At 71.2% G+C, this 56,385-nt stretch carries 55 protein-coding genes (2 of these 55 cut by a window edge); 20 read left to right on the plus strand and 35 right to left on the minus strand.

The window, feature by feature from the left end; all coding sequences use genetic code 11:
- Positions 1-571: the end of an ABC transporter permease gene (locus AB0L75_RS04895; RefSeq protein ID WP_365175381.1), read on the plus strand. The gene continues 1,001 nt to the left of window position 1, outside the view; 571 of the gene's 1,572 nt are visible here — the last part of the coding sequence; the start codon falls outside the window, past its left edge; it ends in the stop codon at positions 569-571.
- 37 nt (positions 572-608) lie between these two features.
- Here AB0L75_RS04895 and AB0L75_RS04900 read toward each other — a convergent pair whose 3' ends face one another.
- The 20 genes from AB0L75_RS04900 to AB0L75_RS04995 all read right to left on the minus strand — a co-directional run bounded on the left by AB0L75_RS04900 (position 609) and on the right by AB0L75_RS04995 (position 21,459).
- Positions 609-1,829, minus strand: a complete 1,221-nt coding sequence (locus tag AB0L75_RS04900) for a cytochrome P450 (protein ID WP_365175383.1) — start codon at positions 1,827-1,829, stop codon at positions 609-611.
- 55 nt (positions 1,830-1,884) lie between these two features.
- Positions 1,885-2,352, minus strand: a complete 468-nt coding sequence (locus AB0L75_RS04905; protein ID WP_365175385.1) for a hypothetical protein — start codon at positions 2,350-2,352, stop codon at positions 1,885-1,887.
- Between the two features lie 17 nt (positions 2,353-2,369).
- Positions 2,370-3,035 carry a response regulator transcription factor gene (locus AB0L75_RS04910; RefSeq protein ID WP_365175387.1) on the minus strand — a complete coding sequence of 222 codons (666 nt, stop codon included), beginning with the start codon at positions 3,033-3,035 and terminating at the stop codon, positions 2,370-2,372.
- Positions 3,032-4,378 (minus strand): histidine kinase, encoded by a 1,347-nt coding sequence (locus AB0L75_RS04915; protein WP_365175389.1) that lies wholly within the window; start codon positions 4,376-4,378, stop codon positions 3,032-3,034. Before AB0L75_RS04915 ends, AB0L75_RS04910 begins: the two co-directional genes overlap by 4 nt.
- A 115-nt stretch (positions 4,379-4,493) precedes the next feature.
- Complete coding sequence (locus tag AB0L75_RS04920) at positions 4,494-5,174, minus strand: response regulator transcription factor (protein WP_365175391.1); 681 nt, start codon at positions 5,172-5,174, stop codon at positions 4,494-4,496.
- Positions 5,175-5,250: 76 nt separating this feature from the next.
- Complete coding sequence (locus AB0L75_RS04925) at positions 5,251-6,699, minus strand: histidine kinase (protein WP_365175393.1); 1,449 nt, start codon at positions 6,697-6,699, stop codon at positions 5,251-5,253.
- A 13-nt stretch (positions 6,700-6,712) separates the two neighbouring features.
- Entirely contained in the window at positions 6,713-7,882 is a 1,170-nt protein-coding gene (locus AB0L75_RS04930) for an acyltransferase (RefSeq protein ID WP_365176456.1), read from the minus strand.
- A gap of 124 nt (positions 7,883-8,006) precedes the next feature.
- A complete protein-coding gene (locus AB0L75_RS04935) occupies positions 8,007-8,987 on the minus strand; it encodes an alpha/beta hydrolase (RefSeq protein ID WP_365176458.1) in 981 nt (326 codons plus the stop codon).
- A 343-nt stretch (positions 8,988-9,330) separates the two neighbouring features.
- Positions 9,331-10,233 carry an alpha/beta hydrolase gene (locus AB0L75_RS04940; protein ID WP_365175395.1) on the minus strand — a complete coding sequence of 301 codons (903 nt, stop codon included), beginning with the start codon at positions 10,231-10,233 and terminating at the stop codon, positions 9,331-9,333.
- Positions 10,234-10,445: 212 nt separating this feature from the next.
- Positions 10,446-11,657, minus strand: coding sequence for a kynureninase (gene kynU / locus AB0L75_RS04945; RefSeq protein ID WP_365175396.1), 1,212 nt, complete (start codon positions 11,655-11,657; stop codon positions 10,446-10,448).
- Positions 11,650-12,498 carry a tryptophan 2,3-dioxygenase family protein gene (locus AB0L75_RS04950; RefSeq protein WP_365175398.1) on the minus strand — a complete coding sequence of 283 codons (849 nt, stop codon included), beginning with the start codon at positions 12,496-12,498 and terminating at the stop codon, positions 11,650-11,652. Before AB0L75_RS04950 ends, kynU begins: the two co-directional genes overlap by 8 nt.
- A gap of 152 nt (positions 12,499-12,650) precedes the next feature.
- Positions 12,651-13,064, minus strand: coding sequence for a DUF3151 domain-containing protein (locus AB0L75_RS04955; protein WP_365175400.1), 414 nt, complete (start codon positions 13,062-13,064; stop codon positions 12,651-12,653).
- 495 nt (positions 13,065-13,559) lie between these two features.
- Complete coding sequence (locus AB0L75_RS04960; protein WP_365175402.1) at positions 13,560-15,014, minus strand: MFS transporter; 1,455 nt, start codon at positions 15,012-15,014, stop codon at positions 13,560-13,562.
- Between the two features lie 100 nt (positions 15,015-15,114).
- Positions 15,115-16,137, minus strand: coding sequence for a class II fructose-bisphosphate aldolase (gene fbaA / locus AB0L75_RS04965; RefSeq protein ID WP_365175404.1), 1,023 nt, complete (start codon positions 16,135-16,137; stop codon positions 15,115-15,117).
- A 145-nt stretch (positions 16,138-16,282) separates the two neighbouring features.
- Positions 16,283-16,831, minus strand: a complete 549-nt coding sequence (pyrE, locus tag AB0L75_RS04970) for an orotate phosphoribosyltransferase (protein ID WP_365175406.1) — start codon at positions 16,829-16,831, stop codon at positions 16,283-16,285.
- Between the two features lie 10 nt (positions 16,832-16,841).
- Positions 16,842-17,648 (minus strand): aldose 1-epimerase, encoded by an 807-nt coding sequence (locus AB0L75_RS04975; protein WP_365175408.1) that lies wholly within the window; start codon positions 17,646-17,648, stop codon positions 16,842-16,844.
- Between the two features lie 50 nt (positions 17,649-17,698).
- Positions 17,699-18,469, minus strand: coding sequence for an SRPBCC domain-containing protein (locus tag AB0L75_RS04980; protein ID WP_365175410.1), 771 nt, complete (start codon positions 18,467-18,469; stop codon positions 17,699-17,701).
- A gap of 54 nt (positions 18,470-18,523) precedes the next feature.
- Entirely contained in the window at positions 18,524-20,161 is a 1,638-nt protein-coding gene (locus tag AB0L75_RS04985; RefSeq protein ID WP_365175412.1) for a polyamine aminopropyltransferase, read from the minus strand.
- Positions 20,162-20,240: 79 nt separating this feature from the next.
- Positions 20,241-20,783 carry a DUF2617 family protein gene (locus tag AB0L75_RS04990; RefSeq protein ID WP_365175414.1) on the minus strand — a complete coding sequence of 181 codons (543 nt, stop codon included), beginning with the start codon at positions 20,781-20,783 and terminating at the stop codon, positions 20,241-20,243.
- Positions 20,784-21,102: 319 nt separating this feature from the next.
- Positions 21,103-21,459 (minus strand): hypothetical protein, encoded by a 357-nt coding sequence (locus AB0L75_RS04995; protein ID WP_365175416.1) that lies wholly within the window; start codon positions 21,457-21,459, stop codon positions 21,103-21,105.
- 117 nt (positions 21,460-21,576) lie between these two features.
- Here AB0L75_RS04995 and AB0L75_RS05000 point away from each other — a divergent pair, with 117 nt between their 5' ends.
- Both AB0L75_RS05000 and AB0L75_RS05005 read left to right on the plus strand, forming a co-directional pair.
- Complete coding sequence (locus AB0L75_RS05000) at positions 21,577-22,770, plus strand: pyridoxal phosphate-dependent aminotransferase (protein ID WP_365175418.1); 1,194 nt, start codon at positions 21,577-21,579, stop codon at positions 22,768-22,770.
- A gap of 176 nt (positions 22,771-22,946) precedes the next feature.
- A complete protein-coding gene (locus tag AB0L75_RS05005) occupies positions 22,947-24,074 on the plus strand; it encodes a hypothetical protein (RefSeq protein WP_365176460.1) in 1,128 nt (375 codons plus the stop codon).
- Between the two features lie 3 nt (positions 24,075-24,077).
- On the opposite strand, the gene AB0L75_RS05010 is transcribed toward AB0L75_RS05005, so the two are convergent.
- Positions 24,078-24,626, minus strand: coding sequence for a YbjN domain-containing protein (locus AB0L75_RS05010; RefSeq protein WP_365175420.1), 549 nt, complete (start codon positions 24,624-24,626; stop codon positions 24,078-24,080).
- A 148-nt stretch (positions 24,627-24,774) separates the two neighbouring features.
- Here AB0L75_RS05010 and AB0L75_RS05015 point away from each other — a divergent pair, with 148 nt between their 5' ends.
- Complete coding sequence (locus AB0L75_RS05015) at positions 24,775-24,930, plus strand: hypothetical protein (RefSeq protein ID WP_365175422.1); 156 nt, start codon at positions 24,775-24,777, stop codon at positions 24,928-24,930.
- A 49-nt stretch (positions 24,931-24,979) separates the two neighbouring features.
- Here the strand turns inward: AB0L75_RS05015 and clpB are convergent, their stop codons facing one another.
- Positions 24,980-27,577 carry an ATP-dependent chaperone ClpB gene (clpB, locus tag AB0L75_RS05020; RefSeq protein ID WP_365175424.1) on the minus strand — a complete coding sequence of 866 codons (2,598 nt, stop codon included), beginning with the start codon at positions 27,575-27,577 and terminating at the stop codon, positions 24,980-24,982.
- A gap of 117 nt (positions 27,578-27,694) precedes the next feature.
- Between clpB and AB0L75_RS05025 the strand changes: the two genes are divergently transcribed.
- A complete protein-coding gene (locus tag AB0L75_RS05025; RefSeq protein ID WP_365175426.1) occupies positions 27,695-28,087 on the plus strand; it encodes a TIGR03618 family F420-dependent PPOX class oxidoreductase in 393 nt (130 codons plus the stop codon).
- Positions 28,088-28,225: 138 nt separating this feature from the next.
- On the opposite strand, the gene AB0L75_RS05030 is transcribed toward AB0L75_RS05025, so the two are convergent.
- Complete coding sequence (locus AB0L75_RS05030) at positions 28,226-28,561, minus strand: hypothetical protein (RefSeq protein ID WP_365175428.1); 336 nt, start codon at positions 28,559-28,561, stop codon at positions 28,226-28,228.
- Positions 28,558-28,788: a hypothetical protein gene (locus AB0L75_RS05035; protein ID WP_365175430.1), complete on the minus strand. Its 231-nt coding sequence runs from the start codon at positions 28,786-28,788 to the stop codon at positions 28,558-28,560. Before AB0L75_RS05035 ends, AB0L75_RS05030 begins: the two co-directional genes overlap by 4 nt.
- A 110-nt stretch (positions 28,789-28,898) precedes the next feature.
- On the opposite strand from AB0L75_RS05035, the gene AB0L75_RS05040 reads away from it, so the two are divergent.
- Positions 28,899-29,903 carry a helix-turn-helix transcriptional regulator gene (locus tag AB0L75_RS05040; protein ID WP_365175432.1) on the plus strand — a complete coding sequence of 335 codons (1,005 nt, stop codon included), beginning with the start codon at positions 28,899-28,901 and terminating at the stop codon, positions 29,901-29,903.
- 49 nt (positions 29,904-29,952) lie between these two features.
- Positions 29,953-30,936, plus strand: coding sequence for a helix-turn-helix transcriptional regulator (locus tag AB0L75_RS05045; RefSeq protein ID WP_365175434.1), 984 nt, complete (start codon positions 29,953-29,955; stop codon positions 30,934-30,936).
- Here the strand turns inward: AB0L75_RS05045 and AB0L75_RS05050 are convergent.
- From AB0L75_RS05050 to AB0L75_RS05090, 9 genes are all read right to left on the minus strand, one after another.
- Positions 30,899-31,945 carry a LuxR C-terminal-related transcriptional regulator gene (locus tag AB0L75_RS05050; protein WP_365175436.1) on the minus strand — a complete coding sequence of 349 codons (1,047 nt, stop codon included), beginning with the start codon at positions 31,943-31,945 and terminating at the stop codon, positions 30,899-30,901. The two genes, AB0L75_RS05045 and AB0L75_RS05050, sit on opposite strands and share 38 nt — an antisense overlap.
- 295 nt (positions 31,946-32,240) lie before the next feature.
- Positions 32,241-33,347 (minus strand): substrate-binding domain-containing protein, encoded by a 1,107-nt coding sequence (locus AB0L75_RS05055; RefSeq protein WP_365175438.1) that lies wholly within the window; start codon positions 33,345-33,347, stop codon positions 32,241-32,243.
- Positions 33,348-33,619: 272 nt separating this feature from the next.
- Positions 33,620-35,350, minus strand: coding sequence for a TraM recognition domain-containing protein (locus tag AB0L75_RS05060; RefSeq protein ID WP_365175440.1), 1,731 nt, complete (start codon positions 35,348-35,350; stop codon positions 33,620-33,622).
- 55 nt (positions 35,351-35,405) lie between these two features.
- Positions 35,406-37,469, minus strand: coding sequence for a peptidoglycan DD-metalloendopeptidase family protein (locus AB0L75_RS05065; RefSeq protein ID WP_365175442.1), 2,064 nt, complete (start codon positions 37,467-37,469; stop codon positions 35,406-35,408).
- Positions 37,470-37,476: 7 nt separating this feature from the next.
- Positions 37,477-38,142: a hypothetical protein gene (locus AB0L75_RS05070; RefSeq protein WP_365175444.1), complete on the minus strand. Its 666-nt coding sequence runs from the start codon at positions 38,140-38,142 to the stop codon at positions 37,477-37,479.
- Between the two features lie 157 nt (positions 38,143-38,299).
- Positions 38,300-38,668 (minus strand): DUF4913 domain-containing protein, encoded by a 369-nt coding sequence (locus AB0L75_RS05075; protein WP_365175446.1) that lies wholly within the window; start codon positions 38,666-38,668, stop codon positions 38,300-38,302.
- Positions 38,665-39,360 (minus strand): hypothetical protein, encoded by a 696-nt coding sequence (locus AB0L75_RS05080; protein WP_365175448.1) that lies wholly within the window; start codon positions 39,358-39,360, stop codon positions 38,665-38,667. The genes AB0L75_RS05075 and AB0L75_RS05080 overlap by 4 nt, the downstream gene beginning before the upstream one ends.
- A gap of 323 nt (positions 39,361-39,683) precedes the next feature.
- Positions 39,684-40,310, minus strand: coding sequence for a hypothetical protein (locus tag AB0L75_RS05085; protein ID WP_365175450.1), 627 nt, complete (start codon positions 40,308-40,310; stop codon positions 39,684-39,686).
- 30 nt (positions 40,311-40,340) lie between these two features.
- A complete protein-coding gene (locus tag AB0L75_RS05090; RefSeq protein WP_365175452.1) occupies positions 40,341-40,850 on the minus strand; it encodes a hypothetical protein in 510 nt (169 codons plus the stop codon).
- Between the two features lie 319 nt (positions 40,851-41,169).
- Here AB0L75_RS05090 and AB0L75_RS05095 point away from each other — a divergent pair, with 319 nt between their 5' ends.
- The 13 genes from AB0L75_RS05095 to AB0L75_RS05155 all read left to right on the plus strand — a co-directional run bounded on the left by AB0L75_RS05095 (position 41,170) and on the right by AB0L75_RS05155 (position 55,188).
- Complete coding sequence (locus AB0L75_RS05095; RefSeq protein WP_365175454.1) at positions 41,170-42,939, plus strand: conjugal transfer protein; 1,770 nt, start codon at positions 41,170-41,172, stop codon at positions 42,937-42,939.
- A 56-nt stretch (positions 42,940-42,995) separates the two neighbouring features.
- Positions 42,996-43,265: a hypothetical protein gene (locus AB0L75_RS05100; RefSeq protein ID WP_365175456.1), complete on the plus strand. Its 270-nt coding sequence runs from the start codon at positions 42,996-42,998 to the stop codon at positions 43,263-43,265.
- A gap of 41 nt (positions 43,266-43,306) precedes the next feature.
- On the plus strand, positions 43,307-43,789 hold the full coding sequence (locus AB0L75_RS05105) for a hypothetical protein (protein WP_365175458.1): 483 nt from the start codon (positions 43,307-43,309) through the stop codon (positions 43,787-43,789).
- A 36-nt stretch (positions 43,790-43,825) separates the two neighbouring features.
- Positions 43,826-46,819: an ATP-binding protein gene (locus AB0L75_RS05110; protein WP_365175460.1), complete on the plus strand. Its 2,994-nt coding sequence runs from the start codon at positions 43,826-43,828 to the stop codon at positions 46,817-46,819.
- 41 nt (positions 46,820-46,860) lie between these two features.
- On the plus strand, positions 46,861-47,391 hold the full coding sequence (locus AB0L75_RS05115; protein ID WP_365175462.1) for a hypothetical protein: 531 nt from the start codon (positions 46,861-46,863) through the stop codon (positions 47,389-47,391).
- Positions 47,392-47,408: 17 nt separating this feature from the next.
- Positions 47,409-48,041, plus strand: a complete 633-nt coding sequence (locus tag AB0L75_RS05120; protein ID WP_365175464.1) for a hypothetical protein — start codon at positions 47,409-47,411, stop codon at positions 48,039-48,041.
- A gap of 19 nt (positions 48,042-48,060) precedes the next feature.
- Positions 48,061-50,286, plus strand: a complete 2,226-nt coding sequence (locus AB0L75_RS05125) for a hypothetical protein (protein WP_365175466.1) — start codon at positions 48,061-48,063, stop codon at positions 50,284-50,286.
- Between the two features lie 39 nt (positions 50,287-50,325).
- Positions 50,326-50,880, plus strand: coding sequence for a hypothetical protein (locus tag AB0L75_RS05130; RefSeq protein WP_365175468.1), 555 nt, complete (start codon positions 50,326-50,328; stop codon positions 50,878-50,880).
- A gap of 28 nt (positions 50,881-50,908) precedes the next feature.
- Positions 50,909-51,520 (plus strand): hypothetical protein, encoded by a 612-nt coding sequence (locus AB0L75_RS05135; RefSeq protein ID WP_365175470.1) that lies wholly within the window; start codon positions 50,909-50,911, stop codon positions 51,518-51,520.
- Positions 51,517-52,704 carry a hypothetical protein gene (locus AB0L75_RS05140; RefSeq protein WP_365175472.1) on the plus strand — a complete coding sequence of 396 codons (1,188 nt, stop codon included), beginning with the start codon at positions 51,517-51,519 and terminating at the stop codon, positions 52,702-52,704. The genes AB0L75_RS05135 and AB0L75_RS05140 overlap by 4 nt, the downstream gene beginning before the upstream one ends.
- A 5-nt stretch (positions 52,705-52,709) precedes the next feature.
- Positions 52,710-53,315 carry a hypothetical protein gene (locus AB0L75_RS05145; RefSeq protein WP_365175474.1) on the plus strand — a complete coding sequence of 202 codons (606 nt, stop codon included), beginning with the start codon at positions 52,710-52,712 and terminating at the stop codon, positions 53,313-53,315.
- A gap of 127 nt (positions 53,316-53,442) precedes the next feature.
- The gene (locus tag AB0L75_RS05150; RefSeq protein ID WP_365175476.1) at positions 53,443-54,882 is read left to right on the plus strand and encodes a WhiB family transcriptional regulator; all 1,440 of its coding nucleotides are present in this window, start codon (positions 53,443-53,445) and stop codon (positions 54,880-54,882) included.
- A 39-nt stretch (positions 54,883-54,921) separates the two neighbouring features.
- A complete protein-coding gene (locus tag AB0L75_RS05155) occupies positions 54,922-55,188 on the plus strand; it encodes a hypothetical protein (RefSeq protein ID WP_365175478.1) in 267 nt (88 codons plus the stop codon).
- Between the two features lie 87 nt (positions 55,189-55,275).
- Here AB0L75_RS05155 and AB0L75_RS05160 read toward each other — a convergent pair whose 3' ends face one another.
- A complete protein-coding gene (locus AB0L75_RS05160) occupies positions 55,276-55,725 on the minus strand; it encodes a helix-turn-helix domain-containing protein (RefSeq protein WP_365175480.1) in 450 nt (149 codons plus the stop codon).
- Positions 55,726-55,730: 5 nt separating this feature from the next.
- Positions 55,731-56,385 carry the 3' portion of a molecular chaperone DnaJ gene (gene dnaJ / locus AB0L75_RS05165; protein WP_365175482.1) on the minus strand. It continues 515 nt past the right edge of the window, so 655 of the gene's 1,170 nt are visible here — the last part of the coding sequence; its start codon lies off the right edge, out of view — the gene reads right to left on this strand; it ends in the stop codon at positions 55,731-55,733.

Consider the following 56,385-nt stretch of genomic DNA (forward strand, 5'->3'; position numbering starts at 1 on the left):
CCACTCGGGCCTGACGGACGCCTTCCTCGCCGCGATGATCGGCATGCTCGGCCTGGTCGCCGCGCTCTACGTCGTGTCCTCCGTGCTCCGGCTGAGCGGCGAGGAGACCTCCGGGCGGGCCGAGCCGGTGCTGGCCGCCGCCGTGGGCCGACTGCGCTGGGCCGCCGGGCATCTGCTGATCTCCTTCGGCGGCTCGGCCCTGATCATGCTGCTGGCCGGGCTGGGCTTCGCCGTCGGCTACGGCAGGCGAATCGGGCCGGTGCTGGGCGCGTGCCTGCTCCAGGTCGCCGCCGTGTGGGTGATCGGCGCGGTCGCTGTCCTGCTGCTCGGCGTACTGCCGCAGGGGGCCGTGGCGGCGTGGGGCGTGGCCGGCGCGGTCCTGCTGATCGGCTGGATCGGCCCGGCCCTGAACGTCCCCCGGGCGGTGCTGGACCTCTCCCCGTTCGGACACCTGCCCAAGCTGCCGGGCGGGGGGATGGAGTGGGGGCCGGTACTGGTCCTGCTGGGGCTGGCGGTCGCGCTGGTGGTCGCGGGGCTCGCGGGGCTGCGCAGGCGGGACCTGGCCGGCTGAGGCACGACAGCTAGGTCGTCGTCCTGCCGAGCGGTGATCACCCCACCTCCACGCGCAACCCCTCCAGCCCCCGGATCACGAAGTTCGGCTTGCGCTCCGGCTCCGCCGCCAGCGTCAGCGTCGGGGCCTGCCGGAGGAGGGCCGTCATGGAGGCCGCCAGCTCGATACGGGCCAAGGGCGCGCCGATGCAGTAGTGGATGCCCGCGCTGAAGGAGATGTGCGGGTTGTCCTTACGGGTCAGGTCCAGTCGCTCGGGCCGGTCGAAGACCTCGGGGTCGTGATTGGCGGAACCGAAGAGCAGGGCGATCTCCGAGCCCCTCGGGATCGTCGTGCCGTCGATCTCGATGTCATCGAGCACCCAGCGCTCGAAGAGCTGGAGCGGGGTGTCGTACCGCATCAGCTCCTCGATCGCCGACGGGACGAGCGAGTGGTCGGCGCGCAGGGCGGCCAGCCGACCGGGGTTGCGGAACAACGCCCACCAGCCGTTCACCGTGGCGTTGACCGTGGCCTCGTGCCCCGCGTTGAGCAGCAGCACCGCCGTGGAGATCATCTCCTGCTCGGTCAGCCGGTCGTCCTCGTCATGCGCCGCGATCAGCCCGGAGATCAGGTCCTCGCCCGGCTCCTTGCGGCGCGCGGCGATCAGCTCCCGCAGATACTCCGAGAACTCCACCGACGCCCGCACCGCCTTCGCGGCCGTCTCCTCGGACGGATTCAGCTCGTACATCCCGCAGATCTCCGCCGACCAGGGACGGAGCCGGGCGCGGTCCGCCTCCGGGATACCGAGCATCTCGGCGATCACCGCGACGGGCAGCGGCTCCGCGACGTCCCTCAGCAGATCACCGCCACCGTCGCGGACGAGCGCCGCCACCAGGTCGCTCGCCAGGCCCTGCACATACGGCTGCAGCCGCTCCACCGTGCGCGGGGTGAACGCCTTCGACACCAGGCGCCGGATCCGGGTGTGGTCCGGCGGCTCCAGGTCGAGCATCCCGTGGTCGTTGAGCGTATGGAACGGCTCGTGCTCCGCCGGGGGTGCCGCACGCCCGAACTCCTCGTGGGTGAACCGGTGTTGGTACGTCCGCCCCAGCCGGCGGTCCCGCAGCAGCGCCGAGACGTCCGCGTGGTGCGGGACCAGCCACTGGTCGGTCGCCTCATACCGGATCACCCTGCCCCGCGCCCGCAGCTCGGCGTAGGCCGGGTACGGGTCGGCGAGGAACGCCGGGTCCCAGGGGTCGAAGGTCGGGTCGGTGGAGCCAGCCATGTGCGGACGCTAGCCTGCCGGACGGGCGCCTGACCAGGGTTGGTCCGCTCGGCGGTCAGATCCAGTCCGCGAGCAGGACGTAGTCGTAGTAGAGCGGGTCCCCCTCCTCGTCCACCGGGTGCTCATGGCTGCTCTGGCTCGCGAGAATCACCTTCAGCTCCGGCAGGGCGTCGAAGCCGAGGTCGTTCTCCTCGATGCCGTGGCCGCGCTCCGCGAGCCGTGCGAGGAGGTCCTCGCTCGGGGTGCGGAAGACATCGAGCCCGTCGAACAGCACCCGTATACCGGCGTCCTCGCGCTGGAACCGGAACAGCTCCACACCGCTCAGCGCGCCCCTCGTGAATCCGAGCACGATGTCCAGCCGGGACTCGTCGTGCGTGAGAGCGATCTGCCCCGGCGCCTCATCGCCCGCGACGATCCGCAGCAGCCCCCACTCCCGCACCGCACCGTGCGCCTCGCCGACCGACATACCGAGCCGGAACGGCCCCGCGCCGACGTGCGGCAGCAGCTCCAGATCCCTGGTCATTCCTCGTCCACTCCTGCCTAGCCCGGTGTCACCAGGCGGGCCTCGTAGGCGAACACCGCCGCCTGGGTGCGGTCTCTGAGGCCCAGCTTCACCAGGATCCGGCTCACATGGGTCTTGATCGTCGACTCCGCCACCACCAGCCGCTCGGCGATCTCCGCGTTCGACAGGCCCTGGGCGATCAGGATCAGCACCTCCGTCTCCCGTTCCGTCAGCTCGCCGTAGGACGCATGGGCCGACGGCATCAGCCGCGGGGGCTCCGCCAGGCGGGAGAACTCCGTGATCAGACGCTTGGTGACCGAAGGGGCCAACAGGGCCTCGCCCGAGGCCACCACCCTGACGCCGTCGGCCAGCTGACGTGCCGAGGCATCCTTCAGGAGGAAGCCCGAGGCTCCCGCCCGCAGCGCCTGGTACACATACTCGTCCAGGTCGAAGGTCGTCAGGACCAGCACCTTCGCCGCCGTGTCCGCCGCCACGATCTCGCGGGTCGCGTCGATGCCGTTCAGCTCCGGCATCCGGATGTCCATCAGGACGACGTCCGGGGCGAGTGCACGGACCCGCTCCACCGCCTCCCTTCCGTTGACGGCCTCGCCGACGACCTCGATGTCCGGCATCGCGTTCAGCAGGACCGAGAAGCCCTCGCGGACCATCATCTGGTCGTCCGCGATCAGTACGCGGATGGTCATGCGTTCCCTTCGATCACCGTGGCGGCCGGTACGGGAAGGAATACCGTCAGCTCGTAGCCACCGTCCTCCGTCGGGCCCGTCGTCATCTCGCCGTTCAGCATCGAGACCCGCTCCCGCATGCCCGTGATGCCGTGCCCGGCGCCCGGTGAGGGCTTGATGAGGTGCGGGGCGGGCGGCGGGCCGTTGATTATGCGCAGGCCCAGGCCGCCCAGGACATAGCCGATCTCCACACGGGCGCTCGCTCCCGGCGCGTGCCGCAGGGTGTTGCTGAGGGCCTCCTGGACTATTCGGTACGCCGACAGCTCCACCCCCGGCGGCAGTTCGCGCGCCGCGCCGGTCACGGCCTTCTCCACCGTGAGGCCCGCCTCGCGCACATTGGCGAGCAGACCGTCCAGATCGGCCAGGGTCGGCTGCGGGGCGTCCGGCGCCTCGTAGTCCTCCGCGCGCACCACCCCGAGGACCCGGCGCAGCTCGGTGAGGGCCGCCACCGCGTTCTCCCGGATGGTGACGAACGCCTTCTCCAGCTCCTTGGGCGGATTCTCCACCCGGTAGGGCGCGGCCTCCGCCTGGATGGCGACCACCGACATGTGATGGGCGACCACGTCGTGCAGCTCGCGGGCGATCGTCGTGCGCTCCTCCAGCAGGGTGCGGCGGGAACGTTCGTGCGCGGTCACCGTCTGCTGGGCGGTCACCTCCTGCTGGGCCTCCCGGCGTATGTGCCAGACCGTGACGACCAGCAGGACCAGCGCGGACAGGAACAGCATCGGGCCGGTGTCGGTGCCGTAGTACCCCGAGCGCAGGGTCGTGGCGAAGAAGCCGTACACCGCGGTCAGCAGCCACATCCAGCCCGCCGTGCGCGGGCGGGTGCGGACCGCCACGACGGTGAGCACCACCAGGTGGGAGATGAAGCTGCTCTGCACCCACGGCCAGTCGTCCCAGCCGCTGCCGTTGATCGCCGTGACCGTGGTCGCCACGAAGGACAGCCAGAGCGCCCCTGTCGGACGCACCAGGGTCAGCAGCACCGGGATCAGCGCCAGCAGCGCGGGGATCAGGGCCCTGGGCCCCGGCATGCTGTTCGACAGGCCGACCAGCGCCGCGAACCCGCCCGCCGCCGCCACCGTCATGTGCGGGGCCCAGCCGGCGTACTCCCTCAGGCGGCCCGGCAGTCGGCGGGCGAGCGGGCCGTCCGTGGCCATCAGGGGCAGCGGGCGGTAGGCGAAGGCGTCCTGGAACAGGTCCTGCCGCAGGCCGCGCAGGGCGTCCGCGGCGAGCCGGAACTCCGGGCTGCGCGGCCGGCCGGACGAGTCCGGCGGTGTCGTCTGCGTGTGCGTCGTCTGGGTCACGCAGCACACGGTAGGCGGGGTCGGGGGTCGCGGTCGTCCCCTTGCAGGGGGGTCCTGCAGGGTCCCTCTCAGGTACTACGGGTCGCCCCGCAGGGGTCCCGGCTCAGCGGGGAGGTCAGCGGCCGCCCGGGCGGACCAGGCCGGACTCATAGGCGAAGACCGCCGCCTGGGTGCGGTCCCTGAGGCCCAGCTTCACCAGGATCCGGCCCACGTGTGTCTTCACGGTCTGCTCGGCCACGACCAGCCGGTCGGCGATCTCCGCGTTCGACAGGCCCTGCGCGATCAGCGCCAGCACCTCCGTCTCCCGTTCGGTGAGGTCGCCGACGCGCTGCTTGAGCGGGGCCCGGCCTCTGCCGTCCAGACGGGAGAACTCGGCGATGAGGCGGCGGGTGATGCCGGGCGCGAGCAGGGCGTCGCCCGCGGCCACGACCCGTACCGCCTCGGCCAGCTTCTCCGCGGAGGCATCCTTGAGCAGAAAGCCGGAGGCCCCGGCCCGCAGCGCCTCGTACACGTACTCGTCCAGGTCGAACGTGGTCAGCACCAGCACCTTGACGACGGGATGGTCGACGGTGATCCGGCGGGTCGCCTCGATGCCGCCGAGTTCGGGCATGCGGATGTCCATCAGCACCACGTCCGGCATCAGCTCGGCGGTCTGGGCGATCGCGTCCAGACCGTCCACCGCCTGCCCGATCACCTCGATGCCGGGCTGGGTGTTGAGCAGCACGGTGAAGCCCTGCCGGACCATCTGCTGGTCGTCGGCGATCAGTACGCGGATGGTGCCGGCACCGCTCGTCATGGGGCCTGTTCTCCTGTCGGGGCTCGGGGCTCGGGGCTTGCGGATCGGGGGCGAGAGGGCGAAAGGGGCGAGGAGATCAGGGCAGCGCGGGGGGTGTGGGATCCGTCGGTTCCAGGGCGCCTCCTCGGGGGAGGAACGCCGCCACCACGAAGCCGCCGTCCCGGGTCGGTTTCGCCTCGACCTGCCCGCCCAGCATCGCCGCGCGCTCCCGCATGCCCAGCAGGCCGTGACCGCTGCCCGGGGAGGGCGGGACCGGGCGGCTGGGCCGGGAATTGGAGATGCTCAGGTATATGCCGTTCGGGAAGTGGGCGATGTCCACGTGGACCTTGGCTCCCGGGGCGTGCCGCAGGACATTGCTCAGGGCTTCCTGGACGATCCGGTACGCGGACAGCTCCACGCCGGGCGAGTAGCCGCGGGCGTCCCCCTCCTCGGCCTTCACCACGTCCACGCCGGCCGCCCTGGTGTTCTCCAGCAGGGAGTCCAGCCGGGCGAGGTTCGGCTGCGGGGCGTCGGGGGCCGGGCCGGTGCCGGGCGCGGGCAGCCGGGAAGGATCCTCGACGGCCTCCGGTTCGTCCGGGTTCTCGGAACGCAGCACACCGAGCACACGGCGCAGCTCGGTCAGGGCCTCCAGCGCGTTGTTGCGGATGCCCGCCAGGTTCTCCTTCAGCTCCTCGGAGGGGTTCTCCACCAGATGGGGCGCCACCTGGGCCTGGATGGAGATCACCGACATGTGGTGGGCGACCACGTCGTGCAGCTCCCGGGCGATACGGCTGCGCTCCTCCAGCAGGGTGCGCCGGGCCCGCTCCTCCGCAGTGATCGTCGTCTGCTGGACCAGTTCGCGACGAGCCACGCTGCGGCTGCGCAGGGCGACGCCGATGACGGCGGCCACGGCGAACACGGTGAGGGCGACGGGCCCCGTCGCGGAGTACCTCTGCGCTCCGATGCCGCCCTCGACGACAAAGGTCACCAGGGCGGTCGCGCCGAACGCCGCGACGGTGCCGCGAGGGCGCACCCGCAGGGCGAGGAGCAGGAACACGGCCATGTGGGCGAGCAGAACGGGCGTGGTCCAGGGCCAGTTGGGGCTCGGGAGCGACAGAGCGGCGAGGTTCGGGCGGGCCAGCAGTGCGGTGAAGACGGCGGCGGACAGGGACAGGGCCCAGGCGGGGACCGGACGCCACAGCGCCAGGACCACGGCGGTGGCCTGCAGGAACGTGCTCACGAGGGCGAGCGGGAGGCTGAAGCCGTAGCTTTCCCGCAGCTCGTCGGCACCGGCCAGGACGATGCCGAGGGACACGTAGATGACGAGCGTGTACGTGAGGAGACGCAGCCAGCGGTACTTCGAGAAGGGGGGCGACTGAGGGGAGGGGTTCTCGCCGAGCCAGGCACCGAGGCGGGTGGCTCGGGACCGGGTGGCGGGGCCGGGCTCGGCCTCGGCCTCCGGCTCGGACAGGGTCCGGGAGGCGGGTGAGATCGCGCGCCCGGCGTCGCCGGAATGACCGGTCGGGTTCTCGGGATCCGCGGACATCACGGACGTAACTCTAGGCATGGCGTGAGGACCTCGCTGCGGGCACATGGCGGCGGACCACGTGCGAGGCGCGGTTACGGAGCCGGGCGGGGCCCTGCTCGTGGTGCCGGAAGGCAGTCCAGCACAGGGACAGGGCCAATGCGAAGACCGGTATCCAGGGCAGCCGGGACGCCACCCAGGCGACGGAGTCCGGTGAGGTGTGCAGGCCGGGCAGCCGGCCGGCCAGGAGGCCGGTGGCCGTCGTGGCCATCATGGCCGTCTGGTGCCAGAGGAAGATGGTCATCGCGGAGAGGTTGACGAAGGCCGTCACCGCCCAGGCCAGGGGCCGGGCCATGGCGCGGCGCAGGCGGTCGCGGAGCAGCAGGGCGAGGCCGCACTGGGCCAGGCCGAAGGTGACGGCCGCCAGGGTCGGGGGGTTGAGGTTGGAGATCGTCGCGCCGGGGACGCCGACCATGGACGCCGGGTAGCCGGCGCAGGTGATCAGCAGGGCCGTGGCCGCCGTACCGCCGAGCAGCAGGACCCAGGCCGAGCGGCGGCTGTGCAGCTCGCCCCGGGCCCAGGCCGCGCCCAGGGTGTACGGGACCAGCCAGCCCGCCGCCAGGTTCACCCAGCCGAGCCAGGACGGGCCGAGGTGCAGGCCGAAGCGGAGGACGTCCACGTGCAGGACGACGGCGAGCGGCCAGAGGGGGTTCAGCCGTGCGACGAGCGGGGTGGCGGCCGTGAGCGCGGCGAAGACCAGCAGGAACCACAGCGGGGACAGCGCCAGCTTCAGCAGCGTGTGGACCGTGGACAGGGGTGCGCCGGTGAGGAGGAGGGCCGCGGCCGTCACCGACCACAGGCCGAGCAGTGCGGCCACCGGGCGCAGCAGGCGGGTCAGACGAGCGCGCAACCAGGAGGCGTAGCTGTCGCCTCTGGCATCTGCCGAGGCCAGGCTGTGCGTCGCCACCTGGCCGCCCACCAGGAAGAACACGGCCAGTGTCTGGAAGAGCCAGGAGACCGGGGCCAGCCACGGCATGTGCTGCAGCGGGCTCGCCGTGTGCAGACCGCCGTCCTGCGCGACCAGCGCCGTCACCAGCCAGTGGCCGAGGACGACACCGAGGATCGCGAGGGCGCGGAGGGCGTCGATCGCGCGGTCCCGGGATGCGGGGGTGGCGGTGTCGACCTGGTGGGCGGCTCGGCGCAGGGCGTGGAGTGCGGTGGCGGGGTGGAAGGGGGTGCGCGTGCGACGCGGGGTGCCGGTCGCGGTGGGGGTGCCGACGGTGGGACGGGCGGCGCGATGCGGGGTACGGTGGACGCTTGCTGTCTGCTCAGGCACGGGTCACCTCCGAGGTCTCGCCGAGGGTGATCCGGGCCAGGTTGGCGAGGGAGGCCGAGCCCGGGGTGAAGTAGCCGCTGTGGTCGGAGTCGGCCGCGTCGAAGACCCGGGCGCCGAAGGCGCGGGAGACCGGGTCGGCGCCGAAGCCGATGGTGGTGCCGAAGAGCTGGGCGCTGGTGTGCGGGACGTGCCGGATCCAGTCGTCGCCGCCGCGGGCCGCCCAGATACGGGCGTTGGCGTGCAGGGCCGCGACGGAGTCCGCGCCGGTGCCGGGGCTGCCGACCAGGGCGATGTCGTCGACGTCCAGGCCGGGGGCGGCCCGGCCGCAGACGACCGTGCCGTAGGAGTGGCAGAGCAGGGAGATGTGCGCCTGCGGCGGGGTGGCGGTGCGCAGGCTGCGTATGAAGGTGCGCAGGTGGGGAGCGGCTTCGTCGGCGCGGGTGGTCGTGGTGACCGCGGTGCTGACGGTGGCCGGGGTCTCGTAGCCGAGCCAGGCGATGACGGCGACGGTGGTGCCGTGGGGGGCGCGGTGGACGAGGTCCGTGTACAGGGCGGCTGCGGCTTTGTGGAAGCGGGGGTAGGTGTCCAGGGAGGTGTCCGAACCGGGGACCAGGACCGCGATGTGGTCGGCGTGGGCGAGGTCGCCGAGGACTTCCGTGGCCTGGCCGGCGCCTCGGCCGTCGAAGGTGAGGAGGTGGCGGGCGGGCGCGGCGAGGGTGCGGTCGGCGGCGGCGCGATGGGGGTCGCCGTGCGCGGCGGCCATGTCGGCGGCGCGGGTGGCGTTGGCTCGGTTGGCCTCGTAGGCGGTGTGCAGGGTGGTGGCTGTGAGTGAGGGGAGCGTGGCGGGGGCGGGGGCGGGGATCTGGGGGCGGGCGGCGCCGGAGAGGGGGGCGGCGATGGCTGCGGTGAGGAGGGTGGCGAGGAGGGTGCGGCGCCACCTTTGGGTGCGGGTGTGAGGTGGCTTCGGTGGGATTCGTTTGCCCACCCGCGCCGCCCGTGCCACATGTGCCACGCGTGGCACCCGTGCCACCCGCACGGCCCTCACGCCCCGCGCCACCCGTGACCGTTTCGTCGTCGGCTGCGGGTCCGTGGAGGAGGCGGGTGCGGACGTCGGCGTGTGCGGGTGCCCCATGGTCGGCTTCCTTTCAGATCGCCCGGCCATCGGGCTTGTCTGACAAGGAAGTTACGGATCGGGGCGTGTCGTCCGCGTCCCGCCAGGGAGCTGTCCTGCGGGGTAGCTCTCAGGTATTACGGGTATCACCGGGACCTGCCCGCACGGGCCCTCTTGCCGTCGTCACGGGAGGACGCCAGGCCCCTCACCAGGCCAGTTGGGCGATTTCCTCTGCCACCACCGCGCAGGCGTCCGCCGCCGGGTCGATGAGGGGGAAGTGGCCGACGTCCTCGAGCAGGGTCAGGCCCACCACCTCGCCCGCCTTCGCCGCCGCGTCCGCGTAGGACTCGGCCACCGCCTGCGGCACCACCAGGTCCGTGCGCCCCTGGACGAGGGTCGTCGCGATGCCCGTCGGGAGGAGGAGGACGGGGTCGGCGTAGGGGCGGCGCTCGGCGAAGGTGTCGTGGCCGCCGAGGAGCTGCAGGCTCGCGTTACCGCAGACGTCCAGCTTCTCCGCCACCTCGAAGTCCGCGATCGGAGCGAGGGCGACGACGCCGCGCAGGACGGCCGGGTTGCCGGTGCGCCAGGGGGAGTCCGGAGGCAGGACGTGGCGGGCCGCGGCCCACAGGGCCAGGTGGCCGCCGGCGGAGTGGCCGGTGAGGACGGTTCGGCGCGGGTCGGCCTGCGGGAGCGCCTCGCGTACGAGGGCGGGCAGCGCGTCCAGGGCGGCCGCGATGTCGTCGAAGGTGTCGGGCCAGCGGCCGGCCGGAGGGGGCGTTTCGCCCGCGCCACCCCCCTGCTTCTGCTGCGGGATCAGGGGGTCGCCGCCGCGGCGGTACTCCATGTTGGCCACCGCGAAGCCCCTGCGGGCCAGATAGTCCGCGAAGGGGGTGATGTGGCGGCGGTCGTAGCGGGCGCGCCAGGCGCCACCGTGCAGGACCACCACCAGGGGAACGAGGGAGTCCGGGGCGGTGCGGGGGGCGTAGAAGTCGATCACCTGGTCGGGGTGGTCGCCGTAGGCGGAGGTGAAGTCGGGGTCCACCGGGGGGTGCGCGAAGGCCGACTCCTCTTCGGCGGCGGCGCGGGCTGCTGCGGCGTCGTCCGGCATGCTCCAACCTCTCAGCGATGGAACGTGTTTGGGATGTGGCGGACCAGGTGGGGAATTCGCCGTTGGCGGGACGGTATCAGGCCGGTGACAGGCCAGGGCATGGGGATGTGACGCCGGGTCAGGGATAAACGGTTCTGTGCGGGAGGGGCCCGGGGTGTCCGCCGGGCCCCTCCCCTTCCCTACGCCGGTTGCTCGCTTCCCCTGAGCCGGTTCTAAGCCAGTTCCTCGCTCAGGATCCGGGCCGCTCGTTCGGTCTCCGCGAAGGTCACGTACAGCGGGGTGAAGCCGAAGCGGAGGACGTCGGGGTGCCGGAAGTCACCGACGACGCCTCGGCTGATCAGGCGTTCCATCACCTCACCGGCGTCCGGACAGCGCAGGGCGACCTGGCTGCCGCGTTCCTCGTGGCGTTCCGGAGTCACGGACTCGACGCGCCCCGGCTCGGTGTACGCCCGCACGCAGCGCAGGAAGAAGTCCGTCAGGGCGAGGGACTTGGCGCGGACGGCGGAGACCGGGACGCCGTCCCAGACCTCCAGGGCCGCCTCCAGGGCCAGCATGGAGAGGATGTCCGGGGTGCCCACGCGGCCGCGCAGGGCGCCCGGCGCCGGGGTGTACGACGGGCTCATGCCGAAGGGGTCGGTGTGCGAGTTCCAGCCGGGCAGGGGGGAGTCGAAGCGGTCCTGCAACGCGCTGCGGACGTACAGGTACGCCGGTGAACCCGGGCCCCCGTTCAGGTACTTGTAGGTGCAGCCGACCGCCAGGTCGACGCCGTGCTCGTCCAGGTCCACCGGCAGCGCACCCGCGCTGTGGCACAGGTCCCAGACGGACACGGCTCCGGCCTCGTGGATCGCGGCCGTCAGGGACGGCAGGTCGTGCAGCCGGCCGGTGCGGTAGTCGACGTGGTTCAGCAGCACCGCGGCCGTGCGGCCGCTCAGGGCTGCGGGGACCTCGGACGGGGTCAGCGCGCGCAGGGTGCGGCCGGTCAGACGGGCCGCCGACTCGGCGATGTAGCCGTCCGTGGGGAAGGTCGTCGCATCCACCAGGATCTCGGTCCGGGCCTCGTCCGACATCCGTACCGCTGCCACAAGTGCCTTGAAAACGTTGACACTTGTGGAGTCGCCCACGACGATCTGGCCGGCCGCCGCGCCGACCAGCGGGGCGATCCGGTCGCCGATCCGCTCGGGCGCGGTCCACCAGCCGCTCTCGTCCCAGGAGCGGATGCGCAGTTCGCCCCACTGGCGGCGGACCACGTCGGCCACGCGGTCGGGCACATGGGCCGGGAGCGCGCCGAGCGAGTTGCCGTCCAGGTAGATCCCCGCGGCGTCAGCCGCATGATCGGACACAGTGTCCAGGACGAAACGGGAACGCAGCGGCGCCAGCTCGTCCGCCGCGTCCGACTTCTCTGCCTCCAGGGCCAGTTCAGACATGGGACCTCGCCGTCCACAGCTCCGGGAACACGTTCTTGCGGGCGCGCTTCTCCAGCCAGGCCACACCGGCCGAGCCGCCCGTGCCGGGCTTGGCGCCCATCGCGCGGCGGGTGGCCACCAGGTGGTCGTTGCGCCAGCGCCAGACCAGTTCGCCCACGTCGGTCAACGCCTCGCCCAGGCGGGCGAGTTCGCTGTCCTGCTCACCGGAGTAGATCGCCGTCCAGGCCCGCTCGACCTCGTCGCAGGCGTCGTAGCGCCCGGAGACGTCCCGGTTCAGGACGGACCCGGGGATCGCGTGGCCGCGGCGCGCGAGGAGGTGGACTACCTCGTCGTACAGGCTCGGCTCGTGCAGCGCCTTCTCCAGTTCCGCATGGGCGCGGGGGGCGCCGCGGTGCGGGACGAGCATGGACGCGGACTTCTCACCGAGCAGGAACTCCATGCGGCGGTACATCGCCGACTGGAAGCCGGAGCCCTCGCCGAGGGCGGAGCGGTAGGAGTTGAACTGGGCCGGGGTCAGCTGGCCGAGCGGCTTCCAGGAGGCGTTCAGGGCCTCCAGCTCCCGCACGGAGCGCTTGAGCGCGGCGACGGCGGTCGGGATGTCGTCCGAGCGCAGGGCGTTCGCTGCGGTCTCCCACTCGTGCACGATCACCGTGAACCACAACTCCATGACCTGGGTCGTCACCAGGAAGACCAGCTCTCCGGGGTCGTCGGAGAGGGTGTGCTGGAGATGGGTCAGCACGTCCGCCTTGACGTAGTCCTCGTACGGCGTCGTGCCGGCGAAGTCGAGATGCGGGGTCTCGGGCTCAGCGGCCTCGGGAAGGGGGCGAGCCTGCTGGGGCATCGCTGTCTCCTGTTGTTACTCCGGGTAGCGGTCCGCCCCTGCCGATTCCGGCACGGGGGCCCCGGTCCCCAAGCGGAATCCTCCGCAATCCCACCGGATACGGCAAGGCCCGTCCGTTGCCAGACGGGCCACACCGACCCCTCCGGGGAGGGTCAGCCGAGGGTCTGGGCCGCCGTCGGGGAGGAGTCCCGCAGGAACTGCGTGCAGCGCTCGTACTCCTCCTGCTCGCCGATCACCTGCGCGGCGCGGGCGAGGGCGTGCAGGGCGCGCAGGAAGCCGCGGTTCGGCTCGTGCTCCCAGGGGACCGGGCCGTGGCCCTTCCAGCCGCTTCGGCGCAGGGCGTCCAGGCCGCGGTGGTAGCCCGTACGGGCATAGGCGTACGACTCCACGACCGCGCCGCGCTCGAACGCCTCGTCGGCCAGCTGGGCCCAGGCGAGGGAGGAGGTCGGGTACTTGGCGGCGACGTCCGCGGGGGCGGTGCCGTTCGCGAGGAGTTCGCGGGGCTCCGGGTCGTCGGGGAGGTGGGTCGGGGGCGGGCCGCCGAGGAGGTTCTCGTGAATCGTCATGGGGTCCAGTCTGGCTCACTCGGCGCCGCGCTGTGCCGGTGCCGTGTGCGGGCGGGCCGGTACTGGTCGGCGCCGGTGCGCCGGGCGCCGGCACCGAGAGGGGTGGCGCTGTGAAGCCGACGGCGCCGCAACTCCCCAGGGCCGCGGGGAACCACGCGACCAGCCACGACGCACCCGCAGACGAAAGCCGCCCCAGGCCCCTATCGCAGTCCGGAGCCGGGCGGCGCACCAGAGCGAAGGCCAGAACCGAGCCCAGAGGCGCGGGAAACCGCGCGACCAGCCACAACCCACCCGCAGACGAAAGCCGCCCCAAGCCCCTACCGCCCCCGCCCCTCCAACGGCGGAGCCGTCACGCTGCCATGAGTGCGGCACTCCGGGTGGCGGCAATCCGGAGCCGGGCGGCGCACCAGAGCGAAGGCCAGAACCGAGCCCAGAGGCGCGGGAAACCGCGCGACCAGCCACAACCCACCCGCAGACGAAAGCCGCCCCAAGCCCCTACCGCCCCCGCCCCTCCAACGGCGGAGCCGTCACGCTGCCATGAGTGCGGCACTCCGGGTGGCGGCAATCCGGAGCCGGGCGGCGCACCAGAGCGAAGGCCAGAACCGAGCCCAGCAGCAGCGTCACCGCGCACAGGGGCATCGCCCTGTCGAACGCCGCGTCGAAGGCCGACGCGGAGCGGTACGCCTCCGGGCCCATCCTCGCCAGCAGCGGCAGGGCCGCGACCGCGATCAGGCTCGCCGCCCGGGCCGCCGCGTTGTTGATGCCGCTGGCCAGGCCCGCCCGGGCGGTGTCCACCGAGGCCAGGACCGTGGCCGTGAGCGGGGCGACCAGGGTGACCATGCCGGCGCCCATGACCAGCATTGCCGGCAGCACGTCGGTGAGATAGTCGGCGCCCTTGCCCACCCGCAGCATCAGGAGCATCGCCGCCGCGCACAGCAGCGGGCCGACGGTCAGCGGCAGGCGCGGGCCCGTACGGTCGGCGAGGGCTCCGGAGCGGGCGGAGAAGAGCAGCATCAGGGCCGTGGTCGGCAGCAACGCCGTACCGGCCGCCAGGGGCGAGTAGCCCGCCACCACCTGGAGCTGCAGCGCGGTGAGGAAGAAGAAGCCGCCGAACGCCGCGTACACGCACAGGGTGACCAGGTTGACGGCCGTGAACTGGCGCGAGGCGAAGATGTCCGGCGGGAGCATGGGGTCCGGGCGGTGCCGTTCCACCCGTACGAAGGCCACCGCCGCAGCCAGCCCGGCCGCCGCGCTCAGCGCCACCGCCAGCGAGCCCTCCCTCGCCTCGATCAGCGCGTACGTCAGCAGGGCCAGCGCCAGGGCGCCCAGCGTCGCGCCGAGGATGTCGAAGCGGGCGCGCTCACCACCTCCCCCGGACGATTCCGGGACGTGCCGCAGCGCCACCGGTACGCACAGCAGCGCCAGCGGGACGTTCAGCAGGAACACCCAGCGCCAGCCGGGGCCGGCCACCAGCCAGCCGCCCAGGAACGGGCCGACCGCCGCGCCGATCCCGCCGAAGCCGGACCACAGTCCGACCGCCCGGCCCCGGTCGTCGGGATGGAAGGAGGCCTGGATCAGCGCGAGCGACCCGGGGGTCAGCAGGGCGCCGCCGATGCCCTGCAACGCCCGCGCGGCGATGAGGATCCCCGGACTCGGCGCCATACCGCACAGCAGGGACGCCGCCGCGAACCACACCACACCCAGCACGAAGATCTTCCGGCGGCCGTAGTGGTCGCCCAGCGAGCCGCCCAGCAGGATCAGACCGGCCAGCGTGACCATGTACGCGTTGACCGTCCACTGCAGCGCGGTGAGGCTCGCGCCCAGGTCGCGGCCGATGCGCGGCAGCGCCACATTGACGACGGTCGAGTCCAGCAGGGCCATGGTGGAGCCGAGGACCGTGGTGAGCAGGATCCACCTGCCCTGGGGCGAGGACAGCCGGACATCGGGCATGCCCTCAGGTATACAGCCGAAATCCCCGGCGTACAGCCGCAGGGGAAACGCGGTGGGCCCGGTGCCATGACGGTCACCGGGCCCACCGAACAGGTGCGGGTTACTTGATCTTGTTGCCCGCCGAGCGCAGGTTCTTCGTGGCCTCGACGACACGCGCGGCCATCGACGCCTCGGCCAGCTTGCCCCAGGTGCGCGGGTCGTAGGCCTTCTTGTCGCCGACCTCGCCGTCGACCTTCAGAACGCCGTCGTAGTTCTGGAACATGTGGGCGGCGACGGGACGGGTGAAGGCGTACTGGGTGTCCGTGTCCAGGTTCATCTTCACGACGCCGTTCTCCAGCGCGGTCAGGATCTCCTGCTCGGTGGAACCGGAGCCGCCGTGGAAGACGAAGTCGAAGGGGGACGCCTTGCCGAACTTCGCGGCGACGCCGTCGTTCAGCTCCTTCAGCAGCTCGGGGCGGAGCACGACGTTGCCCGGCTTGTACACGCCGTGGACGTTGCCGAAGGAGGCGGCCAGCAGGTAGCGGCCCTTCTCGCCCAGGCCGAGGGCCTCGGCGGTGCGGATCGCGTCGTCGACCGTGGTGTACAGGGAGTCGTTGATCTCGTGGGAGACGCCGTCCTCCTCGCCACCGGTCGGGGTGATCTCCACCTCGAGGATGATGTTGGCGCGGCGGGCCTGCTCCAGCAGCTCCTGCGCGATGGCCAGGTTGTCGGCCAGGGTCTCGGCGGAGCCGTCCCACATGTGCGACTGGAAGAGCGGGTTGTGGCCCGCCTTCACGCGCTCCTCGGAGATCGCGAGCAGGGGACGTACATACCCGTCGAGCTTGTCCTTCGGGCAGTGGTCCGTGTGCAGCGCGATGTTGACCGGGTACTTCTCGGCGACGATGTGCGCGAACTCGGCGAGCGCGACCGCGCCGCTCACCATGTCCTTGCTGTACTGGCCGCCCAGGAACTCGGCGCCACCCGTGGAGATCTGGACGATGCCGTCGCTCTCGGCCTCCGCGAAGCCGCGCAGGGCGGCGTGCAGGGTCTGGGTCGAGGTGACGTTGATGGCCGGGTAGGCGAACTTGCCTGCCTTCGCCCGGTCGAGCATCTCGTTGTAGACCTCGGGGGTTGCGATGGGCATCTGTCCGCTCCTTGGGTGTGCGGGTTGGCGTTCTGCGTACTACGGCCCTGACCTAGACCTGGGATACGACGTCATCGTCGGCCCCATCTTCGCAGACCTGACCTGATGGTCGGCGCTCCGGTCAAGTCCAGGTCAAAGGGGCGCGTCAGTCCAGACCCAGTTCATCCTTCGAGAAGGCGAAACGGTACGGAACGCCCGCGCCGGCCTCGATCTTCTCGGCGGCACCGGTGGCCCGGTCCACGATGGTCGCGACGGCGACGACCTCGGCACCGGCCTCCCGCACGGCCTCAACGGCGGTGAGCGGGGAGCCGCCGGTGGTGGAGGTGTCCTCGACGACCAGCACACGCCGGCCCGTGATGTCCGGGCCCTCCACCCGCCGCTGCAGGCCGTGCGCCTTCGCCGCCTTGCGTACGACGAACGCGTCCAGCTTCTTCCCGCGCGCGGCGGCGGCGTGCAGCATGGCGGCCGCGACCGGGTCGGCACCCATGGTCAGGCCGCCGACCGCGTCGAACTCCAGGTCGGCCGTCAGGTCCAGGAGCACCTGGCCGACCAGCGGGGCGGCCTCGCCGTCGAGGGTGATGCGGCGCAGGTCGACGTAGTAGTCGGCCTCCAGACCCGAGGAGAGGGTCACCTTGCCGTGCACCACGGCCTTGTCCTTGATCTGCTGCAGCAGCGCGCCGCGTACGTCCGTCATGACGTCCAGCTTAAAGGCGCCGCCAGCTCCAGGTCGTCGTCGCCTCCAGCGGCTCCAGCGGCGTGACCAGGCGGGGAAGGGTGTTCAGGCCGTTGGGCGGGCCGGTCTGCGGCTCGACGCACACGGCCTCGGCCTGCTCGTCGTAGACGACCACCCACTCCTCGCGGCTGGTCACCTTCAGCTCCAGCTGCTCCGGCCAGGTGAGGGTGACGTCGACGCCGTCGGGCATGCCGAAGCAGTCGTCCCAGGGGCCGGGCTTCGGGTCGATCCGGTTGCCGGTCGGCAGATGGTCGTCCCCGCGCTCCTCCTGCCAGCCGGGCGTGAAGTCGAGCGTGACGTCGGCGCCGACCGCACCGTCCTCGCCCGCGAGGGTCCGGTTGAACCACGGGTGCCAGCCGATCTGCGCCGGGAAGGAGTCGTCGCGCGCCTCCACCGACATCGTCAGCGTCAGGCTGTCCTCGGTGAGCGTGACGACCTGGGTAACACGGCCGGCGTGCGGCCAGGGCTCGACCAGGTCGTACGTGATCACCGCCTCGTGCTCCGCGACGCGCGCGACGCGCCAGGCGCCGTCGCGGGCGGTGCCGTGGATGGCGTGCGGCGGGGAGTTGAGCGGCATCTGGCGCAGGGCGCCGCCGTCGAGGAAGCGGCCCTCCTTGATACGGCCGCACCAGGGGACCATGGGGAAGCAGCCGAAGCGGTGCCCTTGCCTCAGCAGTTCGAGGGGACCGACCTTGAGGCCGCTGATACGGCCGCCGTCGGCGGGGCTGACGCGTACCTCAGCATTGCCTGCTGTCAGCGTGATGTCTTCGTTACTCACGGGAAGACAGTACTGGGGGAACAGGTTCGGCAGCGGGCGGCCGCCGGCCCTCAACGTCTCTTGCGCAGTGCCCGTCCCACCACGATCGCCGACGCCAGAGCCACTGCCGCTGCCGGGGCCGCCCAGCGCAGAACCGGGTTTCCGGCGACGGTCTGGGGGGCCGGGACGGGGGCGTAGCGGCCGCGGGGCGGGGCGTGGTCGACCTCCTCGGCGCTGCGGCCGATCATCGTGCGGCGCGCGTGCGCGGCCTCGGCGGGGGGCTCGCCGGTGTCGGCGAAGTCCTCCGAGAGGCGGTCGGCCGCGGGGTCCAAGGACGGCGGGGGCACCTCGGTGTCGAAGACGGAGGCGTGCCCGGCCTCGGGCTCCTGCTCCGGCTCTTCCTGGAGCGTCGGCCGCTCTTCCTGGAGCGTCGCCAGGCTCTCCACGAACCGGCTCAGCAGGCGGGTCGCCGCCGCGCGCACCGCGTCCGGCGGCAGCTCGGCGATACGGCCGTCCGCGTCCGCCGTGCCCTCGGCCGTGACCGTCGTACCGCCCTCGGTCTCCACGAGGCGCAGCGTGAGGGCGAGCTTGACGGCGCCGGTGCCGCGGGCCTCGGTGGCGTCGCCCTCGACGGCGTACGTACCGTCCTCGCGGGCGACCACCCGTGCCGTGCCCCGGTAGGTGACGGAGTGTCCGCCGACGCGCAGTTTCAGGCGTCCGGCGACGGGTTCGGCACCGGCGTCCTGTTGCAGACCGGGGACCGCGCGGGCGACGCGCGCGGGGTCGGCGAGGGCGTCCTTGAGCGGTTCGGGCGGAACCGGGACGAAGACCTGGTGCTCCATGTCCGCTGAGCCTACCCAGGTGTGACCGGAAAGTACCCCCGCCGAAGCGGCTCGTCAGTAGCGGGGATGCACCAGCGTGGACGCCGGCAGCCCGCCGATCCGTGTCCGCCGCGCCGCCCTGCCGTCCGCCGTCAGTTCGGCCTGCGTCAGGGTGCGCGGGTGCCAGGGACCCAGCCTCAGGGACGGCGGGGTGGCCCCGGGCGCCGCCAGCAGGAACCCCCAGTCGTGTGGGGGGCCGGACGTGCCCGCCGAGCGGTCGGGGCCGGCCGGGAAGCCGGAGTCGTGGCCGAGGACCCGGTAGGGGGAGCCGGCGAGGCCCGCCGCGCGCAGGGTCGCGGCGACCGTCCAGAAGACGCCGGGGCGGGTGGTGACGGACCCGGCGTGCACGACGAGCCGGCCGCCCGGGGCGAGGACGCGGCGGGCCAGGCCGTAGAACTCCTGGGAGTACAGCTTGGTGCTGGCGGTGATGCCGGGATCGGGCAGGTCGGCGATCACGACGTCGTACGTCCGCCCCCGGGCCTGACGCAGCCAGCCGAGGGCGTCGGCCGTGGTGGTGTGGACGCGCGGGTCGTCGTAGGCGTGGCCGTTGACGGCGGCGAGGCCGGGGTCGTGGCGGGCCAGGCGGACCAGGCCGGCGTCGAGTTCGACGATGTCGAGGCGGCGCACCCCGGGCCGGCGCAGCACCTCGCGGGCGGCCAGGCCGTCGCCGCCGCCGAGGATCAGGACGTGTGCGTGCGGCCCGCCGGAGAGCGCGGGGTGGACGAGGGCCTCGTGGTAGAGGCGTTCGTCGCGGCCGCCGACGCGGAGCCGGCCGTCCAGGAAGAGGTCGAGGGGCTTGCCGTCGGTGCCGCCGGCGAGGACGACCTCCTGGACGTCGGTCTGTTCGGCGACCCGGACGTCCTTGCCGTAGACGGCGTGCCGGGCGGCGCGTTCGAAGTCGCCGGCGAGGACGGCGGCGGAGGCGAGGACGCCGAGGACGAGGAGGCCGCCGAGCAGCAGGGTCCAGCGGGCCCGGCGGGTCAGGTCGCGGCGGAAGAGGCCGAGCACCAGGGCGCCGCCCGCGACGACGTTGACCGTGCCGGTGAGCAGGGCGCCCGTCAACTGGCCCAGGAAGGGCAGGAGCAGGAAGGGGAAGGCGAGGCCGCCGACCAGCGCGCCCACGTAGTCCGCGGCGAACAGGTCGGCCACCGCGCCGCCCGCGTCCTGGTGGCGGATGCGCTGGATCAGCTCCATCAGCAGCGGGACTTCGGCGCCGATGAGCAGGCCGATGGCGAGGGAGAAGGCGACCAGCAGGCAGCGCGGGCCCTCGGCCCACATCCCGCCCCAGCCGCCGGTCCAGGCGAAGACGGCGTAGAGCGCCATCGCACTGCACCCGCCGATCAGGGCGAGGACGGTCTCGATCGCGCCGAAGCCGGCGGCCGCGTGCCAGCGCAGCCGCTTGGCGCCGAGTGAGCCGATGCCCATCGCGAACACCATCACGGACAGCACGACGGAGGCCTGGGTGACCGAGTCGCCTATCAAGTACGAGGCGAACGCGACCAGTTCGAGTTCGTACACGAGTCCGCAGGCCGCGCAGACGAAGACGCACACGAGAACCAGGAACCGCCCGGTGCCGGGCCGGACGGGCAGCCGGGCGGGGCCTGTCCAGGAGGGCGGGGCGCCCGGGGGCGCGGGGGCGTGCGGTTCGATCACGCTGCGACGTTACGTCACATGCTCGGTACGCTTCGTCACCCACACGTGTGGAAGTGGGGGCAGTTGACACGGCAGGGGTTTATGTCGGCGCGGTGTGCTCAGCGGGCTGCGCCAGCCGCACCCGTGCCCCGACCCGGGTGCGGGTGGCCACCAACTGCCCGTCCTGCGGGTAGGCGTGCCAGGTGCGCCAGTGCACCTGGCCCTCGTGGCGCTGGGCCAGCATCGCGGTGAAGGCGTGCGGGCTGCCGGGGAAGACGCCCGCGAGTCCGTGCGGATGGTCGGAGACGAGGGCCAGCAACTCCTGGGCGCGGCCCGCGAACGAGCCGGGGGTGAGCACCTCGACGCGCGCGGCGAACTCGTACTCCCAGTCGCCGACCCGTTTGGCGACGCCCAGGGGCAGCGGGGTGCTGGAGCCGGGGATGCATGCGACCGTCTCCGAGCAACTGCCCTGCTCCTCCTCCAGCAGCACCTGGTGGGATGCGCCGAGCAGTCTCAACTGGAGCTTGGCTCCCATGAGTTCCAGGTCGAGGGTGGCCAGGGCGGGCAGCGGCTCGCGTCCCAGGGCCCAGGCGAGGTCGGCAGCCCGCGTATCGGTGTAGGAGGTGTTCAGGGTCGTGAGCATGGATCGGCTCCGCTAACACGCGATGAGGGGGGAGATCGGCCATGTCAGCCCAGCCGGCTCGGCCGGGGCGGGAGTCTGAGGACGTCCGAGGGGCTGCGTTGGCGATTTAGAGGGAATCATGAACAGAGGCGCCCCCACAGCGTTTTTACCCAACTTCGTGGGGTTTCCATCCCTCAGAGGGCTCCACAGTTCAACTGTTCAACCATGGCGTGCGCCTGGCGTGGGTTCCGCAGGGCGAGCGCCCGCCGGCTGCCTTCGTCCGGCGGGCGCCCAGGTGCGGCCCGGATGCGGTTCCCCCGACCAGCTCAGCTGCCCCGTGTCAGCTGCCTCCCCCGCATCCGCCCCCGCCGCCGCACGACGAACCCCCGCCGCAGGACGAGCCACCACAGGACGAACCGCCGCAGGAGGAGTGGCCTCCGCCGCAGGAGTGCCCACCATGGTGACCGCCGTGGTGCCCGCCCGACGAACCGGAGTCGGCCGTGCCCGCCCACCAGCTGCCGCTGCCGTCGTACGACGAGGACGAGGACGAGGACGACGACGAGCGGGACGACCTGGACCGGCCGCGGCCGCCCTTGGCGAGCGACACCGTGCGCTGCCGGTTCCCCCGCCGGCCCGCCAGCGCCGTGAGGATCACGACCGCGGCCACGATCAGGACGAAGATGATGCCGGCGTCCATGGCGTCACCCTCCTTCCCTTCCCCCGAAGCGGCCCCCCGTGGACCGCGGTGACCAGGGAATGCCCGGCCTCCGGAGACTCAAAGCAGAGTTGAGGAACTCCAGAGCTTGGGCGCAGGATGGCCGCCATGACCTCCAGCGCACGTCCTCACCTCAATCGCCGGCTCGCCGAGTTCGGGACGACGATCTTCGCCGAGATGTCCGCGCTCGCCGTGGCGACCGGCTCGATCAACCTCGGCCAGGGCTTTCCCGACACCGACGGCCCCGAGGAGGTGCGGGAGGCGGCGGTGCGGGCGCTGCGCGAGGGCCGCGGCAACCAGTACCCGCCGGGCCCGGGCATCCCGGAGCTGCGCACCGCGATCGCCGCGCACCAGCTGCGCCGCTACGGGCTGTCGTACGACCCCGACACCGAGGTTCTGGTCACGGCGGGCGCGACGGAGGCGATCGCGGCCTCGCTGCTGGCACTGGTGGAGCCGGGTGACGAGGTGGTGGCCCTGGAGCCGTACTACGACTCCTACGCGGCGAGCATCGCGATGGCGGGCGGCACCCGGGTACCGGTGACCCTGCGGCCGCACTTCGGCGAGGGGGCCGGCTTCCGGCTGGACCTGGACGAGCTGCGCGCGGCCGTCACCGACCGCACCCGGCTGCTGCTGATCAACACCCCGCACAACCCGACCGGTACGGTCCTCACGCGCGCGGAGCTGGCCGCGATCGCCGAGCTGGCGGTGGAGCGGGACCTGCTGGTGGTCACGGACGAGGTCTACGAGCACCTGGTCTTCGACGACGCCGAGCACCTGCCGCTCGCCTCCTTCCCCGGGATGCGCGAGCGCACGGTGACGATCGGCTCGGCCGGCAAGACGTTCTCCTTCACCGGCTGGAAGGTCGGCTGGGTCACGGCCGCGCCGGAGCTGGTCAGCGCGGTCCGCGCGGTGAAGCAGTTCCTGACGTACGTCTCCTCGGGCCCCTTCCAGTACGCGGTGGCGGAGGCGCTCGCGCTGCCCGACTCCTACTTCGCCGGGTTCCGCCGGTCCATGCTGGACCGCCGCGACATCCTGGCCCAGGGGCTGGCGGAGGCGGGCTTCGAGGTCTTCCGGCCGGCCGGCACCTACTTCATCACCACCGACATCCGCCCCCTGGGCGAGAAGGACGGCTTCGCCTTCTGCCGCGCCCTGCCGGAGCGGGCCGGCGTGGTGGCCATCCCCAACGCCGTCTTCTACGACGACCGGGAGGCGGGAGCGCCGTTCGTACGGTTCGCCTTCTGCAAGCGCGAGGAGGTCCTGCGGGAGGCGGCGGAGCGACTGCGGGCGCTGTAAGCGCCCTGGGGCGCGACCAGCCGCACCCCACCCGCAGACGGGTGACGGCGGACACCACACCGGCGCTTCACCGTGCGGCCGAACCACACCGTCACGCAGGGTGCGAAGCTGTGACCCACGCCAGCACCGCCCTCGCCCAGCCCGTAGCCGCGCCGAAGCCAGCGCCGCGCGACCGTATCGGGCCGTCCCTGGTGCGCGCGTACGGGGTCGCCGTGGGCCTCTTCCTCGGCGCCCGGCTCGCCGGGGCGGCCGTGCTCGCCCTCGTCGCGCACGGCGCCGGCAGACACCCGCTGACGCTGCTCGCCCGGTCCTGGGACTCGGTCTGGTACCTGGGCATCGCCGCGCACGGCTACGGCCATGACCTGCCCTCGCACGAGCCGGGCCCGCACAGCGACCTGGCGTTCTTCCCGCTGTACCCGGCGCTGGTGCGGGCGGTGGCCGGGCTGAGCCCGCTCGGCGCGGCCACGGCCGGGCTCTTGATCTCGTGGACCGCGGCCGCCGCGGCCGCCGCCGGGATCCACGCGGTCGGCTCCCGGCTGCACGGGCGGGCCACCGGTATCGCGCTGGTGCTGCTGTGGGCGCTGCTGCCGCACTCGGTGGTGCTGTCGATGGCGTACACCGAGCCGGTGCTGACCGCGTTCGCGGCCTGGTCGCTGTACGCGGTGCTGGCCGGGAACTGGCTGTGGGCGGGGATCCTCTCCGCGCTCGCGGGGCTGGCCCGGCCCAACGGGTTCGCGGTCGCCGCCGGGGTGCTGGCCGCGGCCGGAGCCGAGGTGTGGCGGCGGCGCGGAAAGGTTTCCCACAGGCTGTGGACGGGCGCGGCGCTCGCTCCGCTGGGCTGGACGGCGTATGTGCTCTGGGTGGGCCGGCGCAAGAGCGATCTGCTGGGCGGCTACTTCGAGGTGCAGCGGCTGTGGGGGTCGAAGTTCGACTTCGGGCGGGGTTCGCTGGAGTACGTGCGCGCCATGCTGCTGCACGGCAGCCGGTTCGTGGTCCCGATGGCGCTGGCCCTGGTGGCGGTGGGGGCGCTGCTGTACGCGGTGCTGCTGCTGGACCGCGCTCCGCTGCCCCTGCTCGTGTACAGCGGGGTGCTGCTGCTGATCGCGCTCGGCGGGTCGGGGTTCTTCGAGTCCAAGCCGCGGTTCCTGCTGCCTGCGTTCCCGCTGCTGCTGCCGCTCGCCCGGGGGCTGGTGCGCACAGCGAGAACCCGGCCCTGGCACACGACCGTGCTGGTCGCGGCCCTGGCCGGGCTCAGCTATCTCTACGGCGCCTACCTGGTGGTGTACGCCGAGGCTCCGCTGTAGGGCCTATTCGGCGCCGCCCTCGGACCCGCCGTCGTCCTCGGGCTCGTCCGCCTCGTTGACGTCCTCTTCCAGGCCGAGCTGCTCGACCAGCCACTTGTCGAACTCGATCGCGGCCCGCACCCAGCTGACCGTCGAGGAGACGAAGTGGTTGATGTCGACGCCCGTGCCGATCAGCATCTGGGCCTCGCCGATCAGCCGGACGGTGCCGTCGTCGTGGGTGTGGGTGTACACCTTGGGCCACAGGGTGCGGCGGTTCCAGTCGTCGATGGACTCCAGCAGCTGCGGTTTCTCGTCGATCTGGTGGGGGCGGTCGTAGAAGGTCCGCACCGAGAAGACCGCCTGTTCGGCCTCCCCGCGGAACATGAAGTACGTGCGGAACTGCTCCCACGGCGCCGCGAGGTCACCCTCCTCGTCGACGACGTACTTCAGCTCCATCTGGTCGAGGAGCTGCTTCACGAGGTCCTGATCCGGGAGGACGGGGCCGGCCGGTCCCTGGGGCTGCGGTTCGGGCTGGCCCCCGAAGTTCGGAATCGAGGACGGGTCGATGCTCACCGTGAATTTCCCTTCGTGCGGATTCCGCCATCCTCCCTCATCCGGGGAGGGGGGGTGCAAGCCCCGACGGGCCTGTCCGCCCTCGGCTGACCCGATCCGGTCATCGGGCGGTGACGGTGTCATGACGAACGGGCGCCATGATCCCGTCATGCGCATGAGAAGAGAAGTGCGATGGCTGCTGTGGGGGCTGTGGGGGGCGTGCCTGGTGTTCTCCGTGTGGTTCATCGTGGTGGTGGCCCTGTTCCTCAGCCAGGACATGCCCTTCGACTGCTGGATGGAGAGCTGCGCTCCGCCCGGCCGGTGAGGTGCGCCGGCCGGGCGGAGCGCTTGTCACGGCGTCCGGCCCGACGCCGTCACAGCGTCTTGCCCGTCGCCGGGCCCACCAGCAGGCCCTCGCCGAAGCGGTCGACGCGGACCGTGTCGCCGTCCTTGACCTCGCCGGACAGGATCTCCCTGGCGAGCCGGTCGCCGATGGCGGTCTGGACGAGGCGGCGCAGCGGGCGGGCGCCGTAGGCCGGGTCGTTGCCCTCCTCGGCCAGCCAGGCCAGCGCCTCGGGAGTGACGTCCAGGGTGAGCCGGCGCTCGGCGAGCCGTCGGCCCAGCAGGTCGAGCTGGAGCTGTGCGATCCGCTCCAGCTCGGTCTTGCTCAGTGCCGAGAAGACCACCAGGTCGTCGAGCCGGTTGAGGAACTCCGGCTTGAACGAGACCCGGACCACCTCCAGGACCTGTTCCCTCTTCTGAGTCTCACTGGTGACCGGGTCGACCAGGAACTGGCTGCCCAGGTTGGAGGTGAGCACCAGGATGGTGTTGCGGAAGTCGACCGTGCGGCCCTGACCGTCCGTCAGGCGGCCGTCGTCCAGCACCTGGAGGAGGATGTCGAAGACCTCGGGGTGGGCCTTCTCCACCTCGTCCAGCAGGACGACGGTGTACGGGCGGCGGCGCACCGCCTCGGTCAGCTGGCCGCCCTCCTCGTAGCCGACGTACCCGGGAGGCGCGCCGATCAGCCGGGCCACGCTGTGCTTCTCGCTGTACTCCGACATGTCGATGCGGACCATGGCCCGCTCGTCGTCGAAGAGGAAGTCGGCGAGCGCCTTGGCGAGTTCGGTCTTGCCGACGCCGGTCGGGCCGAGGAAGAGGAAGGATCCGGTGGGCCGGTCGGGGTCGGCGATACCGGCGCGGGAGCGTCGTACGGCATCGCTCACGGCCCGTACGGCCTCGGTCTGGCCGATGAGGCGCCGGCCCAGCTCGTCCTCCATCCGCAGCAGCTTCTGCGTCTCGCCCTCCAGCAGACGGCCGGCCGGGATGCCGGTCCAGGCCGCGACGACGTCGGCGATGTCGTCGGAGCCGACCTCGTCCTTGACCATCGTGTCCTTGGCGGCCTCCTCCTCGGCCTCGGAGGCGGCCTCCAGCTCCTTCTCCAGCGTGGGGATCTCGCCGTACAGCAGCTTGGCCGCGCGGTCGAAGTCGCCGTCGCGCTGGGCGCGTTCGGCCTGGCCGCGCAGGTCGTCCAGCTTCTCCTTCAGCTCGCCGACCCGGTTGAGGGACTGCTTCTCCTTCTCCCAGCGGGCGGTCAGGCCCCGCAGCTCCTCCTCCTTGTCGGCGAGGTCGCGGCGCAGCTTCTCCAGCCGGGCGAGGGAGGCCGGGTCGGTCTCCTTGCCGATCGCCAGCTCCTCCATCCTCAACCGGTCGACGGCGCGCTGGAGTTCGTCGATCTCGACCGGGGACGAGTCGATCTCCATGCGCAGCCGGGAGGCCGCCTCGTCGACCAGGTCGATGGCCTTGTCGGGCAGGAAGCGGGAGGTGATGTACCGGTCGGAGAGGGTGGCGGCGGCCACCAGCGCGCTGTCGGCGATCTGCACCTTGTGGTGGGCCTCGTAACGGCCCTTCAGACCGCGCAGGATCGCGATGGTGTCCTCGACGCTCGGCTCGGCGACCAGCACCTGCTGGAAGCGGCGCTCCAGGGCCGGGTCCTTCTCGATCCGCTCCCGGTACTCGTCCAGCGTGGTGGCGCCGACCATGCGCAGCTCACCGCGGGCGAGCATGGGCTTGAGCATGTTGCCCGCGTCCATGGCGGAGTCCCCGCCGGCCCCCGCCCCCACGACGGTGTGCAGCTCGTCGATGAAGGTGATGATCTGCCCGTCGGAGTCCTTGATCTCGGCGAGCACGGCCTTCAGCCGCTCCTCGAACTCACCGCGGTACTTGGCGCCGGCGACCATCGCGCCGAGGTCGAGCGCGACCAGCCGCTTGTCCTTCAGCGACTCGGGCACGTCACCCTTGACGATCCGCTGGGCGAGCCCCTCGACGACGGCGGTCTTGCCGACGCCGGGCTCACCGATGAGCACGGGGTTGTTCTTGGTCCGGCGGCTCAGCACCTGGACGACCCGCCGGATCTCCTGGTCCCGCCCGATGACCGGATCCAGCCGGCCCTCGCGGGCGGCGGCGGTGAAGTCGGTGCCGAACTTCTCCAGGGCCTTGTACTGGCCCTCGGGATCGGCGGTGGTCACGCGGCGTCCTCCCCTGGCCTTCTTGAAGGCCTCCAGCAGCTTCTTCGGGTCCGCGCCCTGCCGGGTGAGCAGCTCGCCCGCGGCGCCGCCCTTCGCGGCGATGCCGATCAGCAGATGCTCGGTCGACAGATAGTCGTCACCGAGGTCCCCGGCGCGCTCGCCGGCGTCGGCGAGCACGGCCAGCAGCTCACGATTGGGCTGCGGCGGCGCCACGGTGGATCCGGTCACGCTGGGCAGGGCGGCCAGGATCTTCTCGGCGCCCGCGCGTACGGCCGCCTGGTCCGCTTCCACGGCCACGAGCAGGTCGGTGATGTTCTCGTTGTCCTGCCCCTGAAGCAGAGCCAGCAGCAGGTGGGCAGGGGTCAGGTCCGCGTGCCCCTCGGTCACGGCCCGGTTGCCGGCCGCCTTGATCGCGTCCCGGCTCCTGTTGGTCAGCTCGGCGTCCACGTCGTCCGTTCTCCTTCTCGGCCACACTCTCCACTGCTGACTTGACCAGCGTACACAAAGTTGAGTCTATTCCGCTCAAGGTAGGCGGGAAGCCTTGGGACGACTAGGTTGCGGGGCATGCCGATCCACTCTGAGCAGTACCTCGCGTTCTGGCGGGAACGACATCTGTGCACCCTGACGACCCTGCGACCCGACGGCAGCCCGCATGTGGTGCCGGTGGGGGTGACGTACGACGCGGAGGCCGGGCTGGCCCGGGTGATCACCAACAAGTCGAGCGCGAAGGTCGGGCATGTGCTCGCGGCCGGGCCCGAGGGCGCGCGGGTCGCGGTGTGCCAGGTGGACGGCCGGCGCTGGGCGACGCTGGAGGGGCGGGCGCGGATACGGACGGAGAGCGAACGGGTCGCGGAGGCGGAACGGCGCTACGCCGAGCGGTACACCCGGGTGCCGTCGCCGAATCCGGCGCGCGTGGTGATCGAGATCGAGGTGGAGCGGACGCTGGGACATGGGTGAACTGTTTCAGCCACCGTGGCAGCGGACGCACAGCGGAAGATGTCCCCGCAAACTGCAGCGGCGTCACCGTGTTCAGGTCACGGTGACGCCGCTGCGGGGGGAAGCACCTGAGCGATCTTTTACGACGGGGGAATCGCGTCAGGCACTGCGGGGGGTGGCCGAGATGGTCCTCACGTCCTGGTCCGTCGGCCCGGCAAGCCGATGGTCCCGCTGGTCGAGGTTCACAAAGATCATTCCGTATCGGATGGCACAGCGGACCGGCTGGGGCGCGCCACGCGGCTTGCGCAGGCACCGGTACGCCCGCACGTCCTCGTCCTCGTCCCGCGTCACGACGACCGGCTCACCGAAGACGGTCACCATCAGCGAGTCACCGCTGTGGGGGATGGCGGTGACCAGGTCGATGAAGTGCCAGCCGGAGCGGTAGGCCGTGGCCATCTCACGCCGGAAGGAGCGGTCGTCGGGTGGAGTGGTCATGACTGCACGATCCAGCTGCTGTCCTTCGGGGCGACCCATGAACTGTCACCCGGGACATCGGACGCCGCGATCACCCAACTGCTGTCACCGGAACCGGCGGCAGCCACGCGCCAGCTGCTGTCCTGCGCGACATCACTCTTCGTCCCCGCGTGGCCGGTCAGCGCCCCGAAGGCCAGTGCGGCGGAGAAGGCGGCGACAAGCGCCGAGCGAAGCATTCTCTTATGCATAGTCGGCTTCGTCCTCATTTGAAGGTCACCTCTCCCCCGTCCGAATACGACGATGGCCCATTCCGGCACGTCATGGCCACACAATCGATGCATCATGTTCCTGCACGTTCATGACCCTGGGGGGTGGAGATTTGGCAATAAACGAGATTAACCGGACACATCCCCACGGGCTGACCGACCTGTGCGAGGAGGGGCGCCGCCTTTACGGGAACGCTCTCCGGACGGGACGCCTAGCCCGTGCGGAGGTGGAACCCGCGCCCTGTTTGATGGAGTTCGCCCTCCTTCATCCCGACCCCGACGATCCGAACTGGCTGCGCCCGGTACCCCCCTCGATCGCCCTGGCCCAGCGGCTCAGCCCGATCGAGCAGGAGATCACCCAGCGACGGCGCCAGTCCATCGAACTGGCCGATGCTTTCGAGCCGTTCATGAGCATCAGTGCCCAGCCCACGGCGACGACGCACTCGATCACCGTGCTGGAGGGCCTCGACCGGATCAACGCGGCACTCGATCTGGCCACGGCCCAGTGCCAGACCGAGATGCTCACCGTGCAGCCGAGCCGCCGGCGCCTCGAACACACCCTCACCAAGGCGCTGGAGCGCGACCGGCCGTTGATCGAACGCGGCTGCCGTATCCGCACGCTCTACCAGCACCCGGCCCGCTACAGCCCGGAAACGCTCGCCTACGTCGCCCAGTTCACGGACGGCAAGGTGGAGTACCGCACCATCGACGAACTCGTCGAGCGGCTGATCGTCTGCGACGAGACCGTGGCCTTCATCCCGACGCGCGACGACGGGGAGATCGCCCTCGAACTCCGGCATCCGGGGCTCGTCCGCTATCTGGTCAAGGTCTTCGAGTTCATGTGGGCCCGCGCGGTCCCGCTGAGCGCGGGCGCCCCCTACGAGACCGCCCCCGACGGCATCACGGAGATCCAGCACTCCATCGCCAAGCTCCTGGTCGAAGGCCATGTCGACGAGGCGATCGCCCGGCGCCTCGGCATGAACGTCCGCACCTGCCGCGCCCATATCGCCAAGCTCGCGACCGCCCTGGGCAGCGGGAGCCGGGCCCAGCTCGGCTTCCTCATAGCGCAGTCGGGGATTCTCAAGCAGGAGCCGTGACGCCCGGCGGAACAGGAAGGTCACGTTGACGGCAGGGGGAGAGGGGACCGTGACGCACCGGGAGCACGGTGTCGAGGAGCTGTGCGCCGCCGGGCAGGAGGTGTACGAGCGCGCCCTGCGCGACGGGCGGATCCCCGTCGCCGACGCCGCCGACGTGCCGTGTCTGACCGACTTCGGCCTGCTCCACCCCGTCCTCGACGACCTCGGGCTGCTCGAACCGGTGGCACCCGCCGCGGCGCTGCACCGGCTGCTGCGCACCTCCGCGGCGCGGGTGGCCGAGGAACGGCGGCGCGAGGACCGGCTGGTGGCGTGGTTCGAGCCGCTGATGCGGGTCGACGTACGCCAGGCACCCGGCACCGGCACCTCGATGCTGCGCCTGCTCAGCGGCACCGAGCAGATCAACCGGGCCATCACCGACGCGATGGTGGACGCCACCGAGGAGTCCCTCACCATCCAGCCGCACTCCGGTCTCACCGGCCCGCGCGGCGAGGCGGCCCGCGACACCGCCTTCCCGCGCGACCGGGCCCTGCTGGACCGCGGCGGCCGTATCCGCGTCCTCTACCCGCACACACTGCGCCATGTGCCGCTCGTGTACGGGCCGCTGGAGCACTTCCGGCACGGCGACACCGAGGCCCGCAGCCTCGACGAGGTGCCGGACCGGCTCATCGTCATCGACCGCAAGGTCGCCTTCATCCCCGCCGCCGACGACGGCGCCCTCGCCCTGGAGGTCCGCCACCCGGCCCTGATCAAGTACTTCGTCACGACCTTCGACCGGCTCTGGCGGCTGGCCACGCCGATGTTCCCAGAGGCGGTGCAGCCCCCGTCAGTGGACGGCGTCACGCCCCGCCAGCGCGCCATCGCGGCCCTTCTGGTGGAGGGCCACACGGACGCCGTCATCGCCGACCGCCTCGGTATGAACGTCCGCACCGCCCGGCTGCACATCGCCAAACTCGCCGCCGCCCTCGGCAGCGACAGCCGCACCCAGCTGGGCTATCTCATCGCACGCTCGGGGATTCTTGATCGGGAGCCGTGAGCGCGGTGGCCGGCAGGGCGGAGCCGCGGTGGCCGTCCAGTCCGACCTGGGCGATCCGTACGCCCAGCTGGGTGCGGCTGGCCGCGCCCAGGGTCTCCGACAGGCGGGCGATATGGGCGCGGCAGGTGCGCACGCTGATGCCGAGCCGCTCGGCGATCACCGCGTCCTGGTGGCCCTCGGCGAGCAGCGCGGCGATGGACTGCTCGCGGTGCGAGATGCCCTCGATGCCGGTGTCGGGCAGGGGGGCGGTCAGCGGGATCGCGAGGCGCCAGAGCCGCTCGAAGACCGTCACCAGGTACTCCACGAGGGCCGGGTGGCGCAGTTCCAGGGCCATCGTGCGGTCGGCGTTGGCGGGGATGAAGGCCACCGTGCGGTCGAAGAGGATCAGCCGGTCGATCACCTCGTCCAGCGTCCTGGCCTCGACCGTGTCGCCCATCAGCTCCAGGTAGTTGAGCAGGCCCTGGCCGTGCCGGGCGACGTGCGTGTACAGGTCGCGCATGCGCACGCCCCGGCCGCGCAGGGCCAGCGCCCGGTGCAGCCCCTCGGTCAGCTCGGCCTCCCGGCGGATGCCGCCCGGCTGCACGGTGAGCACCTCGGTCGTGCACGCCTCGGTCGCCTCGTCCATCGCGGCCTGGATCCGGGAGAGCCCGTCCAGCACCCGGATCGCGCTGCCCTCGGCCGGTGCGGCCAGCGCGCCCAGCTGACGGCCGAGGCCCGCGTACCACTCGAAGGCGGCCACCGCCGAGCCCACCCGCCGCTGGCTCTCACTGACCTCGTCGTAGACCCCGCGCAGCAGCCTGGTCATGACCTCCTGCGGGGAGGTCGGCACCAGCCAGTCCATGTCGTCGGGGTCCGGGTGCAGCAGGGCCAGTTCCAGCAGGCAGGGCACCGCCTCGGCATCGGTGCGCGGCACCCGGCCGCGGCGTACGGCCCGTGAGTACACCCGGTCCCCGGCCGCGCACAGTCGGTCGGCGCCGTGTGGATGCTGCTCCGCCCCGCGCCCGGCCATCGTGCATTTCACCCCCGGTGTGCTGCCACTTCCGCAGCGCAACTATGCGCGGCGCCGACCGGGTCCGCAACACGGCTCACCCCAACAGGGCTGCCGCAAAACGCAGTTATATCCCTATTTGGGGCAGGCTCCACCCCTCGCATTGCAACAAGCTGATGGTGGTGGGGTGGACCATGCCACGGCATCGTTGACCCCACCTCCCCCGGGCGTCACAGGACACCCGGAGCGGGCCGCCGCATCGCGTCCACGGGGGTGACGCGATGCGGGCAGGCCCGCGGCGCAGGAGCCGAGGCGTCTACTTGAGGCCGATCGCCGCGCAGGCCGCCTTGTACTTGGCGGTGCAGATGTCACCCACGGTGTAGATGCCGTCCGCGACGACCGTGGACCTGATGTTGCTCTTGGTCAGGGCGATCGGCTGGATCAGCTTGGCCGGGATGGACTTGGTGGTGGGGCTGTCGACCTTGTCCTGGGTGAGCGCGTCGAACTGGATGTCCTTGCCCTGGACCTTGGCGACGGCCATCTGCGCGGCGGCCTCGGCCTCGTCCGGGTAGGCCTTGTAGACGCTCATGTACTGCTCACCGGCGACGATCCGCTGGACCGCGTCCAGTTCCGCGTCCTGGCCGGTGATCGGGGGCAGGCTGGTGACGCCCGCCGCCTTCAGGGCCTTGATCACGCCGCCCGCCATGCCGTCGTTGGCGGCGTAGACACCGGCGATGTTGCTCTTGCCGATCTCGCTGATGGCCTTGGTCATCTCGGTGTCGGCGAGTTCCGGCTTCCAGTCCGTGGTGTCGTACGACTCCGCGATCGTCACCTTGCCGTTCAGCTCGGAGAGCGCGCCCTCCTTGAACTGCTTGGCGTTGGGGTCGGTGGGCGAGCCGTTCACCATGACGATCTTGTCGGAGGTGTCGGTGCCGGACCCGAGGGCCTCCAGCAGGGTGCGGCCCTGCACCTCGCCGACCAGCTCGTTGTCGAAGGAGACGTAGGCGTCGATCGGGCCCTCGGCGAGGCGGTCGTAGGCGATGACCGGAATGCCCGCATCCTTGGCCTTCTGCACCTCGGCGGCGACGGAGTGCGAGTCGACGGCGTCGAGCAGGATGATGTCGACCTTCTCCTCGATCATCTGCTGCAGCTGCGAGGCCTGCTGGGAGGCGCTGGCGTTCGCGTTGGCGTACTCGACCTTCCCCTTCTTGCCCGTGAGCGCGGCGACCTTGTCCCGGATGATCGGGTAGTCGAACCTGTCGTACCGCGTGTTCGCCTTCTCCGGCAGCAGCAGCCCCACGGTGAGGTCGTCGCCCTTGCTCGGGCTCGCGTCCGCCCCACTCCCCGTCGCGCCCAGCACGCCGCAGCCGGCGAGCGAGAGGGTCATCGTGGATGCTGCCACGGATATGGCGATACGACGCATTCGAGGGCTCACTTCAGGTGCGTTCCGGACGTAGGGCTGCTATACGCCCCAGGTGTCTGAAAAGACAACGCGGGTGCCGCACCCGGCGTCAAGCGGAACTACTTAACGAGATGGCAACATCACCGTCCGCGCAGCCGGTGAAGGTACCGAAACACCACGCGAATTCACCTTCAAACGCCCTTTACGGACCCTTCACCGGCACGCTTCCGAACTCGTACGCACGACCGAACGTTCTCAGCCACCCGACGCGGGCGAGCACCGAGCCGCCCCCGTCACCGCGCCCCCGGGTCGTACTTGCGCAGGGACGTCTGGACCTCGGACGCGTAGGGGCCCTCCCACCACGGGATCGTCTCGACCAGCACCGGCTTGGTGCCGGAGGCGAGGACCAGGGCGCGGCCGGGCGGCATGGCCCCGAGGTCGGAGACCTGCAGGACGCGCTCGCGGCGCACGGACTCGCTGACCGTACGGGCGCCGGACCAGCCGCCCGCCTCCGCCTCGCGGCTGGTCTGGTACTCACGCAGCTCGAACTCGCCCGCCAGCTCGCTCAGGTCGCCCAGGAACCGGGTGTCGGAGACACCGCCGCCGTAGACGCGGACGTTCGCCGCGGACCACAGCTTCTCCATGCCGCGGTCGCCCCACACCTCGACGCCCTGCGCCCAGGACTGCAGGATCGTCATCAGGATGATGCCGCGCGAGCCGTAGTGCGAGTACAGATCGGGCAGGGCACGCCAGCGGCAGACGTTGGCGGCCTCGTCCAGGACACCGATCAGGGGCAGCGGGAGACGGCCGCCGCGCTGGGTGGTGGCGTACTCCTCGGCGGCCTCCACCACCGCCACCGTGAGCGCGGTCACCAGCGGGCCCGCGCTGTCGCGCCCCTCGCGGGACAGGGAGTACAGCGTGCCGCCGGTGCGCACGAAGGCATGCGGGTCGAACTCGGGCGCACGCGGGTCGCCGGGCGGTGTCACCCAGCGGTTGACCTCGGGGTTGATCAGGCAGGACGCCATCTGCTGGGCCACGCCGTAGATGCCGCTGCGCTGCTTGTCCGGTGCGGTGATGACGCCGTTCAGCCCGTCGGCGGCCATGACGTGCCCGGCACCGCGCAGGATCCGCTCCGGGGTGTCGTCCTTGGGGTTGGACAGCCAGGTGTAGATCTGGGTGATGGGCGCCTTCGCGCAGGCGGCGGCGAGCAGCAGGTTGGCCAGCAGGTCCTGGCCGGCCGGGTCGAAGAAGGCGTCGGTGGAGGCGTTCGCGTCCCGGGAGCCGGACGCGAAGTGGTCGGCCATCTTGCGGGCCTTGGCGACGTCGGTGACGTACGACAGCGGGTTCCACCACCAGCTCGGCGCCTCCGCCGCGACCTGCTGCGGGTCGAAGACCCAGACCGGGCCGCGGGCGGCACGCGGGCCGCGGGTGGCGTCCACGATGTCCCGTTTGTTAGAGGTGACAAGGACAGCACCCGGTCCGTCCAGGATCGCCGGGATCGCCCGCCGGGTGGTCTTGCCGGTGCGCGGCCCCCAGATGTCGACGTGCATGTCCTCGTACGAACCGAACAGCGGCTGGCGGCCCTTGACGGAACGGCCGATGAACACGCCCGGGACCTTCCCCTGCACACCGAGCCGCTCGGCCGTCGCCGCCGCGCCCTTCAGCGTGAGCTTGCCCAGCTCCTCGCCCTTGGCGAGATGCTGGGCGGCGCCGTCGACATCGGGCTTGTTCCGCCCGCGCTGGCGGACCCGGTACCCGGCCAGGCCGAGGACGCCGAGCAGGAGGGCCTCCCCGGCGGCGACCGCGCTGGCGGCCGAACCCGGCCAGCTGTAGTCGCCCTTGACCATGGCGACGAGGAAGGACAGCGGGTTGGACGGCGGCTCGGGCGCGTCCGTGAACCCGGCCCCCACCTTGGCGGCCAGCCAGGCGCCGCCGACGCCCAGCAGCACGAGCGCGATCAGGACGACGATCTCCGTCGTCCAGTCGTCGCCGGAGCGCGGCTTCTTCTGCTGTTCTGCGGTCACCCGCGGGATCCTTTCTGCGGGGCGAAGACGGAGAGGTCCCCGCCGGCCGGGACGCCTACGCTCCCTTTTGGTTTCCGTTGCCGTTGCTCTCCACCGGGTCGGTGCCCTTCGGGATCGGCACCCGGTACACGCCGGTGATCTTGTCCTGGACGTCCCAGGTGCTGAACTCGACCGTCTTGCCCGGCCGCGGAGCGTGGAGGATCTTGTGGCCCTTGGGGTCCCAGACCAGGCCGACATGTCCCGAGCGGCCGTCGCCCTCGGGCCGGAAGAAGATCACGTCACCGGGCTGGGCCTGCGCCAGCGGCACCTCGTACTTGCTGAGGTACGGCTGCTGGTCGTAGGTGGTCGAACCGATGTCGATCTTCCCGCCGCTCGCCATGTAGTACGCCCACTCGGTGAAGCTGGAGCAGTCGAAGCTGGTCGGGTTCTGGCCCTGCAGACGCGGGGCGCCGTACACGTACGGCACGCCGATGCCGCGCTGGGCCCAGCCGAGGACGGCCCGGACGACCGGGTCGTCGGAGTCCGGGATGACACCGGAGGCGCCGGCGCCGTCGGGGGGGACGTTCGCGCCGCCGCCGTTCTCGGCGCAGTTGGCGTACTGGCCATCACGCCCCTGGTCGCCGGAACCGGAATCGGAACCGGGGACCGTGCCGTAGTCCGGGTTGGCGGTGACCCGGCCCTTCATCCACTCCACCGGGTCGACCATGCCCGGCCCTTGGTCCTGGCCCGCGACGAACGGGTTGTCGACCCCGGGGACGCGGACCTCCCAGTGCAGATGGGGACCGGTGACATTGCCGGTGGCGCCGACCGTGCCGATCAGGTCGCCGCGCTTGACGCTCTGGCCCATGGACACCTTGATCGTGGTCTGGTGGGCGTAGAGCGTGATGACACCGTCGGCGTGCTCCAGCTCGGTCATGTTGCCGTAGGCGCCGCCGGGGCCGGCGTGCACGACCTTGCCGTCGGCCGGGGCGTAGATCGGCGTGCCGGGGGACGCCACCAGGTCCTGGCCGGTGTGGTAGCCGAGGCTCCACATGCTGCCGTTCTGGTGGTACGGGGTGCCGAGCGTGTACGTGCCCTGCTTCATCGGCCACTCCCAGTCCTTGCCGCCGGTGACCGGCTGGGCGAGGGGCATGGTGTACGCGGCCGGGGCCAGGGCGGACTGGGTCGTGTCGCCGCCGCCGGGCAGGGCCGGGGTGGACCAGGAACGCGGGGCGGAGGCCTTGATGTTCAGCGCCGTGCCCGGCTGGGCGTCGTTGCCGACCGGCTCGGGGATGTCCGACTGCTGGCCGAGAGTGGGGAAGGACGGGTTCTTGTCGATGGTGTCCTTCAGGTGCGCGTACCAGCGTTTGATGAGGTCCTGGTCGCCGGTGAGCACGCCGCGATAGCGGGCGGCCTCGGTGAGGACGACCCGCGGGTAGATGGTGTTGGAGGCGGTCGAGCCCGAGTAGCCGAGGAGCGCCTTCCACGGCTCGGTCTCGGCGTGCAGGGCGTGCAGGTAGTTGGCGGTGCCCCAGGCGGCGTCGTCGACGTTGTACAGGTCCTTCTTGCCGTCGCCGTTGCCGTCGGCGCCGTACTCGCTCCAGGCGGGATCACCGAACTGGAGGATGCCCATGTAGCCGGCCGAGTTGGCGCCGCCCGGTGCCGCCGAGGGGTCCTGGCCGTACTTGGTCTCCTGGTACATCTGACCGGCGATGAGCGTCCAGTCGAGGCCGTCGTAGCGGGCGGCGGCGCGCATGGCCGCCAGGATCATCTTCGGGGGTATCTCGTTACGGGCCGTCTCGCTCGGCATGTACATCTTGCCGGCCGGCATGATCGGGTTGGTGGCGGCCGCGTCACCGGTGTTGCCGGCGTTGGCGTTGTCCTTGTAGTCGCCGCAGGCGGCGGCCGCCGCTCCCATGCCGCCGGTGAGCAGGGCCAGAAGCATCATCATCGCCAGGAGGATGCCGCCTATGACGAACAGACCACCGCCGCCGCCGATGAGCAGCAACAGCTTCTTCGAATCCTTGCCGTTGCCCTTGCCGCCGCCTTTGCCGCCGGATGCCGCCTGCCGGGCCCGCTGGGCTTGCCGGGCGACCTTCGCGGCCTTCTGCGCCGCCGCCAGTACGGCGGGTGCCACCATGCCCGGCTCACTCCCCCGACTGGTCGGAGGCCCCGACGTCACCGAGACCGAAGACGTTGAAGCCGGAGACGACCCAGTCGCCGCTGTCGTCCTTGACGGTGACCAGCCAGTCGTTGGACTGGGTGGAGGTCTTGCCGTTCGCGGTGTAGGCGGCGGTGACCCGCACAAGGCTGGAGATGGAACGGCCGCTGTTGCGCACCACGTCGTCGGCGATCACCGTGTCCCGCACGACGGCGGCCGTGCCCTTGGACGAGCATCGCTGCGCCAGACAGTCGGCCCATGCCTTGCCCTTGGGCAGGGTGGTGTTCTGTTGCATCTGCGTGTCACCGGTGGTGAGGCCGAGGAGGGGCTTGCTCCAGGCGGACGCTCCACTGGTGTGGTCGTAGGTGTTCAAACCGGCCATGTAGGACGCCATGACCTGGTGGGCCTTCGCCACTTCGGGGAGCGGGACGATAGGGGTCGCGGCGGCGGCCGGCTGCTGCGAGGAGGAGCCTCCGTTCGAACCGCCGGCGTCGGCGGAGGCTGCCGGGACGGCCCTGCCTCGGCCCTCCGTGCCGCTGCCGCCGTCGTTCCCGCTGAAGACGGTGAAGACCGTCAGAACGGCTACGAGCAGAACTCCGAGCACACCGAGTGCCAACAGCGCCGTGCGCTTGTTCTCTGCAGGCGACTCCACGCTCCCGCGCCTCCCCTTGTGCTGAGCCGGTCCGGCGGTCGACGGGTGACCGGGACACGGTAGGGGGAGGCGGGGCAGGTGGGGCGCGGGGATTTCCCGGCGGGAAAGCGCCGGGAAAAGGTGACAGGGATCCGGGAAACGGGGGGAGTTCGCGTGTTCAGGCGGGCCGCGGTTCCACCGGCAGCGGGTCGAACGGGTACGCCGTGTGCCCGTCCTTCGGTGAACACGCCGCGAACGGGCCGTTGTCGGGGTCCATCAGGATCCGCAGATGCGGGTCCGCGTGGTGCAGCCACCACGTGGACATGCCGAGCGCCGGGTCCTGGCGCAGATGCTCCCAGGCGAGCCAGAGCGCGGAGAGGCGGGCGCCGGCCTCGGGGTGCTCCCACCAGGTGGGGCACCAGGTGGTCGAGGAGCCGTTGACGCGGCGGCGGATCATCTGGGCGAGATAGTCGGAGACGAACGCGTAGACGTCCGGGAAGTAGAACTGCGGCTCTTCTTCGGCCTGTTCGGCGGCGGCTGCGGTCATCGCTCCATTCCTGCGGGCTGCTGCTCCGGCATCGGGGGCGGCAGGGTGAGCGCCGCGGCCGGGTTGAGGACGCCGTGACCGGCGGTGGGGCCGCGGGGGGCGGCAGGCAGGGCGATGGGGCGAACCTTCACACCGGGCAGGAACTCGTTCACCGCCGGTCCCCGCTGCTGCGCCGGCGCGTTCAACTCCTCGTAGGTGTCGGCCGATCCAAGCCGCCCCAGGGCCGCCTCATGCTGCTGCTTCAGCCGCTCTGGAACATCCATGCCGCTCAGCTTGCGCGCGAAGTCCTTGGGCGAGGTGATCGCCGGGTTGATGTCCTCCATCCGCCATTGCGATCGCAGCGTCTTGTCGCCGATCAGTTCATCGATGTCCGGCGGAAGCTGCTCGTGGCGAGGCATCTCGATCGGCCACTCGATGTGCTCCTTGCCGACCTGTTCGTGGGCAAGCAACCGGGGCAGTTCATCGGCCCCCAGCACCGAGTCCTTGCCGACGTCTGCCGCGAAGGCCACCACCGGCCCCGTCGCCGCCTCCGCATAGCGCCCGGAGACGGTCTTCCACACCTGATCCGCCGTCTCCTGCAGCTGGGCGGGATCCACCTGGTAGTCCTTGGCGAGGACGAGCCTCACCTCGTCGTTGAACAGGTGGTACGAGTCGAGCTGGGCCCCTGCCGGGCTGTCCTCCAGCACCTGCATGCCTCGCGTCCTGCCGCAGGCCTGAGCGAGGTAGCGATGTCCGATCTCCCGGGGCGCGCCCTCCGGCTGCGACCGCCAGGACCAGAACGCCCGCGTCTCACCACGTTCCGGATGCGTGACGGCGCCGTTCTGCGCGACGTCCCGGACGAACGCCATCAAGTCCGGGGCCGCGCGCCCCTGTTCGTGTGCGGCACGCCAGTCCCCGTACATCCGGGCGACCACGGAACGCGCTTCGTCTGGACTACGCGGTTGTGTCCGCGCATGCGCCTCCTCCAGGGCCAGCGCGTCCTCTATCTCTTTCGGGGTCGGCGGCGCGTCTAGGCTCACAGGTTCCTCCGTGACCCCTCAGGCGGATACACGGCAAGGCTGATCATCGAACCCCCGGGCAGATCCTCGGTCCAGGTGGGGAACGACACCGACTGGTCCAGTACGTAGACCGCCTGTCCCGGAGCCTCACCCACCGGAGCCCAATACGCCATCCGGAACGGACTGCGATTCGCCAGACGGGACTCCCGGGCCTCCCAGAAGGCCGGGTCCGACGGCTCCGGGAAGTCCTCAGCGTCCCACTGTCCGTGCCACACCGGTGCCCCCATGGCCGACACCGCCGCCTGGAGGTGAACCGGCCACGCCTCGGAAGCGGCGGCCAGAACCGCACCGTTGTCCTGCGGGCCGGACGCGGTCACACGCCAGCAAGCCAGCAAGCTCGCCCTGACCAGAGGGCTTCCGTACGTGGTGGTGTTACCGAAGGACAGCTCGCCCCCGGACGTCGTACGGACCCGCAGCTGCCGGTCGAACGTCAGCGGCTCCCAGCCGTACCGTCCGCACCACTCCCGTAGCTCGCTCCCGCTCTGCGGCGGACCCGCCCACACGGAAGCCCAGTCGACCTCCCGCAGCGTGGCCAACTCGGTGGCGAGGTCCTGCGGAGTGCGTCCCGTCGTCTCCGTCAGCATGTGGCTTCTCCCAATCGGTCGAGCGGACGATCACGTCAGGAAGATACCGAGCAACAGCAGCGCCACCACGATCGCGCCCATCACAATCCGGGCCGTCGGATCCTCGCGTTCCCACAGGTCGTGGACGACCGCCCACCCGGTCAGCCGGGCTGCACGGCCGCTCTGGAGGCGAGCGGCCACGCTGTCCTCGTCCCCGTCCTGTTCCTCGGCCCGCGTCTCCTCCGGCTCCGGTTCGGTGTCCAGCCCCACGGGCAGGCCCTGCTGCTCCTGGGCCACCAGAACCATCGGCTCCAGCAGGTCGGGAATCGTGTTCGGGGTCAGGGGATAGGCGGCGATGCCGTAGGGAGTCTCCAGGCACAGGCGGGCCTGCCACGGGTCGCCGGGCTCATAGCCGTCGATCCACGCCCGGCTCACCTGCAGTACTTGCGCGGGAGCGGACAGGTGAGGGACCGCCGGCGGCTGTTGCGGCGTCTGCACTTGCGGGGGTACGGCCCAGGCACGCGGGTCGGGGGGCTGCGGATGCCCGTTCTGGTCGCTCAACTCTCGTCCTTCGCCGGGGCCATGGGTCCTCAGATCCTGCGGGTGGGCACGCCGTCCGGACCTGCCCCGCGCATTGTGGGCCGAGCGCCCGCCCGGACGGCCACCCGCCTTCCCGGCGAGTCCCCGGTGCCTTTCCCGGCCGCTTTCCCGAAACACCGTCCGCCGGGAATTCCCCTGCTCCCGACGGGAATCGGCCGCAGCTCGAAGGACGGGTCTTTGCCACACTGCCAGCGCACCTGGCCGGGCCAGGGCCCGTCGTGCGGCGCGGTCGCGCCCGCCCAGGCGGACGGGTAACCGACTCGCTGGAGTAACCGACTCGATGACAGACCAGAACAGCTCTGCTGGCGCGGTCGGCGCAGGCCAGCCTTCCGGGCAGCCCGGGCCCTTCGGTCCTCCGCAATCCGCGCAGCAGGCGCAGGCTCCCCAGCAGGCGCAGGCCCCGCAGCAGGGCTGGCCGGCACAGGGGCAGCAGCCTCAGCAGCCCCAGCCCCTGCCCTCGGACGCGGCCCGGGCACAGGTCGCCGCCGCCTGGGTCCGCAGCCAGCCCCGGGCCGGTCAGGCCGCCGTACCCGCCCTGCCGCCGCGGGAGACCGCTCCGCGGACCGAGTCGAAGAAGGAGAAGCGGGAGCGGGAGCGGGCGGCGCGCAAGACCGCGTACGAGCAGAAGAAGGCGGAGAAGCAGGAGCGCAAGAAGGGCTCTTCGAAGCCGGCGGCCACCACCTTGGCACCAGCACCGGCACCGGTGACCGCAGCAGCTCCGGCACCATCACCGACGACTCCCGTCGCCCCGGTACCGGCCGCCGCCGCGGACGCGTCCGCGAGCCCGTCCATGACCAAGCCCTCGGTCAGCGCACCCGCCGCGGCAGCCGCGCCAGTCTCCGCCTCCGCCTCCGCCTCCGCCTCCGAAGCCAAGGCTCCCTCCCCCGCCCGTACCTTCGACGTCCCCAAGCCTGGCGGCCGTATCCCCTCCGGTGGATCCGGGGGACGCCGTACGCATGTCGCCCTGCGCGCCACGCTGCTCATCACCACCTGTGTGCTGGCCCTGGGCTCGTGCGGCGTCATGGGTCTGATGGTCGGCGTGTCCTCCCGGACGAGCAGCGCCGCCCTGGACGCGTCCGACGCCGCCCGGTACCGGCTCACCGACTTCCCGGTGCAGCAGGCGGCGAGCTTCGCCGAGCAGTACGCGTTGCTCTGCCTGACGTACTCCCCGGACAAGGACTCCGAGCGGCGCGCCAAGCTCGCCCAGTACGCCTCCGCCGGGGCCGATCCCGAGTGCGGGTGGAACGGCCAGGGCACCAGCCGGGCTCTCTCCGCCGTCTGGGACGGCTCCGTGGAAGACCTGACCGAGTACGGCGACCACGGCCGTTACCTCGGGGTGCAGGTCCGCACCGCCGACGGCACGCTGAGCGAGCTGACCGTCCCGGTCTACGTCAAGGATCTGAAGTCCGGCGAGGGCATGCGCGTCGCCGGTGACGTGGGCCAGATGCCGCTGCCCGCCCGCGCCGACGTACCGGCGGTCAACCGGAACCACGAGGTCGTGGACGACAAGCTGGCCGAGCAGCTCAAGGGACAGGTGCTACCCGGCTACTTCACGGCCTGGGGCGCCTCGGACGCCACAGCCATGGCGCGCTTCACCACACCCGACGCGACGCTCCAGGCGACCTCAGGGCTGGCCGGCCGGCTGTCAAAGCCCCAGGTCACCGAGGTCGTCGCGCTCGTCCCGGGGAATGTGCAGGGCACCTCCCCCTACACCTACCCGACTGGACAGGCCGTCCAGCTGCGCGTGGTCGTCGACTGGGGCGATCCGCAGGGGGAGACGGTGCGCCGCGCCTATCGGATGACCATGGTGAACACCGCCCAGGGCTGGTTCATCAAGGACATACGCGGTGGCGTGCTCGACCCGCAGGGCGGCCGGGCCGACGGCGACCAGAGCGACTCCGCGGACCCGTCCGCATCGCCCGGCTCCTCCGCCTCCTCCGACCCCTCCGGCTCCGCCGACAGCACACCGTCGGCCTCCGGCTCACCATCCCCGAGCGACTCGGGCACCACCGTCCAGTCGTCCAAGGGCAAGCGGCACACCGCGCACTGACGCCATCCGCCCCGCTCCGCCCTGAACCACAACGTCAGCACCCGAGAGGAAACACCGTGTACCTTGCAGCCAACGGCAGCCTGGACGACATGTTCGGACGGATCGAGACGATCCTCCGCGACGCGGGGACGATGGTCGCCGTCATCGCCCTGCTCATCCTCGGCATCCGCATGCTCCTGTCGATGAAGCGCGGTGACGGCATGCGCGAGGCGTTCCAGGGCTTCGGCCTGATCGCGCTCGCCGCGCTGATCATCGGTGGCGCCACCGGCCTCGCCGGCCTGCTCATCGACCTCGGCGGCCAGATCGGCGGCGGCAAGGGCAACTGAGCCACCGCCAGCCGACGTAGGAAGAGGGGGAGCACGCGGTCATGAGTCAGGACGCTCCGGAGCCGCTGGTCGCATACGACCACACCGACCTGGTCAACCGGCCCAAGCGCATCTGGAACTGGGGCAACATCCCGCTGCCCGGCCTGCTGCTGCCCGCCCTGGGCGCGGCCTTCGGCTTCGGACTGCTCTGGCTCGTGGCGCTCTTCTCGGTGTCGACGTTCCTGCCCTTCCTCAGCCTGTCGTTGTGGACCTCGCTGCTCTACTTCGGTCCGCCGATCGGCGTCTACTTCGTCTGGGGCCGGCCCCTGCCCTCGGCGCTCACCCTGAGCCAGCAGCTGGTGGTGTGGGCCGACTGGTGGTGGCAGCCCAAGCGGCTGCAGGGCCTGGCCGCGGACCGGGAGCCGGAGGAGCTGCACTGGCAGGTGGTCCTGTGGACCCCCGGCTCCCCGCGCTGGCAGGCCCGCTACGACGCCGCCCGCCGGGACGCCGCCGAGCGCGGTACCCCGTTCTCCACCCTCCGCTGACCGACTTGCCCTTCTCCATCAACGCTAGGTGACCCCATGTTCATGCTGATCCTCCTGGGCGGTGCCGTCGCCTTCTTCGTGGTCGCCATGATCATGGCCTCCTCGTCCAGCAAGAAGCAGCAGAGCGGCGGCAACGGCGGCTCCGGCACGGCGCGTTCCCGCCAGTCGTCGTCCTCCGCCGCCGCCCGCCGCGAGGACCTCCGCCTGCCCTACCGCTACGCCGACGACATGATCTTCGTGCACGGCGACTCGGTATGGACGGGCCTGGTCCTGCCCAACGCGATCGACGAGTACCTGAACGCCACCGAACTCCAGGTGATGGCCGAGGGCCCGGCCCGCGGTCTGCTCAACCTGGCCCGCGGCGACCGCAACGTCGAGTGCCACTACCGCAAGGTCTACCAGCCGATCACCGCGCTGACCTGGGCGGAGGAGCTCAACGCGGTCGCCTGGGAGCCGACCGAGAACTACAAGGCGTACAACCTGCGCAAGGCCGACTACCAGGAGCGCATCGGCGCCAAGCGGGAGCGCAACATCCTGCTGGTGAAGCTGGGCTCGCTCAAGCGCAGCAGCGGCTCCACAGGTGTCCTGGGCCAGGACGACGAGCCGTACGACGAGCCCGGCCTGCTCCGGGGCGTGCGCAGCACCGCCGATCGCGCCGCGGCCACCGCGACGGGCGTCGCCGACGAGCACCTGCCGCCGTCCGTCCTCGCCGAGTGGACCCAGGTCGCCGTCGAGGTCCACGAGAGCCTGGAGAACCTCAAGGGCACCCCGCTCACCCGTGAGGAACTGGTCTGGCTGATCCGCAAGCCGCTCCACGGCGACCTGCCGGTCCCGCCGGAGCCCGTGCTCGGCTCGCGCGCCTGGGGCCCCGACCAGTTCGACCTGGTCGTCGACTTCTCCGGCGAGAACCGCAAGACGCACATCGTGCTGCACCAGTACGACGAGGTCAGCGGCGAACGCCAGACCAGCTACACCACGACCCTGGTCGCCGCCAACTGGCCCGCCGAGACCCGCTTCCGCCAGTCCACGGCCTGGGCCCGCTACGCCGCACAGCACGTCGACTTCCCCGTCGAGATCGACATGCGCTTCACGCTCATCCCGTACTCGAAGTTCAAGGACCGCGCCGACAAGATCCGCGGCAACCTCGTGGACGAGATGAACGACATGGCCAACTCCGGCCGTTCCCCCGACACCAAGCTGGCCAGCCAGGTCACCCGCGCCCAGGAGCTCGTCGACGACATCGAGGAGCACAAGATGCCGGGCATGGAAGCGCAGATCCGCTTCACGATCTCGGCGCCGGACGTGAAGGAGCTGGAGCGGCGCCGCCGCGTACTGGAGATGCAGTTCAAGCAGGATCTGAGGGTCACCCTGCTGCGACCCACCCGTCAGCAGTGGCGCCTGCTGCAGTCGCAGCTCCCCGGTGACGCACCGAAGTTGCCGATCGCGCCGTACATCCGTCTCCAGGAGGTCGAGCAGCTCGGCGCCGGACTGCCCACCGCGGGCACGGAGCTGGGCGACAACCCGGAGACGCGCTCCGGCAAGCGCCTCGGCTGGGTCGGCAACCTGGTCGGCTGGGCGGGCAAGATGCCGGTGCACTACTCGCTGCACGTCGGCCCGGCCCGCAACGACGGCGGTGGCCTCGCCATCGTCGGCGCATCGGGCGGTGGCAAGTCGTCCCTCGCCCTGCAGAAGTTCTACGAGGAGTCGGAGTCGGGCGTCCGCTGCCTGGTCATCGACCCGAAGACCGACTTCGCCCAGATGTGCTACTACCTGGCCTTCGGCTCCCAGGTGAACGACCCCGCCTTCGCGGCGGACGCCGAGTCGGGCGTGCTCGGCACCGCGGCCAGCAGTTTCCAGCCGGTCAACCGGGAGTTCTGGGCCGAGACGGAGGTCGTGGACCTCCTCAAGGGCCAGGCGGGCGTCCTCGACCCCTGGGTCATCGCGCGCGACGTCCCCGCCGGCCGCCTGCTGGCCGAATCGATGCTGCGCGGCTTCCTCGGCGACGAGGACTACCAGCGCGTCCGGCTGCCCGTCATCGAGGCGATGGCGGCCGTCGTCGGCCGCTACAACTCCGCCATCCGCCAGGCCGTCGAGCAGGGCCTGTCCGCCCGCGACGCCGAACTGCGCGTACCTCGCCCGACCTTGTGGCAGGTGGTGGACGAGGTGGTGGAGTCGTACGACCACGCCGTCACGACCGGCGACCGCGAGGCCGCGAAGGACCTGAAGCTCGCCCAGATGCTGCTGACCGAGCTGCGCACGCTCCCCTACGCCCGGCTGGCGTTCGCGGAGAAGCCGCAGCCGCTGAGCAGCATGCGCAAGCGCCGTACGGTCATCACCCTGCGCGGTTTCCAGTCCCCGGCCGCCTCCGACCCGCGCAACTGGAACCCGGCCGAACGCCTTGCCGCCACCGCGCTGATGGCGGTCGTGGAGCTGGGCAGCCAGATGCTGGACGTCGGCTACGAGAAGAACCCGGTCACGGGCGAGGTCGGCCTGCGCCCCAAGGCGCTCTTCGTGGACGAGGCGTACGTCGTCACCGCCACCGAGGCGGGCCGCGACCTGATGCGCCGCGCCCTCAAGCAGGGCCGCTCCTACCTGGCCGTCACCGTCCTGATCACCCAGCAGGCCATCGACCTGGTGCAGATCGAGGACTCCGAGGCGCGCAGCGGCGGTGCCAACCAGATCCACTCGGTGTTCGCGTTCAAGCAGAAGTCGGCCCAGGAGGCGTCCTTGGTCGCCCCGCTGCTCGGCCGCCCCGAGAACGACCCCAAGGTGATCGCCGCCCTCCAGGAACTGCGCACCGGTGTCTGCCTCCAGCGCGACGCCGACAAGCGGGTCGGCACGGTCGCCGTCGACCTGGTCTTCAAGGAGATCCTCGCCGCGACGGACACCAACGGCACCACCCGCCCGGCCCGTCAGGGCATCGACCCGCCACAGAGCGTGTGGCAGTGGACGTTCCTCCAGGAGACGGAGGCGGACCCGGTGGCCAACGCCAGGGAGCCCGAGCCCGAACTCGCCGCCCAGCCGGTGTGACGCCCCGCCCCCACCAGTACCCGAGGACCAGGACAGACATCATGCGCATGACCCGAGCACTCGCGATCGGCGCCGGCATGGTCGCTCTGGCGGCTACGGCGGGGTGCGGAGACAGCGACTCGGCAGGCTCCGGCCTGCCCGAGGCCAAGGACGTCGCGTCCATCGCGTCCTACGTGAGCAAGTACACCTCCTGCACGGGTGTGATGTCGGGCGACAACTACGACAGCGCCCATGTCGGTGAGAACGAGTCGTGGGGCACGGAGGAGGCCAAGGACCCGTCCTGGGGCATCAAAGAACGCGCCGTGTGCAAGGACGCGTCCGGCGCTGCCATCACTCTGCTCATCACCCCTGACATGCGGAAGTTCCAGTCCGCAGTCAAGAAGAGCAACGAAAAGCTCCTGATCGGCCAGGACTTCGCGGTCATCCCGGTCGGCCAGGACGCGATCCGGGACCTGACGAAGTCGCACCTGAAGTTCCTGACCTGCGATCCCGACTTCTCGGTACCCAGCGGCTACACGAAGCATTCCGCACTCGTCAACGGCTGCGTGCTGACCAACTACGTGCCTGAGTAAGGCAGAAGGACTTCATCATGCGACTCAAGCGAGTACTGGCCGTGGGCGCCCTCCTCGTCATGTCGGCGTCGATGGCGGCGTGCGGCAGCGGCGACAAGGCGGGCAGCGACGGTGACGGCAGGGCGACCGGCGCCGGAGGCACCATCGCCGGAGCATTCGGCGGCGACGGTGACGGCAACGGCAAGGCGGCCGGCGGCGGACTGCCCTCGGCCTCGACCATTGCCGACATCGTCTTCTACCTCAACAAGTACGGCTCCTGCCTGGATCTGCAGGCGGCCGACGAGTACGACAAGACCGAAACCGCGAACAGGGATCCTTCCTGGGGCAACGAGGAGGCCGGGGAGCCCGCCTGGGCCATCAAGCAACGCTACGTCTGCAGGGACAACTACGAGGACACCACCACGCTCCTCCTCGCGGACATGAAAAAGTTCCAGGGCGCCCTGAAAAAGAGCGGTTCCGGCTATGGATTCCTGGTCGGCAAGAACTTCCTCGTGGTTCCCGGCGGTAACGAGACCACCCACGATCTGCAGAAGTCCGACCTCAAGTACCTCACGTGCGATCCGAAGTTCAAGTTGCCCAGCGGCTACGAGAAGGAGCCTGCACTGGTCGACGGGTGTGTGCTGACCAACTACTTCCCCGCCGACATCTGATCCTTCCGAAGGACATCTCATGCTGACCCGTCCCCTGCACAGGACACTCATCAGTACCGGTGTCGCCGCACGCGCCATTCTGTTCGTGGTGCTCGGGATCCTCGCGCTCTCGCTCTCCACACCGCAGCCGGCGCACGCCCTCTTCGACACCTGCGACTACCTGGACCAGAGCAGCAACAATCTGGCCGACATGCCGGGTGCCGCCGGGGAGAACATCTTCCCCTCGGTGAAGCAGTGGGACGGCAAGCGTGAGCTGGTCTCCGGGGCCGTCCCGATGAGCGGAGACCCCAGCCAGTACACGCTCTACGAGATGGACGGCATGCGGGGCCTCAACTGGGCCGCGACGCAGGACAAACAGGATCAGGCGAAGTCTGGCCGCGACGGCGAGCACGTCAGCGGCGACGACTGCAGCTTCCAGAACGCGATCACCAACACCATCGCCCAGGCCGTCTTCGACATCAGCAAGTTCTTCAGCCGTGCCGCGATCAGCCTCAAGGAGATCGCGTCCAATCCGAGCCCTCTGGCCGCGCTCTACAGCGGCACGGTCTCGGGTCATGACAGTGTGGTCGACCGCCTGAACAACAAGGTGTTCAAGGTGGCCGTACCCACCATGATCCTGCTCACCGGACTATGGGTGTTCGGCAAATGGCGCAAGGGCGACATGCGCGAGGTCTGGTCGGGCGTGGGGTGGGCCGCGTTCGTCGTGATCGCGGTGTCCGCGTTCCTGGTCAACAACAACTACACGACCGTGGTCCAGGAGGCCGACTCCGGAATCGCTCAGGGCAACGCGGCACTGACCGAGGCGGTGCTGGACAGCGCGGTGAACGGGGTCAGCCCACCCTGTGACCTGCCGGACAACGCACCGCAGCGCGGCATGCGCATATCCACCTGCGCCATGTACGACACCCTGGCATTCCGTCCCTGGGCCATAGGCCAGTTCGGCGATGCGGGCAAGACCGGCTTGGCGTACGACGGTGACAGGCCATGTGACTTCGGTTCAAAGAAGCGCTGTTCCGACCTGCGCGTCAGGCAGGTCGTCGCCCAGTCGATCACCAACTTCGACTACTTCGACAAGAACGGGAAGCGGGTGACGGGCGACCTCATCGGGCCAAAGGAGCACGAATACGGGTGGGTGCGCAACTACGTCGCCCTTCACGAGGACTCCACCGTCTACGAGATGTGGGCCGGACACAAACCCGGCACCCGCGTCAGCATCGGGGTCTACTCGCTGGTCGCCACTTTGATCGTCGGCATCATGACGATGGTGCTCAGCGCGCTGACGCTGCTGTGGCACGCGGTCACGCTGATCATGGTGATCCTGCTGCCGCTGATCGCGACCATCTCGATCCACCCGACCCAGCAGAAGCTGCTCAGGGGCTGGTGGCAGACCTTCGTGCACAGCTTCGTGCTGCGCGCCGGATTCGGCGTGATCCTCACCATTCTGCTGCTCTTCTACCAGATGATCCTGCCCCTCCAGATCCCGCTCGGCATGCAGTTGCTGCTGCTTCTGCTGGTCACCATCGCTGTGATCATGCTGCTCAAGAACCTGTTGTCAGGGAAGTTCTCTCCGCAGGTGGCGGGGGCGGACGACGCACTGGGCATCGGGGCGGCGGCCTCGGCGAGCAGCACGAACCTGGCCGACAAGACGCACGGTGCGGTCAAGCCCAAGGACGGAACGATGGGGCGGGTCGCCGGGCGGGTGGCCGGCGGCGCGGCCCGGACCGTCGACAGGCGCTTCCTGAAGGGGAAGCTGCAGAAGAGCGGCGTCCTCGACGTGGGCGAGCGCAATCAGCGCAAGGCCGCTTACCAGAGCAGCCGCACCGACAGGCAGTACCGGGAGACCTTCGACAAGAAGAGCGGCCGGCCCGAGGAAGAGGGCAGCGCTGCCCCGCCCCCGCCCGCTCCCCGCCGCACCGGTCGGATCAGTGCGGCCTCCAGGACCCAGTGGACCGGCGACCCCTCGGCCGCGGCCCCGACGGAGCAGCAACACCAGCCCCGCCCGGCCGGCCACACGCCTCCGTCCGTGCCGCAGCAGCCCGCACCCCAGCAGCCGACCGCGCCCCGGCAACCGACCACCCCCCGGCAGCCCGCCGCACCCCGGCAACCGGCCACACCACAGCAGGCCGCACCCCGGCCGCCAGCCGTACCCCGGTCCCCCGCCGCACCGCAGCAGACCGCACCCCGGCCGCCGGCCGCACCGGCTCCGCCGCCCCGCGACCCCCGCGGCCCCAACGGCCGCATCTGACCCCGCCCACCGCCCGTCCCCACCCCGAGGAGCCACTCCATGCCCGTCCTGACCGCCTCCCGCACCCCGGCACAGCTGCTGGCGGAGCTGGAGCGGCTCGTCGAGGTGGACTGGTCCACGGTGTGGGGCGGGGTGCCGGAGGAAGCGGACCAGCGCGCCTCCTGGTGCGCTGCACTCGGCTGGCGGCCGCTGTGGTTCCAGGCTGGTTTGTGGGTGCGCACGGCCGGTGGCAGCCGCCTGCACGTGGCCACGTCCGCTCCCGGGCGCCCGGTGACCGGGGTCGGACACACACTGTGGGCGGCCCGAGCCCGCGACACCGACGAGAACGACCGGGTCGCCGAACTGTCCCTGAACCACTTCACGGCCCACCTCACCGCCTTGCGCAGCGTCATGGGCGAGCCCGCCTTGAACGACACCTGGGCGGGCCACGTGGCAATCTGGCGCTTCCGCACTCCGGGTGCACCGATCTTCGAACTGGGGTTGATGCTCGGGCTGGGTTCCCAGACGGCTCCCGCCCCGGCCGATGCGAGGATCGGACTGATATGCCACAACCCTCTGGAGCAGCCCACGCCCGGACCGGGCCGGCGAATCTGAGGGATGAGAAAGGAATTCGGGAGCAGACATGTCCACCTTGCTGATCGACGAATCACCGCAGCGGTTGGCCACCGAGCTGACCGGCCTGGAGCACGTTGACTGGCCTGCGGTCTGGGCCGGCCCGCCCGCCCCCGGCCAGGCCCTGGACGACTGGTGCGCCCTGTTCGGCTGGAGTCCCCTGCCCGAGGACCGAGTCCTCTCCGTACGCACCTCTACCGGCGGCCAACTGACCCTCACCCCGGTCGTCGGAGGCGGTTGGAGCCCGGTGCAGTCCCTCGGCTGGACCACCTGGCAGGTGCAGGCGGACAGTCCCGAAGAGAACGAGCATGTGCTGGACATCGCCGCCGATGCCTGGCCGGCCTACGAGACGGCAGCCAGGGAGGTGCTTGGCACACCGGCCTTCTCCGGCGCGTGGGACGCATCCGACTTCCCCGAGCCCGACGGCCCTTCTCGCTGGCTCCCGTCCCGCGAGCGGCGCCTGCGGACCCGCAACCCGTACCGGCTCGCGACCTGGCGGAGCACGGACCCGGAAGGCCCGGTCGTCGTCCTGAAGGCGTTCGGCGGCGGCGTCACCTCCACGGGCGTGGGCCGACGCGGCGTCATGATCAGCCTGAACTGCTATCCCCAGGAGCTGGAGTGAGCGAGGTCACCACCGCCGAGACAGCTACGGAGCGAGCGCTGAAGCGGCAACGGGAGGCTGGCGCGCCGCTCCCCGAGGAGGAGGTGGAGCGCGTCACCGACATGATCCTCGCGGGGGCCGCCGAGGCGGGGAGCGTCGAGGAGTACGTCCTCGAGTACGTCAAAGAGCTCGACGTCCGGCCATCGCGCCCAGGCATGAAGTCGGCCTTCTGGTCCCACGGCATTCCGCACCCGGACCTGCCGCCGGACCAGGTGCTGAGCAACCAGTACATAGCCGAAATCTGGTCCGAGGACGAGAACGCGATCGAGAAGGGTGCAGCGCGCTATCTGGAGGGCACGCCGGGCGGACAACTTCTGGACAAACTCCATCTTTGGCGGCGGGAAGTACAGGAGGTCCTGCTGCTCGACGAGGCCAGCGGCAACGCCCTGGCCCGGAAGGCCTGGGCCGCGCTGTCCGAGCAGTACGCCAAGAGCGTGGACGGTGAGGCCATCGCGTTCACCGCGACCATGGCCCCGTGGAGCGTCGCGTACGAGACGGAAATGCCCCAGCTGCGCAAGGTAACGGGCCCCGAGAACATTCAGTTCGCGTACGACCTTCCGGAGGATGTGCTCAAGGTGCTTCCCCCGGAGACGCAGCAGTTGCTCTCGGACGGGGCGATCCGCTCACACCTGCACTTCTTCGCTCCCGACGCTGACAACCCGCCGAACCAGAAGTACTGGGCCGCCGGCTATCTGGATCTGGACCACCTCCGATCCCTTCCCTCCGCCGAGGCCCAACGCGCCGCCGTACTTGAAGTGTGCGCGCGCGTAGCACAGTTGGACGGCCGTGACGTCGCCGCAGAGCAGTTCACCGAAGAGGTCCTGAGCCTGCGTACGGAGCAGGAGGCGACGTTCCCCGGTGTGGAGGAACAGCAGCCCGCAGCAGCCCTTACCGAGCAGACGGCGCAAACCTCGCCGGCGCTCAAGTTGCAGCAGGCGCCACAAGCGCAGGAGCAGACGCAGGGACCAGAGCAAGCGGAACCCGCCGAAGCTCCTGTCAGTGGTTTCCACGGGGTCAACTGGATGCCGGGCGTCGCCGTGGAGGCCCGCCAGGTCGTCGTCCCGGCTGGACACTCAGGTCCCGTCGAGCCCGCCCAGACGCTCCCCACCCCGGCCAAGGCGCACAGCACGGGGATCGGAGAGTGAGCCGCATGAGCCCTGAGCAACCCCTCCGCCGTCTCCTGCGCCAGGACAAGAACGACCCCTGGGCCGTCCGTCTCCTGCCCCGCCTCGTGTTCGGCGTCGCCGTCGTCTACACCCTGTTCACCATCGCCGCCCGGAGCGGCTCCTCCTTCGTCGCGATCTGCGCGCTGGCGTTCCTCGGCGCGGTCATCTGGCTGCTCCGCCGCCGCACCCAGCTCCTGCTGGCGCTCGGCACGACCACGCTCACCGTCGCGTTCACCGGATACTTCTGCGCGGTGGGCGACTCAGCACGCATGAACACGGACGCGGTCGTCTCGGGCCAGGCCGTCTTCGGCTACTGGGCGCTCACCGGCATGGCTCTCCTCGGTGCCTGGATGGTGAAGGCACACCCGGGACGGCGGGGAGTGACCGTGTTCCTCGCGGACGTGATCCTGGTCATCGCCTCGATTGTCGGGATGTTCACGCCGGAGGCCGGCGTCCCGCTGGGACTTCTCGGCGTCCTGGGGGTGCTGGCGCTCCGTGGCGGCACGGTGAAGTCGCTGCTCGCGCGGGTGCGAAGGCTCTCACCCACGGGCACGGACCGCGCAAAGGCCACTAAATCGGGGGATAGTTGAGGCCGCTGTGAACGTTCTGTCGCGTCACTGTCTCAGCTCTGTACACGATTTGAAGATGCGTTGCACGGCTTTTGCACGGTGTTTTAGAGTCCCCCACGCTCAAAGATCACCACGGGGGACTTCAGACATGCGCCTGGCACGTCCTACGACGCTGCCCGCACTGCCCACGCCACGCGCGCGTGAGCGGCATCGGGGGCCGTACATACCTGACGCGGCACTGCCCTGCCGCCGCCGCCCGGACGTCTTCCAGCACCCGCTGCTGGAGAACGCGCCGGACACGGCGGGGGTTCCCGGCAGCCCGCCGGAACAGCGCCGCCAGCATCTCGTCCTGCTGCGCACCGCCAGCGACCTGTGCGCCTCCTGCCCGCTGTGGGCCGAGTGCCTCCAGGACGCGGTGGCCTACGCCGAGCCGTACGGCTACGCGGCGGCGACCACCCCGGAGGACCGGCGCCGGATGCGCCGCGCGCTCGGTGTCGGCGACGCCTCGGGCGATCTGCCGACCCGGGTCGCTGACGGCGCCGAGGACCAGGCGCGGCGGCTGGCCCGGGTGCGCTCGCGCACCGCCGAAACGATCCTTCACCGCGCCGGCGGCCATGGCCTGCCCACCCTGGAGCAGATCCTCGACGCCTTCGACCTCCTCCAGGACGCACCACCGCGCGGCCCCGAGGAGCCGGGGCACCCCTCGGCCGATCCGGCACAGCCGGCCCACGAGCGCACACGGACACCCAGAGCAGAACGACCCGGGCCGCCCGGGCACACGGAAAGCGGGAACGAGCACATGGCAGCGGCCGGGGGCGGTCAGCGGATCGCCTTCTCCTACGAGGATCCCGCCCAGGCCGTACGGCAGGCGCTGCTCGGTCCGCTGGTGCGCACCACCCTGCCCGCGCTGGCCAGCCTGGAGCAGTTCGTCGCGATGCTGGTGTGCCTGCCGGGCAGCGAGGTGAGCCCGGAGACGCTCGGCGAGGTCCAGGCCGTGCGCGCCGCCGTGGCCTCCCTCGTGCCCGAGGAGGACGGCGACCACACCGCGGCCCGGCCCCGTCCGCTCAGCGGATCCATCTCGGTCGAACTCGCCACCAAGGACCCCGTGGCGGCGCTGCGCCACGATGTCCTCCACCCGCTGCTGCGCGAACTGGCCGTCGGCCTCGGCAACATCGAGAAGGTGGCGACGATGCTGGCCGCCACGGCGGACGGCGACGACAGCCTGCTGACGACCATCCGCTCGGCCCTGCACAAGCTGCGCGCCCACCTGCCGCACCCGGCCCCCGTGGACGAACCCGTCGGCCGCGGCACGGGGACGGCCGCCCCGGAGCCGCGCCGCCGTCCGCCGACCGCGCCCAGCATCCGCGCCGCCGTGGAGCGGGCGGTGGAGGCGTTCCCCGGGCCGTTCTCCGCCCGCGATGTGCGGCGTGCGCTGCCGCCGGGCGTCTACGGCGAGCCGTCCAAGACGATCAGCAACGTCCTGTCCGCCCTGGTCAAGGCGGGCCGCCTGCAACGGCTCTCGCGCGGTACCTACGCGCGGGCCGGGCACGCGGGCCCCGCCGGACCAGGTGCGCCGAGGATCGCCTGACCCTTCCGCCCCAGCCCGCCCGCACCTTCCGAGGATCCGATGACCGAACCGACGCCGCCGCCCCCCGCCCCGGGCACCGCCTCCGATGCCCAGGTCCACGTCTTCTCCCCCAACGCCGCGCTCGTCGACGGCGTCCCGGTCACCGCGCCGCCCTACGGCGACATCCAGGACGTCGTCCTGACGATCCTGCAGGAACGCGCCCGGCAGCTCGGCGGGCCCACCCCGGCCAGCATCACCGACAACCGCTACGGCGGCGCCATCCGCCTGCTGGTCCATCCGGACGGCTCCACGGAGCAACTGGGCTGACCGACAGCTGTCTGGGCACAGGGAAAGGGCCGGCAGAATCGCTTCTGCCGGCCCCTGCCGTGTGTGGCCCCCAGTCCGCGTCCCGGGTCAGTCCTTCTGCTGCCGCTTCGGCCGCCACACCACCAGCGCGCTGGTCTGCTGGACCTCCTGGTACGGGACCAGGTCGCGGCGGTAGGAGGCGTGGACCGCGGCCTCGCGCTGCTGCATCGCGGCCGCCGCGCCGTCCAGGGCCGCCTCCAGCTCCGCGACACGGGACTGCAGGGCGGCGACCTGGTTCTCCAGTTCGATGATGCGCTTGATGCCGGCCAGGTTGATGCCCTCGTCCTGCGACAACTGCTGGACGGTGCGCAGCAGTTCGATGTCGCGGGCCGAGTAGCGGCGGCCCCGACCGGCGGTCCGGTCCGGGGAGACCAGGCCCAGGCGGTCGTACTGGCGCAGCGTCTGCGGGTGCAGGCCGGAGAGCTGGGCCGCCACCGAGATGACGTAGACCGGGGTCTCCTCGGTCAGTTCATACGGGTTACGTCGACGGCCGTCCATCTCTCTCAGTCTCCCTTCGCGGCCTCGAACAGCTCCGCACGCGGATCCTCGCCCGCGGTCGCCTCGCGATACGCCTCGAGCGCATCACGAGCCTTCCCCGACAGGTCCACGGGGACACGCACCTCGACGGTGACCAGCAGATCGCCGCGGGTGCCGTCCTTGCGGACCGCGCCCTTGCCCCGGGCGCGCATCGTCCGGCCGTTGGGTGTGCCCGGCGGCAGCTTCAGGGTGACGGCCGGGCCGCCGAGCGTCGGCACCCGCACCTCGCCGCCGAGGGCCGCCTCGGTGAACGTGACCGGCACCGTGACCGTGAGGTTGTCGCCCTTGCGGCCGAACACCGGGTGCTCCCCGACGTGCACGACCACATACAGGTCGCCCGCCGGGCCGCCCCGCTCGCCGGGCGCGCCCTTGCCGCGCAGCCGGATCCGCTGCCCGTCGGTGACGCCCGCCGGGATACGGACCTGCATCGTGCGGGACGACTTCGCGCGGCCGCTGCCCTTGCACTCCATGCAGGGGTGCTCGGCGATCAGGCCGCGCCCCTTGCAGTCGGGGCAGGGGTCGGTGAGCGAGAAGCCGCCGCCGGAGCCCCGCGCCACCTGCCCGGTGCCGACGCAGGTCGGGCACACGCGCGGTGTGCCGTTCTTGTCGCCGGTGCCGGAG

Source organism: Streptomyces sp. NPDC052101, assembly GCF_040680235.1.
Classification (GTDB): Bacteria; Actinomycetota; Actinomycetes; order Streptomycetales; family Streptomycetaceae; genus Streptomyces.

Bases quoted from the DNA above. Each gene is read 5' to 3' on its own strand.
- AB0L75_RS04960 (WP_365175402.1), bottom strand. From the start codon at position 15,014: ATGCCCGATGTCCGGCTGTCCTCGCCCCAGGGCAGGTGGATCCTGCTC.
- AB0L75_RS05080 (WP_365175448.1), bottom strand. From the start codon at position 39,360: ATGCAGGTGCTGGAGGACAGCCCGGCAGGGGCCCAGCTCGACTCGTAC.
- AB0L75_RS04905 (WP_365175385.1), bottom strand. From the start codon at position 2,352: ATGACCAGGGATCTGGAGCTGCTGCCGCACGTCGGCGCGGGGCCGTTC.
- AB0L75_RS05085 (WP_365175450.1), bottom strand. From the start codon at position 40,310: ATGCTGACGGAGACGACGGGACGCACTCCGCAGGACCTCGCCACCGAG.
- AB0L75_RS04920 (WP_365175391.1), bottom strand. From the start codon at position 5,174: ATGACGAGCGGTGCCGGCACCATCCGCGTACTGATCGCCGACGACCAG.
- AB0L75_RS05130 (WP_365175468.1), top strand. From the start codon at position 50,326: ATGCCCGTCCTGACCGCCTCCCGCACCCCGGCACAGCTGCTGGCGGAG.
- AB0L75_RS05135 (WP_365175470.1), top strand. From the start codon at position 50,909: ATGTCCACCTTGCTGATCGACGAATCACCGCAGCGGTTGGCCACCGAG.
- AB0L75_RS05150 (WP_365175476.1), top strand. From the start codon at position 53,443: ATGCGCCTGGCACGTCCTACGACGCTGCCCGCACTGCCCACGCCACGC.
- AB0L75_RS05000 (WP_365175418.1), top strand. From the start codon at position 21,577: ATGGCCGCCATGACCTCCAGCGCACGTCCTCACCTCAATCGCCGGCTC.
- fbaA (WP_365175404.1), bottom strand. From the start codon at position 16,137: ATGCCCATCGCAACCCCCGAGGTCTACAACGAGATGCTCGACCGGGCG.
- AB0L75_RS05030 (WP_365175428.1), bottom strand. From the start codon at position 28,561: ATGACCACTCCACCCGACGACCGCTCCTTCCGGCGTGAGATGGCCACG.
- AB0L75_RS04980 (WP_365175410.1), bottom strand. From the start codon at position 18,469: ATGGAGCACCAGGTCTTCGTCCCGGTTCCGCCCGAACCGCTCAAGGAC.
- AB0L75_RS04910 (WP_365175387.1), bottom strand. From the start codon at position 3,035: ATGACCATCCGCGTACTGATCGCGGACGACCAGATGATGGTCCGCGAG.
- AB0L75_RS05125 (WP_365175466.1), top strand. From the start codon at position 48,061: ATGCTGACCCGTCCCCTGCACAGGACACTCATCAGTACCGGTGTCGCC.
- AB0L75_RS04990 (WP_365175414.1), bottom strand. From the start codon at position 20,783: ATGCTCACGACCCTGAACACCTCCTACACCGATACGCGGGCTGCCGAC.
- AB0L75_RS04925 (WP_365175393.1), bottom strand. From the start codon at position 6,699: ATGTCCGCGGATCCCGAGAACCCGACCGGTCATTCCGGCGACGCCGGG.
- AB0L75_RS04955 (WP_365175400.1), bottom strand. From the start codon at position 13,064: ATGACGATTCACGAGAACCTCCTCGGCGGCCCGCCCCCGACCCACCTC.
- kynU (WP_365175396.1), bottom strand. From the start codon at position 11,657: ATGTCTGAACTGGCCCTGGAGGCAGAGAAGTCGGACGCGGCGGACGAG.
- AB0L75_RS05155 (WP_365175478.1), top strand. From the start codon at position 54,922: ATGACCGAACCGACGCCGCCGCCCCCCGCCCCGGGCACCGCCTCCGAT.
- AB0L75_RS05105 (WP_365175458.1), top strand. From the start codon at position 43,307: ATGAGTCAGGACGCTCCGGAGCCGCTGGTCGCATACGACCACACCGAC.
- AB0L75_RS05050 (WP_365175436.1), bottom strand. From the start codon at position 31,945: ATGGCCGGGCGCGGGGCGGAGCAGCATCCACACGGCGCCGACCGACTG.
- AB0L75_RS04995 (WP_365175416.1), bottom strand. From the start codon at position 21,459: ATGGACGCCGGCATCATCTTCGTCCTGATCGTGGCCGCGGTCGTGATC.
- pyrE (WP_365175406.1), bottom strand. From the start codon at position 16,831: ATGACGGACGTACGCGGCGCGCTGCTGCAGCAGATCAAGGACAAGGCC.
- AB0L75_RS04940 (WP_365175395.1), bottom strand. From the start codon at position 10,233: ATGCCGGACGACGCCGCAGCAGCCCGCGCCGCCGCCGAAGAGGAGTCG.
- AB0L75_RS05145 (WP_365175474.1), top strand. From the start codon at position 52,710: ATGAGCCCTGAGCAACCCCTCCGCCGTCTCCTGCGCCAGGACAAGAAC.
- AB0L75_RS05015 (WP_365175422.1), top strand. From the start codon at position 24,775: ATGCGCATGAGAAGAGAAGTGCGATGGCTGCTGTGGGGGCTGTGGGGG.
- AB0L75_RS05075 (WP_365175446.1), bottom strand. From the start codon at position 38,668: ATGACCGCAGCCGCCGCCGAACAGGCCGAAGAAGAGCCGCAGTTCTAC.
- AB0L75_RS04950 (WP_365175398.1), bottom strand. From the start codon at position 12,498: ATGCCCCAGCAGGCTCGCCCCCTTCCCGAGGCCGCTGAGCCCGAGACC.
- AB0L75_RS05055 (WP_365175438.1), bottom strand. From the start codon at position 33,347: ATGCGTCGTATCGCCATATCCGTGGCAGCATCCACGATGACCCTCTCG.
- AB0L75_RS05025 (WP_365175426.1), top strand. From the start codon at position 27,695: ATGCCGATCCACTCTGAGCAGTACCTCGCGTTCTGGCGGGAACGACAT.
- AB0L75_RS05040 (WP_365175432.1), top strand. From the start codon at position 28,899: ATGACCCTGGGGGGTGGAGATTTGGCAATAAACGAGATTAACCGGACA.
- AB0L75_RS05160 (WP_365175480.1), bottom strand. From the start codon at position 55,725: ATGGACGGCCGTCGACGTAACCCGTATGAACTGACCGAGGAGACCCCG.
- AB0L75_RS04900 (WP_365175383.1), bottom strand. From the start codon at position 1,829: ATGGCTGGCTCCACCGACCCGACCTTCGACCCCTGGGACCCGGCGTTC.
- AB0L75_RS05110 (WP_365175460.1), top strand. From the start codon at position 43,826: ATGTTCATGCTGATCCTCCTGGGCGGTGCCGTCGCCTTCTTCGTGGTC.
- AB0L75_RS05065 (WP_365175442.1), bottom strand. From the start codon at position 37,469: ATGGTGGCACCCGCCGTACTGGCGGCGGCGCAGAAGGCCGCGAAGGTC.
- AB0L75_RS05120 (WP_365175464.1), top strand. From the start codon at position 47,409: ATGCGACTCAAGCGAGTACTGGCCGTGGGCGCCCTCCTCGTCATGTCG.
- AB0L75_RS05095 (WP_365175454.1), top strand. From the start codon at position 41,170: ATGACAGACCAGAACAGCTCTGCTGGCGCGGTCGGCGCAGGCCAGCCT.
- AB0L75_RS05035 (WP_365175430.1), bottom strand. From the start codon at position 28,788: ATGCATAAGAGAATGCTTCGCTCGGCGCTTGTCGCCGCCTTCTCCGCC.
- AB0L75_RS05115 (WP_365175462.1), top strand. From the start codon at position 46,861: ATGCGCATGACCCGAGCACTCGCGATCGGCGCCGGCATGGTCGCTCTG.